The 55796-nt window shown below is 62.0% G+C and carries 53 protein-coding genes, 1 tRNA gene and 1 pseudogene (2 of these 55 running past the window's edge); 28 read left to right on the top strand and 27 right to left on the bottom strand.

The window, feature by feature from the left end; translation table 11 throughout:
• Positions 1-151, top strand: partial view of a HesB/IscA family protein gene (locus tag ACX2DJ_RS02840; protein ID WP_462570889.1) — the 3' portion only. It extends 218 nt beyond the left edge of the window; the window shows 151 of its 369 coding nt (coding positions 219-369); its start codon lies off the left edge, out of view; its stop codon occupies positions 149-151.
• A 139-nt stretch (positions 152-290) separates the two neighbouring features.
• Here the strand turns inward: ACX2DJ_RS02840 and ACX2DJ_RS02845 are convergent, their stop codons facing one another.
• The 3 genes from ACX2DJ_RS02845 to ACX2DJ_RS02855 all read right to left on the bottom strand — a co-directional run bounded on the left by ACX2DJ_RS02845 (position 291) and on the right by ACX2DJ_RS02855 (position 2470).
• The gene (locus ACX2DJ_RS02845; protein WP_462570890.1) at positions 291-1232 is read right to left on the bottom strand and encodes a hypothetical protein; all 942 of its coding nucleotides are present in this window, start codon (positions 1230-1232) and stop codon (positions 291-293) included.
• An 80-nt stretch (positions 1233-1312) separates the two neighbouring features.
• Positions 1313-1762: a hypothetical protein gene (locus tag ACX2DJ_RS02850; RefSeq protein WP_462570892.1), complete on the bottom strand. Its 450-nt coding sequence runs from the start codon at positions 1760-1762 to the stop codon at positions 1313-1315.
• Positions 1763-1771: 9 nt separating this feature from the next.
• The gene (locus tag ACX2DJ_RS02855) at positions 1772-2470 is read right to left on the bottom strand and encodes an EI24 domain-containing protein (RefSeq protein WP_462570893.1); all 699 of its coding nucleotides are present in this window, start codon (positions 2468-2470) and stop codon (positions 1772-1774) included.
• A gap of 119 nt (positions 2471-2589) precedes the next feature.
• On the opposite strand from ACX2DJ_RS02855, the gene ACX2DJ_RS02860 reads away from it, so the two are divergent.
• The gene (locus tag ACX2DJ_RS02860) at positions 2590-3600 is read left to right on the top strand and encodes an adenosine kinase (RefSeq protein WP_462570894.1); all 1011 of its coding nucleotides are present in this window, start codon (positions 2590-2592) and stop codon (positions 3598-3600) included.
• On the opposite strand, the gene ACX2DJ_RS02865 is transcribed toward ACX2DJ_RS02860, so the two are convergent.
• The 3 genes from ACX2DJ_RS02865 to purD all read right to left on the bottom strand — a co-directional run bounded on the left by ACX2DJ_RS02865 (position 3601) and on the right by purD (position 6233).
• On the bottom strand, positions 3601-4425 hold the full coding sequence (locus tag ACX2DJ_RS02865; RefSeq protein WP_462570896.1) for a hypothetical protein: 825 nt from the start codon (positions 4423-4425) through the stop codon (positions 3601-3603).
• 82 nt (positions 4426-4507) lie between these two features.
• Complete coding sequence (locus ACX2DJ_RS02870) at positions 4508-4891, bottom strand: c-type cytochrome (protein ID WP_462570897.1); 384 nt, start codon at positions 4889-4891, stop codon at positions 4508-4510.
• 67 nt (positions 4892-4958) lie between these two features.
• The gene (purD, locus tag ACX2DJ_RS02875; RefSeq protein WP_462570899.1) at positions 4959-6233 is read right to left on the bottom strand and encodes a phosphoribosylamine--glycine ligase; all 1275 of its coding nucleotides are present in this window, start codon (positions 6231-6233) and stop codon (positions 4959-4961) included.
• On the opposite strand from purD, the gene xseA reads away from it, so the two are divergent.
• Genes xseA through ACX2DJ_RS02890 form a run of 3 tightly spaced genes read left to right on the top strand, consistent with a single transcriptional unit; the run spans position 6232 to position 8915 of the window.
• Positions 6232-7701 (top strand): exodeoxyribonuclease VII large subunit, encoded by a 1470-nt coding sequence (xseA, locus tag ACX2DJ_RS02880; protein ID WP_462570901.1) that lies wholly within the window; start codon positions 6232-6234, stop codon positions 7699-7701. The genes purD and xseA overlap by 2 nt on opposite strands.
• Positions 7702-7737: 36 nt before the next feature.
• On the top strand, positions 7738-7941 hold the full coding sequence (locus tag ACX2DJ_RS02885; RefSeq protein WP_462570903.1) for a DUF2093 domain-containing protein: 204 nt from the start codon (positions 7738-7740) through the stop codon (positions 7939-7941).
• Positions 7941-8915 carry a M23 family metallopeptidase gene (locus ACX2DJ_RS02890; protein WP_462570904.1) on the top strand — a complete coding sequence of 325 codons (975 nt, stop codon included), beginning with the start codon at positions 7941-7943 and terminating at the stop codon, positions 8913-8915. Before ACX2DJ_RS02885 ends, ACX2DJ_RS02890 begins: the two co-directional genes overlap by 1 nt.
• Before the next feature lie 93 nt (positions 8916-9008).
• On the opposite strand, the gene rpmB is transcribed toward ACX2DJ_RS02890, so the two are convergent.
• The gene (rpmB, locus tag ACX2DJ_RS02895) at positions 9009-9299 is read right to left on the bottom strand and encodes a 50S ribosomal protein L28 (protein WP_462570906.1); all 291 of its coding nucleotides are present in this window, start codon (positions 9297-9299) and stop codon (positions 9009-9011) included.
• A 165-nt stretch (positions 9300-9464) separates the two neighbouring features.
• Here rpmB and ACX2DJ_RS02900 point away from each other — a divergent pair, with 165 nt between their 5' ends.
• Together ACX2DJ_RS02900 and ACX2DJ_RS02905 are read left to right on the top strand one after the other, a co-directional pair.
• Positions 9465-9932, top strand: coding sequence for a nucleoside deaminase (locus tag ACX2DJ_RS02900; protein ID WP_462570907.1), 468 nt, complete (start codon positions 9465-9467; stop codon positions 9930-9932).
• A gap of 99 nt (positions 9933-10031) precedes the next feature.
• Complete coding sequence (locus ACX2DJ_RS02905; RefSeq protein WP_462570908.1) at positions 10032-10499, top strand: DUF1203 domain-containing protein; 468 nt, start codon at positions 10032-10034, stop codon at positions 10497-10499.
• Here the strand turns inward: ACX2DJ_RS02905 and ACX2DJ_RS02910 are convergent.
• The 4 genes from ACX2DJ_RS02910 to ACX2DJ_RS02925 form a co-directional block, all read right to left on the bottom strand.
• Positions 10496-11182, bottom strand: a complete 687-nt coding sequence (locus ACX2DJ_RS02910) for a ribonuclease T2 family protein (protein ID WP_462570909.1) — start codon at positions 11180-11182, stop codon at positions 10496-10498. The two genes, ACX2DJ_RS02905 and ACX2DJ_RS02910, sit on opposite strands and share 4 nt — an antisense overlap.
• Before the next feature lie 103 nt (positions 11183-11285).
• Positions 11286-12149, bottom strand: a complete 864-nt coding sequence (nadC, locus tag ACX2DJ_RS02915) for a carboxylating nicotinate-nucleotide diphosphorylase (RefSeq protein ID WP_462570910.1) — start codon at positions 12147-12149, stop codon at positions 11286-11288.
• 102 nt (positions 12150-12251) lie between these two features.
• Positions 12252-13049 (bottom strand): LytR/AlgR family response regulator transcription factor, encoded by a 798-nt coding sequence (locus ACX2DJ_RS02920; protein WP_462570911.1) that lies wholly within the window; start codon positions 13047-13049, stop codon positions 12252-12254.
• Positions 13046-14284, bottom strand: a complete 1239-nt coding sequence (locus tag ACX2DJ_RS02925) for a sensor histidine kinase (RefSeq protein ID WP_462570912.1) — start codon at positions 14282-14284, stop codon at positions 13046-13048. The genes ACX2DJ_RS02920 and ACX2DJ_RS02925 overlap by 4 nt, the downstream gene beginning before the upstream one ends.
• A gap of 96 nt (positions 14285-14380) precedes the next feature.
• On the opposite strand from ACX2DJ_RS02925, the gene ACX2DJ_RS02930 reads away from it, so the two are divergent.
• The gene (locus ACX2DJ_RS02930; RefSeq protein ID WP_462570913.1) at positions 14381-14977 is read left to right on the top strand and encodes an HD domain-containing protein; all 597 of its coding nucleotides are present in this window, start codon (positions 14381-14383) and stop codon (positions 14975-14977) included.
• Positions 14978-14980: 3 nt separating this feature from the next.
• Here ACX2DJ_RS02930 and ACX2DJ_RS02935 read toward each other — a convergent pair whose 3' ends face one another.
• The 9 genes and pseudogenes from ACX2DJ_RS02935 to ACX2DJ_RS02975 all read right to left on the bottom strand — a co-directional run bounded on the left by ACX2DJ_RS02935 (position 14981) and on the right by ACX2DJ_RS02975 (position 23232).
• A complete protein-coding gene (locus ACX2DJ_RS02935; protein WP_462570914.1) occupies positions 14981-15961 on the bottom strand; it encodes a hypothetical protein in 981 nt (326 codons plus the stop codon).
• Positions 15961-16653, bottom strand: a complete 693-nt coding sequence (locus tag ACX2DJ_RS02940; RefSeq protein ID WP_462570915.1) for a DsbA family protein — start codon at positions 16651-16653, stop codon at positions 15961-15963. The genes ACX2DJ_RS02935 and ACX2DJ_RS02940 overlap by 1 nt, the downstream gene beginning before the upstream one ends.
• 30 nt (positions 16654-16683) lie before the next feature.
• A complete protein-coding gene (locus ACX2DJ_RS02945) occupies positions 16684-18039 on the bottom strand; it encodes a M48 family metalloprotease (protein ID WP_462570916.1) in 1356 nt (451 codons plus the stop codon).
• A 12-nt stretch (positions 18040-18051) separates the two neighbouring features.
• Entirely contained in the window at positions 18052-18993 is a 942-nt protein-coding gene (locus tag ACX2DJ_RS02950) for an alpha/beta hydrolase (protein WP_462570917.1), read from the bottom strand.
• A gap of 1276 nt (positions 18994-20269) precedes the next feature.
• Positions 20270-20929 (bottom strand): annotated as a pseudogene (locus tag ACX2DJ_RS02955) (PAS domain-containing protein); the annotation flags it as partial.
• 156 nt (positions 20930-21085) lie between these two features.
• Positions 21086-21529 (bottom strand): DUF2141 domain-containing protein, encoded by a 444-nt coding sequence (locus ACX2DJ_RS02960; protein ID WP_462570918.1) that lies wholly within the window; start codon positions 21527-21529, stop codon positions 21086-21088.
• Entirely contained in the window at positions 21529-22248 is a 720-nt protein-coding gene (locus tag ACX2DJ_RS02965) for a sterol desaturase family protein (protein ID WP_462570919.1), read from the bottom strand. The genes ACX2DJ_RS02960 and ACX2DJ_RS02965 overlap by 1 nt, the downstream gene beginning before the upstream one ends.
• Positions 22249-22306: 58 nt before the next feature.
• Positions 22307-22810: an MmcB family DNA repair protein gene (locus ACX2DJ_RS02970; protein WP_462570920.1), complete on the bottom strand. Its 504-nt coding sequence runs from the start codon at positions 22808-22810 to the stop codon at positions 22307-22309.
• A gap of 38 nt (positions 22811-22848) precedes the next feature.
• Entirely contained in the window at positions 22849-23232 is a 384-nt protein-coding gene (locus ACX2DJ_RS02975; protein ID WP_462570921.1) for a hypothetical protein, read from the bottom strand.
• Between the two features lie 184 nt (positions 23233-23416).
• Here ACX2DJ_RS02975 and ACX2DJ_RS02980 point away from each other — a divergent pair.
• From ACX2DJ_RS02980 to ACX2DJ_RS03030, 11 genes are all read left to right on the top strand, one after another.
• Positions 23417-23493 (top strand) — tRNA-Arg (locus ACX2DJ_RS02980).
• A gap of 139 nt (positions 23494-23632) precedes the next feature.
• Positions 23633-23815, top strand: coding sequence for a hypothetical protein (locus ACX2DJ_RS02985; protein WP_462572595.1), 183 nt, complete (start codon positions 23633-23635; stop codon positions 23813-23815).
• A 294-nt stretch (positions 23816-24109) separates the two neighbouring features.
• Positions 24110-27088 (top strand): TonB-dependent receptor, encoded by a 2979-nt coding sequence (locus tag ACX2DJ_RS02990; RefSeq protein WP_462570922.1) that lies wholly within the window; start codon positions 24110-24112, stop codon positions 27086-27088.
• A gap of 94 nt (positions 27089-27182) precedes the next feature.
• A complete protein-coding gene (locus tag ACX2DJ_RS02995; protein ID WP_462570923.1) occupies positions 27183-28736 on the top strand; it encodes a tryptophan halogenase family protein in 1554 nt (517 codons plus the stop codon).
• A 1-nt stretch (position 28737) separates the two neighbouring features.
• A complete protein-coding gene (locus ACX2DJ_RS03000) occupies positions 28738-29454 on the top strand; it encodes a SapC family protein (protein WP_462570924.1) in 717 nt (238 codons plus the stop codon).
• A complete protein-coding gene (locus ACX2DJ_RS03005; RefSeq protein WP_462570925.1) occupies positions 29447-30478 on the top strand; it encodes a cupin-like domain-containing protein in 1032 nt (343 codons plus the stop codon). Before ACX2DJ_RS03000 ends, ACX2DJ_RS03005 begins: the two co-directional genes overlap by 8 nt.
• Entirely contained in the window at positions 30475-31977 is a 1503-nt protein-coding gene (locus ACX2DJ_RS03010; RefSeq protein ID WP_462570926.1) for a tryptophan halogenase family protein, read from the top strand. The genes ACX2DJ_RS03005 and ACX2DJ_RS03010 overlap by 4 nt, the downstream gene beginning before the upstream one ends.
• An 86-nt stretch (positions 31978-32063) precedes the next feature.
• Positions 32064-33125, top strand: coding sequence for a LacI family DNA-binding transcriptional regulator (locus ACX2DJ_RS03015; protein WP_462570927.1), 1062 nt, complete (start codon positions 32064-32066; stop codon positions 33123-33125).
• Positions 33115-34317 (top strand): MFS transporter, encoded by a 1203-nt coding sequence (locus tag ACX2DJ_RS03020; protein ID WP_462570928.1) that lies wholly within the window; start codon positions 33115-33117, stop codon positions 34315-34317. Before ACX2DJ_RS03015 ends, ACX2DJ_RS03020 begins: the two co-directional genes overlap by 11 nt.
• Before the next feature lie 100 nt (positions 34318-34417).
• Positions 34418-36859, top strand: coding sequence for a glycoside hydrolase family 3 protein (locus ACX2DJ_RS03025; protein ID WP_462570929.1), 2442 nt, complete (start codon positions 34418-34420; stop codon positions 36857-36859).
• A gap of 113 nt (positions 36860-36972) precedes the next feature.
• The gene (locus ACX2DJ_RS03030; protein ID WP_462570930.1) at positions 36973-38433 is read left to right on the top strand and encodes a sugar MFS transporter; all 1461 of its coding nucleotides are present in this window, start codon (positions 36973-36975) and stop codon (positions 38431-38433) included.
• A gap of 81 nt (positions 38434-38514) precedes the next feature.
• On the opposite strand, the gene ACX2DJ_RS03035 is transcribed toward ACX2DJ_RS03030, so the two are convergent.
• On the bottom strand, positions 38515-39717 hold the full coding sequence (locus tag ACX2DJ_RS03035; RefSeq protein ID WP_462570931.1) for a M20 metallopeptidase family protein: 1203 nt from the start codon (positions 39715-39717) through the stop codon (positions 38515-38517).
• A 152-nt stretch (positions 39718-39869) separates the two neighbouring features.
• On the opposite strand from ACX2DJ_RS03035, the gene ACX2DJ_RS03040 reads away from it, so the two are divergent.
• Both ACX2DJ_RS03040 and ACX2DJ_RS03045 read left to right on the top strand, forming a co-directional pair.
• Complete coding sequence (locus ACX2DJ_RS03040) at positions 39870-40907, top strand: diacylglycerol/lipid kinase family protein (RefSeq protein ID WP_462570932.1); 1038 nt, start codon at positions 39870-39872, stop codon at positions 40905-40907.
• A gap of 11 nt (positions 40908-40918) precedes the next feature.
• Positions 40919-41821 (top strand): hypothetical protein, encoded by a 903-nt coding sequence (locus ACX2DJ_RS03045; RefSeq protein ID WP_462570933.1) that lies wholly within the window; start codon positions 40919-40921, stop codon positions 41819-41821.
• Here the strand turns inward: ACX2DJ_RS03045 and ACX2DJ_RS03050 are convergent, their stop codons facing one another.
• Positions 41822-42325, bottom strand: a complete 504-nt coding sequence (locus ACX2DJ_RS03050; protein ID WP_462570934.1) for a DUF2141 domain-containing protein — start codon at positions 42323-42325, stop codon at positions 41822-41824. It abuts the gene before it with no gap.
• A 245-nt stretch (positions 42326-42570) separates the two neighbouring features.
• On the opposite strand from ACX2DJ_RS03050, the gene rpe reads away from it, so the two are divergent.
• From rpe to ACX2DJ_RS03085, 7 genes are all read left to right on the top strand, one after another.
• Positions 42571-43233 carry a ribulose-phosphate 3-epimerase gene (gene rpe / locus ACX2DJ_RS03055; protein ID WP_462572531.1) on the top strand — a complete coding sequence of 221 codons (663 nt, stop codon included), beginning with the start codon at positions 42571-42573 and terminating at the stop codon, positions 43231-43233.
• The gene (locus ACX2DJ_RS03060) at positions 43233-45119 is read left to right on the top strand and encodes a heparinase II/III family protein (RefSeq protein WP_462570935.1); all 1887 of its coding nucleotides are present in this window, start codon (positions 43233-43235) and stop codon (positions 45117-45119) included. The genes rpe and ACX2DJ_RS03060 overlap by 1 nt, the downstream gene beginning before the upstream one ends.
• Before the next feature lie 10 nt (positions 45120-45129).
• On the top strand, positions 45130-46719 hold the full coding sequence (purH, locus tag ACX2DJ_RS03065) for a bifunctional phosphoribosylaminoimidazolecarboxamide formyltransferase/IMP cyclohydrolase (protein ID WP_462570936.1): 1590 nt from the start codon (positions 45130-45132) through the stop codon (positions 46717-46719).
• A 381-nt stretch (positions 46720-47100) separates the two neighbouring features.
• Positions 47101-47271 (top strand): hypothetical protein, encoded by a 171-nt coding sequence (locus ACX2DJ_RS03070; RefSeq protein ID WP_462570937.1) that lies wholly within the window; start codon positions 47101-47103, stop codon positions 47269-47271.
• A 100-nt stretch (positions 47272-47371) separates the two neighbouring features.
• Positions 47372-47839, top strand: a complete 468-nt coding sequence (locus ACX2DJ_RS03075) for a Fur family transcriptional regulator (RefSeq protein WP_462570938.1) — start codon at positions 47372-47374, stop codon at positions 47837-47839.
• Between the two features lie 88 nt (positions 47840-47927).
• Positions 47928-49850 carry a 1-deoxy-D-xylulose-5-phosphate synthase gene (gene dxs / locus ACX2DJ_RS03080; RefSeq protein ID WP_462570939.1) on the top strand — a complete coding sequence of 641 codons (1923 nt, stop codon included), beginning with the start codon at positions 47928-47930 and terminating at the stop codon, positions 49848-49850.
• Positions 49851-49923: 73 nt separating this feature from the next.
• A complete protein-coding gene (locus tag ACX2DJ_RS03085) occupies positions 49924-50721 on the top strand; it encodes a crotonase/enoyl-CoA hydratase family protein (RefSeq protein ID WP_462570940.1) in 798 nt (265 codons plus the stop codon).
• 9 nt (positions 50722-50730) lie between these two features.
• Here the strand turns inward: ACX2DJ_RS03085 and ACX2DJ_RS03090 are convergent, their stop codons facing one another.
• The 5 genes from ACX2DJ_RS03090 to ACX2DJ_RS03110 form a co-directional block, all read right to left on the bottom strand.
• Positions 50731-51864 (bottom strand): MlaA family lipoprotein, encoded by a 1134-nt coding sequence (locus ACX2DJ_RS03090; RefSeq protein ID WP_462570941.1) that lies wholly within the window; start codon positions 51862-51864, stop codon positions 50731-50733.
• A 160-nt stretch (positions 51865-52024) separates the two neighbouring features.
• Positions 52025-52699, bottom strand: a complete 675-nt coding sequence (locus ACX2DJ_RS03095) for an NnrU family protein (RefSeq protein WP_462570942.1) — start codon at positions 52697-52699, stop codon at positions 52025-52027.
• Between the two features lie 92 nt (positions 52700-52791).
• Positions 52792-54078 (bottom strand): amidohydrolase family protein, encoded by a 1287-nt coding sequence (locus tag ACX2DJ_RS03100; RefSeq protein ID WP_462570943.1) that lies wholly within the window; start codon positions 54076-54078, stop codon positions 52792-52794.
• On the bottom strand, positions 54075-55448 hold the full coding sequence (locus tag ACX2DJ_RS03105) for an amidohydrolase (RefSeq protein ID WP_462572532.1): 1374 nt from the start codon (positions 55446-55448) through the stop codon (positions 54075-54077). Before ACX2DJ_RS03105 ends, ACX2DJ_RS03100 begins: the two co-directional genes overlap by 4 nt.
• A gap of 81 nt (positions 55449-55529) precedes the next feature.
• Positions 55530-55796: the end of a peptide MFS transporter gene (locus tag ACX2DJ_RS03110; protein ID WP_462572533.1), read on the bottom strand. It continues 1323 nt past the right edge of the window; 267 of the gene's 1590 nt are visible here — the last part of the coding sequence; its start codon lies beyond the right edge, outside the window — the gene reads right to left on this strand; its stop codon occupies positions 55530-55532.

Genomic DNA, 55796 nt, shown 5'->3' on the forward strand with positions numbered 1-55796 from the left:
GGGCGGCGCGTTCTACATCGACGGGGCAAGCGTGCTCTACCTCGTCGGCAGCACGATGGATTGGGTGGAAGATGATTTCACCGCCGGTTTCGTGTTCGAAAATCCCAATGCCAAGGGCGCATGTGGCTGCGGCGAGTCCTTCATGGTGTGAATTCCACCGTGGTGGGCTGCGAACGGCGCCGGGCTGCGCTTCCGGTGCTCACGGACCTAAAAGTCCGCTGCGCGCCGGTTCTCGCGCGGCGTCGTTCTCGCTCCACCACGCCGTAATTTCATGACAGGCCTATAGAGTTTCAGCCCTCGTCGATGATCCGCGCGAGCAGAGCGCGTTCGAGATCGTCAACCTCGCCATCGGCGTCGATCATCTTCTCGAGCCATTCCTGCTCGAAATCGTCGACCAGGTTTCCGGCGGCGGCAGCCTCGGTATAGCTCTGGCCCTTATCATTCCTGCCGAAGACCTTGCCGAAATGGTTCCGCGCTTGCGGCACCTCGCGCGCCATGGCGCCGATGAAACGACCGACGCGCGCCTGGTTGTCGGCAACGAAAGCTTCAAGCTCCTTGACCCGTGCATGGTCGAGTTGCGCATTCTGCAGCTGGAAGCCCTTGAGGTAATTGGCCACACCGTCGACGAAGAGATCGTCCCACAGCGGCGAGTTCTCATCCTGCATGGTCGCATCTTTCAGGCGGAACAGCAGCTCGGCATCGTGGCGGCTGACGGCAGCAGGGCCATAGCCCCCGCTGGCAAAGATCACGCGGCGCAGCAGGCGGCATTCACTCGCGCTGATATGGCTTGCCGAAAGCTCGCCGCCGCAGCGCGTCGGGCCGTTGCCAGTCATTACCGCCTGATCGATCTGGCGCAGGACATAGCGCTTGAAGAACTCTGGCACGTTCTGTGCCTTCTCAATCACGCTCACCAGCAGTTCCAGCTCGGCCATGGAGTCGAGCTTGCCGTCATGGTCCAGCGCGCCGATCAGCCAGCGCGCCTCATCATCATCGCACATGCCGCGCGGTTCGGTGCCATTGAGCACGAATTCGCCGATCGCCTCGACGAAGAAATCGACCCATTCGTCCGAGGGCTGCTTGAGCAAGCGATTGATCGCGAAGATGGCTTCGGCCTCATCGCGATAGATCTTGCCGTCGCCCCAGCCGATCTGTCGCAGCGAAAGCAGTTCTTCAGCAGTTAACTGGCCATCTTCCGCCACGCGGCTGGCCAGATCGGCAAATTGAATGCTCATCTTGCGCAGATCCCCTGATTAATGCGGGATTTCTATCGCAGAACAGACTTAAAACCGGGTTACCAGCCGCAATATCGGCTTCATTTGCCGCCCAGCGCTTTCACGCAGGCGGCGCGATCGACATCGAGCCCGTCGCTGGCGCGGCGTGCCTCTATATGCGTGGCCACCGGGTCCGCGCCAGGGCGCAGCGGATAGAGGAAGATGTCGAGCACACAGGGCTCACCGGCAAATTGCAGCTTGCGCGCATCGCCCTCGATCACATCAAGCCTGGGCTTGCCGAAGCGTCGTTCGAGCTGCGCTGCGCCCACTCCGATGACATTTTCGAGCCCCGGTGCGCGCATCAGCGGCGGCGGGATGAAGCCGGAAGTTGGCGGCGCGGGATCGCTTGGAGGCACGCGCACTGCCTGTGTTGGCGCGCCGCTTGACGATGGCCGGTCAGGGACCAGCACCGGCGCGCTTCCGGCCGAGACGCAGGCGGCAAGCAACGGCAGCGGGGCGATGGCGGCAAGGATTTGGCGAAAGGGACGCATGGTTTGTTCCTAGGTCGCTTTTGGACGGGAAAGTTGCACAAGGTGGGTTCCGGCCGCTGCACCGATAATTGGCGCCAGCAAATTGATGAAGGGCACCGCCATCAGCGCAGCGATCACGCCGCCCAGCAGCAGCCGGTCAAATCTGCTCACCGGGGATGGATCGGTTGGTGCCGGGCGATGGCGCAACCAGCCCATATCGGTAAGCTCGCGCCCCAGCAGCACCGCATTGACAAGCAGGAACACCACTGCGGGGCCGATCGCGGTGAACAGCAATACCAGCGCCACTGGCGCCGCCAGCGCGTTGAACAGGAGCGCGCGGCCAGCGCCGCGCAGGCTGTTGGCCAGATCCTTGTGGAATGGCAGCTGGCGCGCTGTCACGGCGGCTTGCGGATAGTGCTTGCGCTCGACCGCGATCACCACTTCGTCGGCAAAGAACTGCAGTACAGCGAGGGCGACAACGCGAAACAGCAGCCACGCAGCCAGCAAGGTCAGCACCAATGACGCCAGATAGGTGACTTCAGCTCCAATATTCATGCCGATATAGGTGCTTAGCGCCGCAATAGCCTGGAATGCCGCCACGCCGAGCAAGGCGAAAACCACAAGCGTCAGGGCAACACTCTTCGCCAGCACGCGCAGCACAGCGCGGTCACCCATTTGGCTGAAGGCAAGGCCGAGAGATTTGAGAACAGCGCTCATCCGAGTGTGCATTTCCCTGCGATTGCGCGACAAGTCAACGCACTGAGAGACAATCCGCCCTTGGCGCGGGCGGCGCGGGGCGCTAGGCGCCGCTTTCCATATCTGATCCAGCAACGAAATCAGGAATTCCTGTGTCCGAACCCCGTTATGATGTAATCGCCATCGGCAACGCTATTGTCGACGTGATGGCCCCTGCAACAGATGAACTGATCGAGGAATTGCAGCTCAATCGCGGCGGGATGACGCTGGTTGATGCAGACCGCGCGCGCGAACTCTACGAAGCAATGGGTCCCGCGCGCGAGATTTCCGGCGGTTCGGCTGCCAACACGCTGGCGGGGCTTTCGGCGCTGGGCGCGCAATGTGCTTTTATCGGCCAGGTGGCGGATGACCAGTTGGGCGAGGTTTTCGCGCATGATATCCGCGCCGTGGGAATCGATTTCGACGTTGCCCCGCGCCCGACCAGTCACACCGATGCCGATCCGCCCACCGCGCGCTGCCTGATTTTTGTCACGCCCGATGCCCAGCGCACCATGAACACCTTTCTGGGCGCGAGCCAGTTCCTGCCAGCCAGCGCACTGGATGACGAGGCCGTGGCGGCGGCGCGCGTGCTTTATCTTGAGGGTTATCTGTGGGATCCGGAAGAACCCCGCGCGGCGATGCGGCGCGCCATTGAAACCGCCAAGGATGCCGGGCGCGAAGTCGCCTTCACCCTGTCCGAAGTGTTCGTGATCGACCGCCATGGCGACGATTTCCGCGCGCTGATCGAGGATGGGCTGATCGACATATTGTTCGCCAATCATCTCGAGCTCTTCGCGCTCACTGGAACAGACAATATCGCAGCGGGGATCGCCGCGCTCAAGGACAAGGTGCCGACACTGGTCGTAACCCGCAGCGCCGATGGCGCGATCGCGACCCGCAATGGCGAACGCGCCGAAGTGCCCGCCGAACCGATCGAGCATGTGGTGGACACGACCGGGGCGGGCGACCTGTTTGCTGCGGGCTTCCTGTTCGGCCACGTCCGCGGCGAGCCGCTCGAACGCTGCCTGCGGCGCGGGGCGATTGCTGCGTGCGAGATCATCTCGCATTATGGCGCGCGAACCGAGGTGGACCTCAAGGCCCTGATGGACGCAAAGCTGGGTTGATCAGGCCCGGGCGGCTGCAGTGGCTGGCTTTGCTCGACTGCTGCCGGCCCGCCATCCGTACCATCCGGCCAGGGCGCCCGCTGCGACACCGGCAGTGAAGGTCACCCCCTGTGGAATCTGCGCATAGGCGACGAACCAGCCATCAAGCCCTGGCATGAAGGGCACATTCCACATCACCACCGCCTGCAAGCCCATGAAGAACGAGGCGACCAGCCACGGCATGCCATGCTTGCGATCCATGAAATACAAGGTCATGGCAAAGATGATTGCCATGCCATCGCTGATTACAATCGTGTCCTGCACTGCCTGCGGCCCGTCGCTGCCAATCACATTCATCCACGGCATGAACTGATCGATTACGCGGCTAAACGGGGATTCAAACAGGATCAGCGGCGTGGCCAGCATGTAACCTGCGTGGAGCTTTACATTTCGCCGGTTCTTGAGCGCCTGGTAGAACAGAGTCAGATAGGCACTGATTGCGATCACCATGCCGATCCCGAACGAAGGGCCATTGTGCAGGATGAATTCATTTTCTGCCGAAGCCATGCGCTGCGCGGAAACGTCGATGATCATCATGAAGCCGAGGATCAGGAAGGGGAAGAGCGCGAAGCTGGCCAGCCCCATTTGCTTGTGAAAAGCGTTTGAGCGGCGATGGATCGCAACGCTCTGGACAATCAGCAGCAGCAACCAGGCCGAAGAGCTGATCGCATGGACGTGGAAGGCCAGCGGAACATTGCCGATTGCCGACCAGTAGCTGGCCCAGAATCCGGCCAGGATAACCAGCAATACGAAACCGACGAAATAGTGGCCATGACGATAAGGCATCGAGTAATCCCCCTCTCGATGCGACCCCTGATTTCATATTAGCACGGACGGTGGGAAATCCGCAATCGGCGGGGCGTCGGCCCTATTCGGGCACGCGCCGGTAATCCTCGCTCTGCAGGGTCAGGATGTAGTCCGCAATCTGTTCAACCTGCGGCGGGTCCAGGTCAAAATCCATCATCTCGGGATAGTTGTGTGCATCGGTCAGCCAGGTGACCAGCGTGGCGCGGGTAAGCCCTTCGCGATTGGCGATATCGGCGAATGGCGGCGAGGCCGGGTTGGGCGAGACGCCGGGAACTTCAACCGCATGGCAGCCGCCGCATGCCGCCTGCACGAAGGCAAGCCGGTGGTGTTCGGCTTCGGACATGGCCTGCGGTGCAGGGGCTTCCGCCAAGCCCTCTTCCGGCGCTGTATAGGCGCAGGCCGCAGCGCCGAACACCAAGGAAACGATGAAACCAACTCTTGTCATTACACTTCCTTCCCAACATCGCCCAGTGAATCAAACCGCAAGTCTCTGAGCCAGTCCATGACCGCGATCAAACTTCCGTTTCGCGCAGCACTTCGCGCCAGCCGATGTCGCGGCGGCAGAAGCCGCCGGGAAAGCTGATCCGACCCACCGCTTCATAGGCGGTGCGCTGTGCCTCAAGGACAGTCTTACCCGTTGCAGTGACATTAAGCACGCGCCCACCGCTGGCGACAAGCTGGCCGTCCTTCATTGCAGTGCCGGCATGGAATATCTTGGCGCCGTGTCCCTCGGCATCGCGCAGATGGATTGCGCCGCCCCTCTCTGGCGTGCCAGGATAGCCATTGGCCGCCATGACCACGGTCAGTGCTGTCTCATCGGCAAATTCGCCTGTCACGCCCTCCAGCTTGCCAGTGGCGCAGGCGAGCATGATCTTTGCCAGATCGCTCTCCAGCCGCATCATCAGCACCTGGCATTCGGGATCACCGAAACGGCAGTTGTACTCGATCAGCCTGGGGCCGGTATCTGTCAGCATCAGCCCGGCATAGAGCACACCCGAATAGGGCATGCCTTCGGCTGCCATGGTGCGCACGGTCGGTTCGATGATTTCGCGCATTACCTGCGCCTGCAATTCGCTGGTCAGCACCGGGGCGGGCGAATAGGCGCCCATCCCGCCGGTATTGGGGCCGGTGTCGCCATCACCCACCCGTTTGTGATCCTGCGCCGTACCAAACGGAACGATGGAGGTGCCATCGGTCAGCGCGAAGAAGCTGGCCTCCTCGCCCGCCATGAATTCCTCGATCACCACCTCGGCCCCGGCTTCACCGAAACTGCCGCCGAACATGTCGGCCAGCGCAGCTTCGGCTTCCGCGCGGTTTTCCGCGATCACCACACCCTTGCCCGCGGCCAGCCCGTCAGCCTTCAGTACAAAGGGGGCGTCGAAGCGATCGAGCGCTGCCGTCGCTTGCTCAAGCGAAACCGTGCGAACATAGCCAGCGGTTGGAATGCCTGCGCGTTCGCACAAATCCTTGGTAAAGCCCTTGCTGCCTTCAAGCTGCGCGGCCGCCTGCGAAGGTCCGAATACGGGGATGCCTTCCGCACGCAAACTGTCCGCCAGCCCATCAACCAGCGGAGCCTCCGGCCCGATCACAACCAGGCCAATCTCGTTCGTCTGGCAGAATGCGATGATTGCGGCATGATCGGTTGCATCAAGGCCGACCAGCTCTGCCTCTTGGGCAATGCCGGGATTGCCGGGGGCATCATAGAGTTTTGTGCAGCCGGGGGATTGCGCAAGCTTCCATGCCAACGCATGTTCGCGCCCACCCGAACCGAGCAAAAGGATATTCATGGCCGCCGCGTCCTCCGATGATCAGTCAAACGGGCTGGTAGCGCGCACGCCGCCGGGCGACAACGCCGCACCGCTCTCGATCACCGAGATTTCGGCATTGCTCAAGCGCACGGTCGAGGATCGCTTCGGCTTTGTCCGGCTACGCGGCGAGCTTTCGGGGGTGAAGCGCGCCGCATCGGGGCATCTCTACCTGGCGCTCAAGGATGAGAATGCCGTGCTCGACGGGGTGATGTGGCGCGGCAGTGCGCAGCGCCTGCCCTTCGTGCCCGAAGACGGGATCGAGGTTATCTCCAGCGGCAAACTGACGACCTTTCCCGGGCGATCGAAATACCAGATCGTGATCGACAGCCTGGAGATCGCGGGCGAAGGCGCCTTGCTGGCACTGCTCGAAAAGACCAAGCTGAAGCTCGAGGCCGAGGGGCTGTTCGCGCGCGAGCGCAAGCAGGCGCTGCCCTTCCTGCCGCGCGTGATCGGCGTGGTGACCTCGCCCACCGGATCGGTGATCCGCGATATATTGCACCGGCTGGCGGATCGCTTCCCCAGCCATGTGCTGGTGTGGCCGGTGCTGGTGCAGGGGCAGGGCGCAGCGCAGCAGATTGCCGATGCTGTACGCGGGTTTGCCGCGCTCGATGGGAGCGGCACGGTGCCGCGCCCCGATGTGGTGATCGTCGCGCGCGGAGGCGGCTCGATCGAGGATCTGTGGGCCTTCAACGAGGAAATTGTGGTGCGCGCCATCGCCGATTGCCCGATCCCGGTGATCTCTGCCGTGGGGCATGAGACCGATACCACGCTGGCGGACTATGCCGCCGATCGCCGCGCGCCTACGCCAACGGCCGCCGCAGAAATGGCGGTACCGGTGCGTGCCGACCTTGTTGCTACGGTGGCGGATCTGGTCAATCGCCAGCAGCGCGCAGTGCTGCGCCCGGTTGAGCTGGGGCGCGAGCGGCTGGAGGCGCGAATGCGGCGCATGCCCCGGCCTGAACAATTGTGCCAGCCATATTCGCAGCGGCTCGACGAACTTGGCGAGCGCCTGCGCCGCGCCTTGCGCGACAGGGCGGGGCAGGGGCGCGAAAGGCTTGCCGGGGTTTCCTCACGCCTCGCGCCGGTGCTGCTGAGGCGGAACCTGGCCGATGCAAAGGGCCAGCTTGAACGCGCCCGGCTCAGGCCCGCGCTTGTCACCGCGCCACTTGACCGCAAGCGCGAAGCGCTCGCCGCTCTCTCGCGGCTGGCGCAGCAGTTCCATCCCGAAGAGCCGCTGAAGCGCGGCTATGCCATCGTTCGCGATGCGAGTGACAAGGCCCTGACCAGCCGCGAGCTGGCAGCGAAGGAGGCGGCATTGGTGCTGCAATTTGCAGACGGGCGGCTCGATGTGGTGCAGGCCGATGGAGCCCAGCCAGCATCCAGGCCCCGCAATCCGGCCCGCAAGGCGGCCCCAACCTCGCCCAGGCAGGATGATCTGTTCGGTTAATTGCAGGTTCGGTAATCACTTGCTAGAAACCGGGGCATGTTGATGTCGTCAAGCGATGGTGAGGCCAAGCTCTATTACGGTCCAAGCGCGTTCAAGGTGCTGCGCGGCGGGAAATTCGTGCGCTGCGCGATCAGCGGCGAACCGGTTGCGCTTGAGGAGTTGCGCTATTGGAGCGCGGAATTCCAGGAAGCCTATGCCAGCTGTGAGATTGCGACCCGGCGGCTGACCGGACAGATTTGATGCAGCTGCGGGCGATCGGAGCACTTGTTGCTCTCACCGCTTTGCTCGGGCTTGGGGCTTGCGAAAACCGTGAGAACAACACAGCGCAGCCGGGCTATCTCCCCGTTCTTGCGGCACCGCTGTTAACGATTGATCTGGCGCAGGGCGCCGTTGACGCGCCCCCACCGCAAGCGGAACCGCGAGATGGGCCGTCCGAGGCCAAGCTGACTATGGTGGCCAATCTCGCTCAAGGCGGCTGGATGCGCGGCCAGTTCACCTCTCAGGCCAAATCGGTCCGGCTCGACGGGACCGAACTTGCGCTCGATGACAATGGCCGATTCTTCGCCGGTTTTGATCGTGATGCGCCCAGCGAGATGTTGCTCACCGCGATGCTGGCTGACGGTTCCGAATATCGGCATCGGATCGAATTGGCGGCGGGGGATTGGCAGATCGAGCATGTCGATGTCGCGATGCGGCCGAGCGGAACAAGCGAGGCTTTCCTGGAGCGCCGCCGCCCAGAACTGGCCGCGATCCATGCTGCACGCGCCAAGGAAACCGGGGCGCAAGGCTGGCGGCAACCTTTCATCTGGCCGGTAAATGGCCGCATTTCAGGGCGCTTCGGATCGCAGCGGATCTATCGCGGCGAGCCGGGCAGCTACCATTCCGGCCTCGACATCGCGCCCGGCGCGGGCACGCCCTTTGCTGCGCCGGCTGACGGTGTGGTGGTGCTGGCGGCGGACGATTTCTCGCTCGAGGGCAAATTGCTTATCATCGACCATGGCCAGGGGCTCAACAGTGCCTTCCTGCATGCCTCGCAGCTGTTCGTGCGCGAGGGTGATCAGGTCAGGCAGGGCCAGCATATCGGCAATGTCGGCGCCAGCGGGCGCGCCACCGGGCCGCACCTGCACTGGAGCCTCAAATGGCGCGATGCGCGGCTCGATCCGCTGCTGTTTCTTCGGCCGGATAGCCAAGCGGCAATTCCTGCCAGCGATTGAAGCCCTCGCAAGGAAGAGGAATGCGCATGAAAAGAGGCGCGCAGGTTACCCCGCACGCCCCGTTTGATTTCGTATAGCCCTTGCGGGGAGAGTTCAGGCGGCTTCGCTGCCAGCCTTTTTCAGCTCGCGCTTTATCTTGAGCGCGCGCGCGCTTAGCTTCTCGTCCTTGGTCTTCAACAGCCAGTTGTCGAGCCCGCCATTGTGCTCGACCGAGCGCAAGCCATTGGTCGAGACGCGGAACTTGAAGCCGCGGCCCAGCTTTTCGCTCAGCAGCGTAACGTTCTGCAGGTTCGGCAGGAACACGCGCTTGGTCTTGTTGTTGGCGTGGCTCACATTGTGGCCCACCTGGCGGCCCTTGCCGGTCAGTTCGCAAATACGCGACATGGTATCTCTCGTTCGTTCTCTAATGCTGGCTTCCGAACGAATCGGGCGGCCACTCACAATCGGTATGAAACCGTCAGGTTTCCCGGGAAGGCGGGCGCATAGCGGTGGCTTCCCGAATCGTCAAGCAAAGTTGCGGCATGGCGCGAGTGCCGCTAGCGCGCAGATATGACCCGCCAAGGAACCCGGTGGCCGATCCCGCAAGCGATGCAACTGGCGCTCGATGCCGCGCGCACGGCCGCTGCGGAAGGTGAGGTGCCGATCGGAGCGGTGGTGGCGCGCGGGGACGAGGTGATTTCCGTCGCCGCCAACCGCACCCGCATTCCGCCCGATCCCACCGGCCACGCCGAGATTGTCGCGCTGCGCGAAGCGGCCGCGAAGCTCGGCAGCGAACGGCTCAGCGGCTGCGACCTCTATGTCACGCTAGAGCCCTGTGCGATGTGTGCCGGGGCGATCAGCCACGCGCGGATTGCCCGGCTCTATTATGCGGCACCGGATCCCAAGGGCGGTGCGGTGGAACATGGCGCGCGGGTGTTCGAACATCCGCAATGCCTCCATCGACCCGAGGTTTATAGCGGCATGGGCGAAGCCGAAGCAGCAGAATTGCTCAGGGACTTCTTCAAGGCGCGGCGGTAAACCCGGCAATTGCCGGCCCCCTTTTTCGTTTGAACGCAAGAAGCGGGACGCGGAGCCCGGTTTCCCGCTCCATGCTGCGCGAATTGAAAAGGAAACGCCATGTCATTTCGCGTAAAGGGGCTTGAAGCCGATCAGTTCGTCCACCTCTATGGGTTGAGCGACGAGGAGTTGAGGGCGCAGGGCGTGCTCCGCTACCGCGCCGATTCATCCCCCGGCTTCCCGGACCGAATTGAAATGCGCGACGCGCAGCCCGGCGAACACCTGTTGCTGCTCAATCATGAGCATCTTCCGGTCGATAGCCCATATCGCTCCAACCACGCGATCTTCGTGCGCGAGGGCGCGCGGAAAGCCTATGACGAGATCGACCAGGTGCCTGCAGTGATGGCGGTTCGTCAGCTCTCGGTACGCGCTTTCGACGACCTCGGCATGATGCGGGACGCGGCGCTGGTCGATGGCCGCGAGGCGGCCACCATGTTCGAACGCCTGCTGGCGGATCCTGCGGTTTCCTACCTGCATGTGCATAATGCCGCGCGGGGCTGCTATTCGGGCCGGGTCGAACGCGCCTAGAGGCCGCGCCAAATCTTGGCAGGCGCATTGTCCTTCATGCCCAACCGCGTGCGGTCACAGCGTTTGGGCATGAAGTCCCTGCCGTAACAGAGCCTTAGCTCTTCCAGCCAGCCGCGTGCATTGAGCTTTACTCCGATCATATCGGGCTCCCAATGCCTGCCGTTGGCATCGGAGAATGCGCGGCGAATATCGCCAGCGGTCAGCCCGTCCTGGCGCGATAGCCGGTCATAATCGGGGATGCGCAGGCTGTTCCACAAGATACGGGCGGCCTTGAAATAGGACTCGGGTCGCGCCGCCATGCAAGAACCATGCTTGGCCCATTGGCGCGCCATCAACCGGACAGAGGGCGTCATGCACAAATTGCGGCGCACCTCGGCCGGGCTGACGGTTCGCGCAGTTTGGCACCACTCAGGCCAGGTGCTGAGCCCGTGAGGCCACAGTCCGTGGACGATGAGGCCGAAACGACCGTTGCGGCCCGAACATTGCAGGCGTTGGCGCGCGTCCATTTCGCGGTTCTTGCAGAATTCAGGGCTCCAGCTGAGTGCAAGCGTATAGCCTGTGACGGGGACCTGCCGCGTCGGCCCGTCGCCGCGCACCTGCGGCACGCTGACACTTTGCGGCATGCGGCATTGATAGGCCTGGGCTGACGCAATTCCCGGGAACAACAGCAAAAGGACCGTCATCGCGAGCGACGAAGTCGCGCGGCGATCCAGAGCGCAAGCATGCAACCGGGCTGGATTGCCGCGTCGCCTGCGGCACCTCGCAATGACGACTTTGGGCACCAACCTATTCCAGCGTGAAGTCCAGCCCGATATCGGCGGCTGGCGCGCTCTGGGTCAGCCGCCCGACCGAGACATAGTCCACCCCGGTCGCTGCCTTGGCCTTGATGGTTTCAAGATTGATTCCGCCTGAAGCCTCGGTGGGGACGCGGCCTGCCACAATGCCAACCGCTGTGCGCAAAGTCGGTGGGTCCATATTATCTAGCAGCAGCCGCGTTGCGCCTGCTGCCAGCGCAGGTTCGATCTGGTCCAGCCGGTCGACTTCGCAGATGATTTCCTTCACCCCCGCCGCCACCGCGCGGCGCACCGCTTCGCCGACATTGCCGGCAACCAGCACGTGGTTGTCCTTGATCATCGCCGCATCCCACAACCCCATGCGGTGGTTGCTGCCGCCGCCCATGCGCACGGCGTATTTCTCAAGGTGGCGCAGGCCGGGGATGGTCTTGCGGGTGTCGAGCAGGGTGCAATCGGGATTGTCCATCGCGCGCACGTATTCGCGGGTCAGCGTGGCGATGCCGGAGAGGTGCTGCACAGTGTTCAAGGCGCTGCGTTCGGCCGTAAGCATGGCGGGGGCATTGCCGTTAAGGCGCATCAGGTCCGTGCCCGGCGGCACCTGCTCGCCCTCGCCGACCAGCAGCTCGATCGCCATGTCGGGATCGAGCGCGCGGAAGAAGGCCTCGGCAATCGGAAGCCCGGCAACGGTGATCGCATCGCGGCTGTCCATCACGCCGGAAAAGCGTGCATCGGCGGGGATCACGCTTTCGCTGGTGACGTCATGCCCGCCGCCGGGAAGCCCTGTGCCAAGGTCTTCGGCGAGAGTCTCACGCACGAATGCGTCCAGATCAAAGCCGGGAAGAGTGAACGTGCTCAAGCCTTATCCCTCATCATTGCGAGCGACCGAAGGTCGCGCGGCAATCCACGGCGCTATGGATTGCTTCGTCGATTGCGCTCCTCGCAATGACGGGCGGCGGGGTCAATGCACGAAGCGCGCCACGACATCCCGGTAGCTGCGCGAAACCTTCACCTCGGCGCCGCTTTCGAGCACGAGGAAGCATTCGCCATTGGTGTGCGGCCTTACCTGGCGGACCTGGTTCAGATTGACGATGGTCGAGCGGTGAACGCGCTGGAAGGTGCGCGGATCAAGCCGCCGCTCGAGGTCTTTCATGGTTTCGCGCAGGATCAGCGAATTGTCGCCGGTATAGATGCACATATAGTCGCCTGCGGCTTCGATATGTTCGATCGTATCCACTTCGACGCGGAAAATCTGGCCGCGGTCCTTGATGTTGATCAGCTTTTCGAACCGGTCGCTGGCTTCGGCCTCGCCGCTGGAAAATTCCACCGCCATCTCGGGCGCGACTTCGGCCAGCACATTCATCAGCTTGTCCGCTTCCTCGGCCGATTTCTTTTCGGCCAGGCGCTGACGCACGCGTTCGATTGTGTCGGCCAGCTTGTCGGTATCAACCGGCTTCATCAGGTAATTGACCGCATTGGCCTCGAAGGCGCGGATTGCATGCTCTTCATAGGCGGTGACGAATACGAACAACGGCGGCTCAATCTCCATCACGCCCTTGACCACGCCGAAGCCGTCAAAACCAGGCATCTGGATATCAAGGAACACCAGATCGGGCTTTTCGGTCTTGATCGCGCGGATCGCCTCGCGCCCGTTCGAACAGGTTGCGATCACTTCGATGTCCTCGAACGGTTCGAGTCGCAGTTGCAGGCCCTGGATAGCCAGCTTCTCGTCATCGACCAGTATTGTACGGATTGTCATGCTTTGGGTTCCATGCTGCGGATTGGCGAGAATGCCATGGCGGGCGCCTGCTTGGCCAGCTGTGCCGGCAGGGGTGGGGTTGGGGGCTGGGGCTGGGGCGTTTCTTCCGCATCGGCCGAATCCTGTCGTGCTGTCTCGAACGGTATTTCGATCAACACAGTAAATCCGCCGCCAGCGCCAGAGCGGGTTTCAAAGCGGTGATCCGGACCATAAGCCTGGATCAGACGGTTGCGAATATTGGCAAGGCCCACACCGGTCGACATGGTCTCGTCTGGCTTTTCGCCAGAGCGCAGCAGATCTCCCTGGCGCTGGCCGGAAACCCCGGGACCGGTGTCTTCGATCTTGATCCGCAGCCGGTGGCCCTGAACCTTGGCAGTGAGCGAAATGCGCGCGCCCTCCTCTTGCGGCGAAACTGCGTATTTGACTGCATTTTCCACCAGCGGTTGCAGGAGCATCGAAGGCAGCAGAGCCTCCTGTGCAGCATCGTCGATATCGAAACAGGTGCGCAAGCGATCCTCGAAGCGCATACGCTCAATATCGAGATAGAGTTGCAAGGTTTCAACCTCCTGCGCCAGCGTGACCTGGCTGCCTGGCTGCATGATCAACGTATGACGCAGGAAAGCGGACAGGCGCGAAAGCATGGCATTGGCCGGCTCGGTCTGCTTCAGCAGCACCAGAGTGCTGATCGAATTCAGCGTGTTGAACAGGAAATGCGGGTTGAGCTGGTAACGCAACATGGCCAGCTGCGCGCTCGTGGCCTGTGCTTCCAGCCGCTCTAGCCGATCCGCCTGTTCCTCTACGGTGAGGAAGTAATTGATTGCGAAGTAGAGTGCACTCCATCCGCCCAGCAGCGTCAGCGGAATATAGGAGAGGCCGATGAATCGCTGGGCAAATGTCGTCTCGCGAATCCCGGCAAAATAGATGCCCTGCACCCAGGCATCGATCGAGGCATGCACTATCACTGCCACCAGCAAGATTACAACGGTCATGCCCCATGCCACCAGCGGCTGCCTGTCGATCAACTGACGGAACACGACCGAAAGCACCATGCTGATCGAAAAGCCGGTGATGGTCGTGACCAGTATAACCGCCAGCAGGTCCCACGGCTGGCCATTGGCGATTGCGGCACTCGCGCGCAGCAGGAATGCCCCGCCCCAGCCGACCAGCTGGAGGTTCCAGAATGCCCGATTCTTGTTGGCAAAGAAGGGCGTGGGACGGAAGGGCAGCACTGCCATAGCGCTTCCCCTTAGCCGATTTGGCAGGCGGGGTGCAGTTTGTTTTGCGGCCAACCGTCGCGCGGGCTACACTGGTCACCAGCAAGGAGAGGAATCATGGCCACGATCGAACATCCGCAAGAGCGCGCCAAGTTCACCGCGATGACAGAAGGCACTGCGGAAGACTGGGCAATCATAGGCAGTCAGTATCGCACCTTTGCCAAGGGCTTGCCGGATCGGGTGCTCGATCATCTGAAGCTGCTCAAGGGGGATTTTGGCGGCTTCCCGGTGTGTCGACTCGAGCATTCGCTGCAGACCGCGACTCGCGCGCATCGTGACGGGCGCGACGAGCGATATATCGTCATGGCATTGCTGCACGATATTGGTGACACACTGGGCACCTATAATCACCCCGATGTAGCCGCCGCGATCATCAAGCCATTCGTGCCGGAAGAATACCACTGGATCTGCGAAAAGCATGGCGCCTTCCAGGGCTATTACTATTTCCATTACGTTGGCATGGATCGCGATATCCGCGAACAATATCGCGGTCATCCGCACTTCGAGGCCTGTGCCCATTTTTGCGAGAAATACGATCAGGCGGCGTTCGATCCCGGCTATGACAGCGCGCCGCTGAGCTTCTTCGAACCGATGCTGCGACGGGTGATGGAAAAGCCGATAAACTCGATGTACGCAAAGGTGATCGACGACTGAGGCTCATTGGTCCGGATCAATATCGCGCCGGAAATGGCTGTGCCAATCAGCGCTGCCATCTGCATGCCTCACCTTGTCGATCTGTACCAGTTCGGCCTCGATGAATTCGAGCCGCTCGTCCCAACCGTCATGGCTGCGTTTGCGGAAAATCCCGCCCGAATGGTCCGGGCCCCAGCGTGCCATGAAGCGCGACGCGGCTGACGGCTGGTAACCGGCATTGGCGAGCAGCCACGGCATCAGCCGGTCGGCCTCGCGCTCGGTCAGGCGGATGTTGCGGCGACCGCGCCCTTCGCGCTCGAGCCATATCCTGTGCCGCAGCAGATTGTGCGCCAGCTCGTGCGCCAGCGCGGCGGCCAGTTCGTCTTCAGGATAACCCAGTCCCGGGAAATCGCGTTCAACAATCACCCGCATACCCTCAGCAAGCGCGCCCTTGCCGCCGCCGCCCATTTCGAAACGCGAGGCGCAGGCAGGTTCGCCGGCCAGCTTCACCCGGCTGCCTTCACGGCGCTGCAGAACGACTACTCCAGAAGTTGCGAGCCGCGCAGAGATCAGATCATGCGCGCGCACTGTCCGGCGCCAGTCGCCATGCGTTTGCGAGGGCCAGCTTGAGAGCACCTCATTGTCAATGGCGGCAATTTCGACGCCTGTAGCCAACCCAGCTTTAGCGGCAGGTGACCCCTCGGCTGCGGCCAGCACGGCGAAATCGCTCTCGAGCCCCAGCAGGTTCCGCACTGCGGCTGGTTCGCGATAGCTCGCCATGTCGTGCAGCAACAGGCCGATCGCGGGCACCACATTATCGCAGAAGCGGCTGTTCCCGGTGACCAGGCGCCAGCCGATGTCCTGAACGCGCTGCTCAACCTGTTGCTGGGCCTGAAACCGCTCGAGCGCAGGGGTGTTGCTGCCAGCTTTGGCGCTTGAAGCAGGAGTTGCCGCCGCAGCAAGCGCGGCAGACAAGGCCAGGGCAAGCGCGCGGGCCGCAGGCATCAGCTACCGCTTGGTTCCAGCGCTTCCTTGAGTGCGCCAAAGCCCACGGCACCTTCGAAGGCGCGGTCCCGCGTCACCCAGCTGGGCGTGCCGGTAAAGCCCAGCTGGCTGGCCAGGGCATGGTTGCGGGCGATTTCCTGCGCCACTTCTTCCGATTCGGCATCGGTACGTGCGCGCTCGAGATCGAGCCCGGCTTCGCGGGCGGCTGCCTCGACACTTTCGGGCGAGACTGGGCCAAGGCGGAACATGGCATCGTGAAAGGCAGGATATTTGCCCTGTTTGGCTGCGGCGAGCGCCATCTTTGAGGCGATTTCGCTGCCCTGGAAAATCGACCATTCGCGGATCACAACCTTCACTTCGGGATCGGATTCGACCAGCCGCTGCACATCGGCCTGGCTCATCGCGCAATAGGGGCAATTGTAATCGGTGAACTCGACCAAGACTTTCGAACCCTGCGGATTGCCGATCACGGCGCCGGGAAAGGGCACCATCACCTGATCCGAAATGCCCGCAAGCCGTTCCTGTGCCTGCCTTTCCTGATAGGCTTCGGCCATCTCCGGCAGGATTTCGGGATTGGCGACGAGATAGCTACGGGTGCGCTGATCACCCAGGCCTGAATATGACCATATAGCCGCACCTGCAAAGCCGAACAGCATGGCCAGTGCGGCAGTCAGCAGGGATTGTTTGAACATAGGGGTCATCCGTAATTCCAGTGGTGCGGTCTAATTGCGGTCGCGGATTTCTTCCAGCGAGGCGCGGGCCTGAAGGGCGATGTCCTGCGCGCGGATCCAGTCAGGCGTGTAAGGTTCCAGCCCTACCTCGGCGGCCTGCGCACTGCGCAGGGCTTCAGCGTAGCGGCGGTTCATGACCTGCTGTTCGGCGCTGGCGAGCCTTGCCCGGGGCATGTCGCCGCGTGCAGCATAGACCACGCCAAGCTGGTACCAGGCAAACGGGTTGAGCCGGTCGCGCGCAACGGCCGCGCGCAGCACCCGCTCGGCCTCGTCATAGCGCGACTTGTCCTCGGTTGCGATCAGGGCATGGCCGAACATCGAAGCGATCAGCGGATTGTGGCCGGTCAATTCGGTGGCTTCACGCAAATATGGCAGTGCGCCAGCAGGATCGCCCGATTCAAGCAGCACCTGGCCGCGAAGTTCCAGAAAATAGGGGTCTTTCGGGCTGATTTCGAGGAGTCTGTCCGTCTCTGCCAAGGCCTGATCGATCAGCGCGCTCTTGTGATAGGCATAGGCCCTGGCATAATGCGCCGGAATGCTGGTGTCGGTCGCCGGATATTGGGTCAGGGTGCGCTTTGGATCGGCAAGATAGCCTGACAGCTTGGCCTTCACGCGCTCGAAGCGGGCTTGCAGCACCGGATCGCCGGGCGCCTCCCATGCGGGGTCGACAATATAGGTTTCGCGCAGGCGCGCGATGCGATCGCCAGAAAGGGGGTGTGTGCGGGTGAAGGCGGCGTCATCATCCTGGCTCACGCCATAGCGGAACTCCAGGCTCTGCAGCTTGCCGAAGAAGTCCAGGCTTCCACGGCCTGAAATTCCCGCGAGCGAGAGATATTCGGCACCAGCGGCATCGGCCGAAGCCTCCTGCACGCGGCTGAATGCAAGGAATTTGCCCATTGCCGCGCGCTGGCCGGCCATCATCACGCCCATCGCCGCCTCGCCGCCGCCAGCGAGTGCCGCGCCAACGCCCAGCAGCAGGCTGAGGATCGAGATATTGCTCGCGGCACTGACGCCTTCGCTGAAGCGCACTACATGCCCGCCGGTAATATGGCCCAGCTCGTGTGCGATCACGCCCTGCACCTCATTGGCGGTGTCCGCCGCGTCAATCAGCCCGGCATGGATATAGACCGCTTGCCCACCGGCAACGAATGCGTTGATCGAGGGATCATTGATCAGGACGATATCGACATTGCCCGGGGCAAGCCCTGCGGCATCAACCAGTGGCGCAGCCATATCGGCCAGCAAGGCTTCGGTTTCGGCATCGCGCAGCACCGATTGTGCGACGGCGGGGTGCGCCGCAAGCAGCAACACGGCAAGGAAAGCGGCAATATGACTCAGCAATCGCATGATGCCACCGTGCTAACTGATTTTGTCCTGAACTGGAACTGAAGCTGTGGCATTGCGTGCGAAATTGACCACCGCATCGATTAGCTTGCGATCGCGCCGCCAAGGGTTTGCCAGCGCGAGCAAGGGATCGTTGTGGTTCATATCGGCGAAGAACAGGGTTTCCACTTTAGCCCCCGCAGCTTTGAGGCGGCGGGACAATTCACGCGTATTTCGCGGGCGCACCAGTGTATCGCGTTCACCATGGATCAGCAATTTGGGCGGTGCGTCGGCGCGAACATGGTTGACAGGCTGAGTTGTTTCGGGCCGCGCGACGTGATTGAAGCTGGCGCGGGTCGAATCACTGTCGAACGGATAGAAGTCATAGGGCCCGGCCAGCCCGATCACACCGGCGATGGGAGGCTCGGCTGTCTCGCCATTCGCCAGCCATCGCTGGTCGAGCGCGGTCATCACCACATTGTATGCGCCGGCGGAATGCCCGGCCAGCACGATCCGCGCGGGATTGCCGCCATATTGCGCGATATTGGCACGGGTCCAGTCGACTGCGGCGGCGGTATCTTCAAGCATCGCGGGATAGACCGCTTCGGGGTGGAGCCGGTAACCCGCCAGCACCACAACAAAGCCTTCGGGCACGAAAGCGCGACCGATGAAACCGTAATCGTCGGGGCTGCCCTTGTTCCAGCTGCCGCCGTGCACGAAAAGCAGCACCGGGCGCGCCTCGCCAGCCTGCCGGTTGGCCGGGCCGAACACGATCACCTTGTGCTGCGGCGACGGGCCGAGCGCGACCTCGGCCAGCCTGGCCGTTCCGCGCTGGCCGCCGGTTACGCGGTCGATGGCATCGACCACCGCCGGGCCGTTGCGCCAGATTGCGATTTGCATTGCAATCGCGGCCAGCGCAGCAATCGCCAGTATCCCGCCGCTTGCCCAGATCATGCCGCGCTGCCTCCGCCTTGCCATGGATGCGCCCTATCGCGCGCCGAAAGCGCTGGCCAGCGGGAAGTGAACCGTAGGTGTGGCGGGGCAATCAGCCGAGCAGTTTGCGCGCGGCGCGCTCGATCAACGGCACATCCTGTTCGATTTCGCCCAGCATCACGACTTCGCCGGCTTCGGTGCGACGGATCATTACCAGCGCGAACTCTTCGCCAGCGCTTGCGATGTCGGAAAATTCCTGCGGTGCGAGTTTACGCAGCTTCTTGGCCAGCGCGCCGCGCACTTCGCTTTCCGGCTCGATATCCTGCCCGGCCTGCTCCTTGCGCCAGCGGCGTTCGGCGCTGACAACGCCCTTCAGGCCGCCGCGTGCCTGCGCGACATAATCGGCCAGGCCGTCAGGAGCGATTCCTACGCGGTGGGCATAACTCAGCACGGCCGCATATTCGGTCAGGCGCGTCTTGTCGTAATCGGCGCCAAAAACCAGCTTTACCACTGGCGTCATGGGTGCACGCGCCTGCGCTTCCAGCCCGCATTTGGCGAGCAGCTCGGCATAGTCGTCGGGTGCCTCTTGCGCCGCAACAGAGAAGTCGTAAGCCTGACCTACCGCAAGATATAGCGCTCTACGGCCGCGGTCCTCGCAATCGCTGGCATGCTGCGCGGCCTCACGAGCTGCGGCAAGGTAATCATACAGGCCCGCATCTTGCGACAAGTCGACGCTGAATTCGATCTCGTCTTCTTCGGCGGCGAACTCTTCGTCGAAGCGTGCGGGTGCGTTTTCTGCTTCGCTTTGCGCTGCAGCGCGGCCAAACTCTTCGCGAGCGGGCGCGACCGTTGGCGCCTCAGGTTCGTAGCCGGGTTCCTGGCCGGTTTCGTAGTCGGTTTCGTAGCCGGTTTCGAGGTCGGTTTCGAAGCCGGGTTCGTCGCCTGCCTCTTCATCCTCGTCATCCTGTGCATCTGACGGCACCAGATCATCAAGATCGAGCGAGAGCGCTTTCTTGGTGGGCGTGGCGATATGATCGCTGAGCGAAGCGAAATCATAATTGGCTTCTTCTTCACCCTCTTCATCGCCGAAGTCCTCGTCATCGAGCGAGTAGTCGCCAAAGGCGATCTCGGACAAGTCGAGCGCATCCTCGTCATCGAGCGAGTAATCGCCGAAGGCGGGCTCAGGCATGCCTTGCGCTTCCGCGTCATTGCCAATGCCGAAGGATCGGCCGAAGGATGCGCCGAAGCCGCCGATGTCACGAATATTGGATTCTTCATCCGCCGCTGGCGCAGGTGTGGAAGCAGAGAAATCGCGGTCCGCGCTTGGCCCGTCGGCCCAATCGGTCACCGGATCATTATCGCGTTTGACCGGCTCGTCTTCTTCGGCTTCGATTGCCTGGTCGATTTCGAGCAGCAATTCGTCGGCCTTGTCCTGGCCCGCCATCTCCTTCCAGTTGATCACGCCGTAAATGAAGTCGATCGTATCATTGTCGCTGGAATAAGGCAGCAGGATGCCGCGATAGAGGATTGTCACCGCGCGTTGGTTGACGAACTCGGCTTCGAATCCGATCGGCGCCTGGTTGGCGAGAATCTGCAGGTAATGGTCGGTTATCCGGCTCAGCAAAGAGCGGCTGGGCACGTCTGACAATCGGGCGATATGCCCGTCTGTGCCGCATTCGGCGGCCAGTTCGTCGCCCAGGAACTGGATCGCCGGGTCTTCGATCCCGGTCGAGAAGTCGAGCAGCACGCTGTAGGGGCCGAAATCAGGCAGGTTCTCCGGGTGGAGGTCTTCGATTGACGGGAAGCTGTGCTCGCCCAGCATGCTCGCCCAGTGATTATAGGCGCGCACCTGCATGCGCCGCTCGTCCTGGCCGATCGCTGCCGGGGGCAGGTCGCGGGTGCCGTCATCGTCTCCAAGATCGTAATCGTTCGAGATCTCGGTGAAGTCCGGCGCATCGAAATTGCCGCGCAAGCTGTCCATGGCCCAAAACTACTCCTGCAAGTTCAGTCAGACAGGGTTTTGACGGACCATGGTAAATTTACCGTTAAGCCCTGATAAAAAGCATACAGCCTTGCAATGGGAGCCGCAGCATCACTCCTCGCAAGGCGGGGACACGGGCTGCAATTCAGCGCCGGCTCAGAACAAATAGCGCATCCTGATGGTTAGCGACGCACCGTCCCCGTCGTAATCGAACGCGGCATCGTTAAACGATGGCGGGCCCATCTTGACCTTGGCGTCACGCGAAAAGCCAAAACCTTCCCGCGGGGCAATACCCAGCACGCGGTCGGCCTTGCCGTTGTCATTCTCGTCATGCAGCAAGGCGATCGAATAACGGCCAGGCTTCACATCGGCAAAGCGCAATTCGATCTTGCCTTCCGCAGCAGCGGCCGTCGCGCGATAGGAAGCGGGATCCTTGTCGCAATCCGGGAAGGTTTCCGGCCTGGCAGTCATGCAGGCCAGTACCGTCCCCTTCGTAACGCGCAGGCCGGTGGCCGTAACCGCGATTTCGCCAGACCGGGGCGGTGCGGCTGCGCCGATCACCATTGCCAAGACCGCAAGGCTGACAGGACCGGCGCGCATCAAGCGAATTTTTCCGTCAGACCCCGGTCGGTGCGGCACAGGTGATCCCAGAAACGGAAATAGAGACCGTAATTGCATCGATATTCCTCATGGTGCCGCTCGTGATGGCTGGCGGTTATCAGCCATTTGCCCAGTTGCGAATGAACAATCCAGCGCGGAAAAAGCTCCCAGCCCATATGATTGGTGACCCCCATCACCGTCATGATCGCCAGGACCAGCGCCAACGCACCGGCGTGGATCGGTACCACGAATACCAGCGCAGGGATCACCACCGCGCCCAGCACAGCTTCGATAGGGTGGAAACTCATCGCCGTCCATGCAGTGGGCGGTTTGCTGGCATGATGCACCGCATGGGCCAGGCGAAACAGGCGCGGCCGGTGCAACCAGCGATGGGTCCAGTAGAACCAGGTGTCATGCGCGAACAGATATATCGCCAGCGATAGCGGCACGTACCATAGCGGATAGGCTGCAATGGCGGTGTAGATCACAGTCCAGCCCCGCTGTTGCCAGCCCCAGGCCACTATTCCTGCCGGCACGCCATAGATTGCCGCAGAAGCCAGTGACCAGCCGATTTCCTTGCGAATCTGCGAGCGCATCCCGGCATATTGCCCTGGGCGCAGCCTGCTGGTGATCCAGGCGAACAGCCCGCTGCTGGCGAAATAGCGCAGTGCAATGATGGCGCTCATGGCGATGGCTGAGAGGAGAAGTCCGGGCAACATGGCGGTGTTCTAGCGAGCATGGAGACGAATGGCGATGCCCCGCGATCTGGGGCTCCACCTATTGCGCCCAGGCCAGCCTGGCGCAGTGCGGATCGATCAATCCGGCGTGGCGCCGCAAGGCCGCCCTCGCGAGCCGTTCCAGCTCTTTTTTGCGGCGCGCGGCATTGAGCGGCTGGAGCGGGGCCGGGCGCAGGATTTCCGCATCATAGCCATCGGCCACGATCACGCCGCAACAATCGGGACGAAAGGCCTCGATTTCGAGCGGACTGCGGTCGAGCCCAGGTGGGAGCGCCCAGAAAAACCGGTCACAAAAGTCGAGATACTCGGGCCACTTCGCATCTCCCAGCAGATCGCTGCGCGCCACCTTTATTTCCACGATCACGATCTGCCCTTTGGAATCCACTCCCATCAGATCAGCGCGGCGGCCATTGCGCAGCGGCATTTCGGGCAGGCACCAGATATCGTTGCGCGCAAACAGGCGGCCAACACCGCGCGCGACGGCAAGGGCATCGGGCAGGGCTGCAACAAGCGAATCAGGTGTGGCTACGGCAGGGTCCGGCATAATGCCAGAATGGAACAGAGAGCGAACAGCGTCAAGCCTCAGGCGGCAACCGAAGAGGGCTCGCCTTCACTCTCATGTGCCAGGCCAATCAGCGCGGTGCGCAGGGCGTGGAACTCGCGCCACAGCGCCAGCGCGGGCGCGGTGGTGTCTTGTCCGCGGGCCTGTATCGTGCGCAAGGCGGCAAGGCCTGGTTGCAGGATCGCGTCGATATCGGCCAGGGCGTCGCGCGCCAGGGCAAGCCGGGCGCCGCCAATCTCTTCGATGCGTGAGGGAAACATTGCCAGCGTGCCATCAAGGGGCTCAGGGGCAAGCGCGGCCATTGCCCCGATTTCCTTGCCGGTTTCGTGCAGCGCGCCCCAGCGCCGTGCAAAAAGCTTCGCTTCGCTAGCTGGGGATGCTTCAATGGTGGCGGATTCCGACATGACGACTCGGATTAGCGCGGTGGGCTTGCCAATTCCCTAACAGCGCCGCCAGCCGCGTTAACTGCGCATGGTTGTGCTTGCGAGCAGCGGCGATGCTTGTAGCCTGGGGCCCGGCGCGATTTTGGCTGGCAGGCGCTGCATTGCTTTGCTAAGCGCGCCGCTCGCTTGTCGCTGACGGCGCCACGCACCCGTAGCTCAGCTGGATAGAGCGCTGCCCTCCGAAGGCAGAGGTCGCAGGTTCGAATCCTGTCGGGTGCGCCATAATTTCAGTCATTTTTGACCAACCCACCCGCCAGCACTAAGCGCCCGGGCAGGCCATGGCTAGGCCATAGGGCAGTTCGCTTCTATCTACTCCTTCGAGTTAACTTAGCCGTTCGCTTTCAGTTGTGATGGTGGCACGATGGGCCGATGCACTGACCATCTGCACTTCACCCCGGCCTTACCCAAGACACGCAGCGGCAAGATCATGCGGCGCATCCTCAGGAAGATCGCGGAGAATGACTTCGGTGCATTAGGCGACACATCGACTCTTGCCGATCCGGGTGTCGTCGACAACTTGATCGAAGGGCGACAAAACCGCTAGCGCAGCTGATTCGCCGGCCGCCCGGCCCTGCGCAAGGCTTCATCCGGTCTATGCATGCGAATTCATAAACAGCCTACCGAGGCCCGGCCGGCCTTGGCAGCAGTGATGATTTCCCAAGGAAAATTGCGATCTGCCTATCGCGCATTTGTGGCAAGCACGCCACAATCAGGCACGAAATCCGAATAACCGAAGCTACGCCGCTGTTGACCGAGTGAACGTTCTCAATTATGCGAACGTTCACATAAGTCGTCACGCGCGTAATATTATTGCGTGTCTTTGGGAGGGAGTATTGGAATGACTTGGAAGCGTAAGCCCGCTTGCGTGAAGTTCATGGCGGGGGCCTCGGTTCTTGCCCTGGGTCTCACTGCGCAAACTGCGGTCGCACAGGATGCGGGCGCAGACGAGGAGGTCGCGGAAGGTGAGGAGATTGTCGTAACCGGCATCCGTGCCTCGCTGCAGCAATCGATGAACGTGAAGCGCGAGGCTATTGGTGTGGTCGACGCGATTTCGGCCGAAGACATCGGTAAGTTCCCGGACACCAACCTTGCTGAATCGCTTCAGCGTATCACCGGTGTGTCGATCGATCGCAACAGCGGTGAAGGTTCAACTGTTACCGTTCGTGGTTTTGGACCGGATTTCAACCTGGTTGTTCTGAACGGTCGTCAGATGCCGGCTTCGGGCCTTGGCAGTTGCTGCGAAGCGCCTGCATCGCGCAGCTTTGACTTTGCCAATCTGGCTTCCGAAGGCATCGCTGGGGTCGAGGTCTACAAGTCGGGTCGCGCATCTCTGCCGACCGGTGGTATCGGTTCTGTCATCAACATCAAGACTGCCAAGCCTCTGGACCGTCCGGGCCTGCAGGGCAGTATCGGCGTCAAGGGTGTGTACGACAACTCGTTCGAAGGCACCGACATCACGCCGGAAGTTTCAGGCATCATCTCGCAGACTTTTGCCGACGACAAAATCGGCATTCTCCTTAGTGGTTCATATCAGAAGCGTAAGGCGAGCCTCGCTCAATTTAACGCCGGCTGGCGTGAGGGTTATACGCCCAACACCGATGCATGGTCATGGGGTGGTCTGAAAAATGGTGACCCAAACGACTGGCGCGCTGCAAGCACTATCGAAAACGGTCCCATGGGCGACGATATCTACCAGACCACGCAGAACGCTGGTTATGACTTCACCGACATTGATCGTGAACGTATCAACGGTCAGGCCGTGCTGCAATTCGCACCGACGGACTCGCTGACGGGTAGCATCGATTTCACCTATGCTCAGAACACCATTGATGCACGTACCAGCAGCATCGGCGTTTGGTTCAACCACAATACAACGCAGAGTAGCTGGACCGACGGTCCGGTCGCTGGGCCGAACTTCTACGGTGAAACCTTCGGCGCCGGCGAAAACAAGGATCTGGCGATCACCGGCGCTGTTGCGGCCAACCGCACGATCCTGAAGTCGCTGGGTGGTAACCTTGCATGGGACAAAGGTGGCCTGCGGCTTGAGCTGGATGCGCACCGTTCGACTTCGGAAAGCAAGCCGACTTCGCCATTTGGCAGCAACATCGCTGTCGGCAGCGCCGTCTATGGCGTGGAAAGCCAGCGCGTCGATTACACGACGGATATGCCGGTGATTTCGGTCAACATGTATCCGGGTTCGGAAGTTCAGGCATCGAACATCCGCCCTGCGGGTAACGCCTTCCGTAACGCCTACATGAAGGATACCATCACTGAATTCACTTTCCGTGGCGGTTACGATTTCGATGCCTCGTTCATCGAAAGTATCGACTTCGGGGTGACCTACATCGAAAACAAGGTCCGTTCGGCCTTTGGTGTGATTCAGAATGACACCTGGGGCGGCACGCTTTCTGCAGCCGAAACGCCGGACGATCTGTATGAAATGACGAATCTTCCGAACGATCTCGCTGGCATGAGTGGTTCGAATGATCCTTCGATCATCCCGAACTACTTCAAGGTCAGCACCGAAGAACTGATCGGCCTGCTTGATACGCAGCTGGGCATTTGTTCCAATGCGCAGGTGGCAGGGACCTGCCTTGCGGCTTACACTACCGATCGCCGCATCGAGGAAAAGACGATTGCGCCGTACATCCAGTCGTCGCATGAATTTGACCTTGGCGAAGCTAGGGCAACGCTGCGGATGGGGCTGCGCTACGAAGAGACAGAGATCGATTCGTCCGCGCTCGTGCCGATCCCGACCGGTGTTGTCTGGGTTGCTGATAACGAAATGAACCTGGTGTTCGGAGGCGGTTCGGACTTCACCACGCTTAGCGGTAAGTACGATAACTGGCTTCCGGCTATCGATTTCAGCCTTGAGCCGTTGGATGATGTCGTGCTGCGCGCATCGTACAGCCACACCATCACGCGTCCGGACTACACCAGCATGCAGGGTGGCCTGACCGTCAACCAGCCGCTGCGTCCGCTTGGGGGCAGCACTGCCAGCAGCGGTAACCCCGGCCTGCTGCCGTACAAGTCGAAGAACATCGATCTGTCGGCTGAATGGTACTACGACACATCAAGCTACGTTTCGGTTGGTTTCTTCAGCAAGAACGTCAGCAACTTCATCGCCAGCGCACCAATTCAGGGTTCGTTGTTCGATCTGCCAAACCCGGCACAGGGTGCAGCGGTTGAACAGGCGCTTGCTGCTCTTGGTGGCAACCCGGGCTTCAGTGATATCCTGAACTGGCTCGATGCCAACAACCCGAGCGTTGTTCAGTACAACGGAGCAGGCGCCCCGACCGGGATTATCGGTCAGGCTGCTGATCCGGACGTGGTGTTCACTATCACTCAGCCGGCCAACAGCGACGACACTGCTAACCTCACGGGTTGGGAATTCGCAATCCAGCACAGCTTGTGGGACACCGGGCTGGGTGTGATCCTGAACTACACCGTGGTGAATTCAGACACGAGCTACGACAACACGCAGCAGTTCCTGAATCCGCAGTTTGCCGTCACCGGCGTCAGCGACAGTGCCAACGCGGTTCTGTACTACGACAAGGACGGTATCCAGGCGCGTGTTGCCTACAACTGGCGCGATGAATTCCTGTCCGGTTATGGGTTCGACCCGTTCTACGTCGAATCCTACGGTCAGTTTGACGTCAGTGCGAGCTATGAGTTCCGTGAAGGGTTCACAGTGTTCGTCGAAGGCATCAACATCCTGAACGAAGATCGTCGCGGCCATATGCGCGCTGACCAGGCTGTGTTCTTTGCAGCACCGGGCTATGCACGCTATGCTGGCGGTGTTCGCTTCAGCTTCTAACGCTCAGGGGTTGATAGACCCCGCGCTTTAAGAGAGAGTCGCTTTGCACAGGCAGGGCGACTCTCTTTTTTTGGGGCCGATCGCGCGCACGAGAATGGACATGCAAGCCAAGACAAGAAAGGTGGTTATCCTGGGCGGCGGCACTGCCGGCTGGCTATCTGCCTGCATGCTCGGCGCGCGGCGACCCGAACTTGATGTAACCCTTGTCGAGGCGCCTGACATTGCCACGATCGGAGTGGGCGAAGGCACCTGGCCGACAATGCGCAGCACCTTGGCTGCCATCGGTATTTCCGAGGTGGAATTCCTCAAGTCATGCGATGCGAGCTTCAAGCAGGGTTCGCGCTTTGATGGCTGGGTCAATGGCGAAGCTGGCGACAGCTATCTGCACCCCTTCACCCCACCTGCGCCAGGCGACATGATGCAGTTGCTTGCTGCCTGGCGCGATGTCTCACCCGAAGACACCTTTGCGCAGGCCATGACTGCACAAACCGTTTTGTGTGATCAGGATCTTGCACCTCGCCAACGGCAGATGCCCGATTATGCGGGCGCGCAAAATTACGGATATCATCTGGATGCAGGCAAATTCGCGCAACTGCTGAGCCAGCACGCGGCGCAGCATTTGGGTGTCGAACACAGGCCTGCCCATGTGACAGCGATCCAGCGCACAGCGAATGGCGATATTGCTGCGCTGGAAACTTCCACTGGCGATTTGATTGCAGGCGATCTGTTTATCGATTGCAGTGGAGCAGCAGCAGTCTTGATCGGCAAGGAGTTGGGGGTCGAGTGGATTGACCGCTCCGATGTGTCCCTCAACGACCGCGCGTTGGCGGTGCAAGTACCGACCGAACCCGGCAGCGCGATTGCCTCGCAAACTGTTGGCACCGCGCATGAAGCGGGTTGGATATGGGACATTGCCTTGCCGAAACGGCGCGGGATTGGCTGTGTCTATAGCACGCAATTCCTCGACGATGACCGCGCCGAAGCTATCCTTCGCGGTTACATCGCCGATAAGATGCCTCAAGCCGATCAATCTGGCTTGCAGCCGCGAAAGCTACAATTTTCAACGGGCTATCGTGCGCAATTCTGGCACCGCAATTGCCTCGCGATCGGCCTGTCAGCGGGTTTTATCGAGCCGCTTGAAGCATCAGCCATTGTCCTGATCGAATTGTCGCTGAATGCATTGACGGAAAACTTTCCGGCCTCACGAGCGGCAATGGACATTCACGCGAAACGGTTCAACAAGCTGTTCCACTATCGCTGGGAACGGATCGTGGATTTCCTGAAACTGCATTACGCCCTGAGCGAGCGCAGCGGACCTTATTGGCAGGCGCAGCGCGCGCCCGAAGCCATGCCCGAGCGATTGCGCGAACAGCTGGAGCTGTGGCGCGACCAACCCCCGTCAAGCTGGGATTTTCCGCAAGTTGACGAAGTGTTTTCGGCTGCCAGCCAGCAATTTGTGCTATATGGTATGGGATTTCCGGCTCCGGATACAGTTCCCGCGACACCAACAACACAGGCGCTTGTGCGGCTGCGCCAGGTGCGCGAACAGGCCCGGGCAATGAGCGCGGCCTTGCCGACAAACCGGACCTATTTTGATAGTCTTGACGCGGACAATGGTTTGTCGGCGTTGAAGGAGAAGACCGGTTAACATGAACCAGCATCGCATTCTCAGCCGTGATGAACATCGTGACTTGCGTGTCCGCAACGATTCCCATGCGGAATTGGGAGACGCGGTCATGGCCTGCATCACGACGCCATATGAATTCCGACAGGTGCAAACGTGTTACCCGATCGTTTTCAAGCGGGATAATGAAACGGGTCAATTTTCTGCCATGGCCCTGTTCGGATTTACCAATGGCGAAAACCTGTTCCTCGAAGACAATCAATGGACCGCCCGCTACAAACCGTTGGCGCAATCGATCCAGCCGTTTCTGATTGGCCGGATTGAATCCGAGGATGACGCGCAAATCCATATCGATATGGGCCATCCGCGCATTTCGAGCGATGGCGAGGGAATTCGTGTTTTCGACGAAGATGGAGCTGCGACGCCTTACCTTGAAGGTATCGCCGACAAACTCGGCCTGCTCCACGCGGGATATCAGGCCAGCCCGGCATTCTTCGAAGCGCTTGAGCGCTATGAATTGATCGAACCCTTCAAGCTCGAAGTGCCATTGGAGGATGGTTCCAAACATTCACTGGTGGGATTTCATACCATCAACGAAGACAAGCTGCGCGATCTGGGTGCGGATGAACTGGGGGACCTGCATCAGGGGGGTCATCTTATGCCGACCTTCATGGTGGTGGCATCCCTCGGCCATTTCAGCGATTTGATTGACCGCAAGAACCGCCAATTAAGCCGTGGCTGAAGCTGATCCTTCCATTTTTTCCTCCATCGAGCGAGTTGAGGAGCGCGAGGCGGTGGATCTCGCTGCTCTCGACGCGCTGATCCGCGCTGCGCACACTCCGTTTGTCGTGCGCGGAGTGGCCCGCGATTGGCCATTGGTTCAAGCAGGCAAGCGGTCTGCCCGCGAAGCGCGCGAATACATCGCGAACCATGCCCGCAACCGCCCGTTCACCGTTTCCATCGGGCAACCCGGTGGTGATGGCCGGATGTTCTATGATGACGGAATGCAGATGAATTTCCGCACGGGCACAGGCAAGCTTGCGGATATATTCAAAGGGCTGGATGACAATGAAGGTCGGCCCGATCTGCCGCCCGTGTATCTATCTTCGATCGACATGCACCAGTTCTTCGACGGGTTGCACGAAGCGAACCATATCGACCTTGGCGATCGTAATTCCTTGGCGAGCATCTGGATTGGCACGCCGACCAGGATCGCAGCACATAATGATTTTCCCGATAACCTCGCCTGTTGTGCGGTTGGAAAGCGACGCTTCACGATCTTTCCGCCCGATCAGTTCCGCAATCTATACCTTGGACCGATCGACAATACTCCGGCGGGCCGGGCGGTTAGCATGGTCGATTTCCATGAGCCCGACCTCGAAAGGTTTCCGCGCTTTGCCGATGCGCTGGAGACAGCTCTCGTGGCTGAACTCGACGCAGGAGATGCGGTGTTCATCCCGTCGATGTGGTGGCACCATGTCGAAGGGCTCGCCCCGTTCAATGTTCTGGTCAATTACTGGTGGCGGGAAACCCCGCGCTGGCTGGGTCAGCCGCAGGATGCGCTCAATCACGCGATCATGGCGATCCGCGATTTGCCTGATGCAGACAAGGCCATCTGGCGCGAACTGTTTGACCATTACGTGTTTGAAAACGATGAAAGCGTAGTCGCGCATATTCCGCAAGGAGCGCGCGGAATTCTCGATCCTCTAACCCCCGAAAGCGCCGGACGACTCCGCGCGTTCCTGACCAGGAGCATCAGCCAATGAACAGCAGCAAACCAGTCACCCGTGTTGTGGTCGCTGGCGGCGGCACAGCCGGTTGGATGACGGCAGCCGCCCTGGCCCGAACTTTGGGCAAGACAATCGAATTGACCCTGGTCGAATCCGAAGCGATCGGCACGGTTGGAGTTGGAGAGGCGACGATTCCGCCGCTGGTAGCTTATAACAGGCTACTGAATATCAACGAGGCGGAATTCATGCGCCGCACCCAGGCGACCTTCAAGCTTGGGATCGATTTTGAAAACTGGAAAGTCGATGGCGAAAAATACTTTCACTCTTTTGGCTCTACCGGCCGTGACCACTGGGCCGCGGGGTTCCTGCATTTCTGGCTCTATGGCCTGACGAAGGGGCACACGGCGAGCTATGACGATTACTGTCTGGAGTTGACAGCAGCCTATGCGGGCAAATTCGCGCAATTGCCGGACAACAAGCTCAATTACGCCTATCATCTCGATTCCGGGCTTTATGCTGCGTTTCTTCGCAGCCTCGCAGAAGCCGACGGCGCCGTGCGCGTCGAAGGCAAGATCGCAGATGTGGAACTCGACGGAGAAAGCGGCGATATCGCCGCCTTGCGGCTCGATTCAGGCCAGCGCATCGAAAGCGACCTGTTCATCGATTGCACCGGCTTTCGCGCGCTGTTGATCGAAGGTGCGCTGCACGCCGGTTTCGATGACTGGGCGCATTATCTGCCGTGCGACCGGGCGATTGCAGTACAGACCGCCAGCGTGCGCCCGCCGCTGCCCTATACCCGTTCGATCGCGCATGACGCGGGCTGGCAGTGGCGCATCCCTTTGCAGCACCGCCAAGGCAACGGGATCGTCTATTGCAGCCGTTATCTGAGCGATGAGGATGCGGCCGAGCGCCTGCTTTCCTCGGTCGAGGGCGAGCAGCTGACGAAGCCCAATTTCATCCGCTTCACCACCGGTGCGCGGCGCAAGCAATGGTATCGCAACTGTGTTGCCGTGGGGCTTTCCGGTGGGTTCATGGAACCGCTTGAATCGACCAGTATCCATCTGATTCAGCGAGCAGTGCTTCGCATCATCCGGATGCTGCCCGCTGGCAAGGTAAGCCAGCACGATATTGATGAATTCAACGATCAGCAATTGACCGACATGGTGCAGATCCGCGACTTCCTGATCCTGCATTACAAGGCGACGGAACGCGCAGATTCCCCGTTCTGGCGGCAATGTCGCGATATGGACATTCCCGACACGCTCCAGCACAAGATGGACCTGTTCAAGGCCACCGGGCGCGTGTTCCGCAAGAATGAGGAACTGTTTGTCGAAAACAGCTGGACGCAGGTCATGATGGGGCAGGGGATTGCTCCGCAAAGTTATCATCCCATCGCAGAGAAGCTGTCGGATCAGGAATTGAATGCCTTGCTCACCAACCTGCGGGAATTGGTAGAAAAAACGGTGGCAGGCATGCCCGCCCACCACGAATATGTGACGCAATTCTGCGGCACCAAAGAGGAAAAGGCGGCATAAGACGCAATTAGGCCCCAGCCTGCGGCACGGAGGGATTGCAGCAGGCAATAGAGGGGAATTCGGGATCGAATAGGGGGTAGGCGGGAATGGCTAGACGGCGGCAGGCTGTCACGATCAGGCACGTGGCCGACGATGCAGGGGTTTCCCTGCAGACGGTCAGCCGCGTAATCAACAATGAACCCAATGTTCGCCCGGCGATGAAGCAGCGGGTGCAGGCCTCGATCGACAAGCTCGGTTATGTTCCCTCGATCGCGGCGCAGCGCATGAGTGGTTCGCGCTCATACCTCATTCTTGCGCTCAACGATCGGGAAAAGACGATCGCCGAATGGCGCGCACGCAGCGGCACGGACTGGGTTGATCAGATGCTGCTGGGCGGGATGCTAACCTGCGCCGAGCATGGCTATCGCATGATGGTCGAACTGGTCGACACGCATAATGACCATGTCGAGCGCGAACTCAGCGCTGCGATTGCCGCGCTCCAGCCCGATGGTGTGATCCTGACACCGCCGCACTCGGAAAACCCGCTCATCACAGGTTTGCTCGCCGCGCGCAAAATCCCTTTCGCCCGGATCGGATCGCTCGAGCCTGGTCCCGGCATCCGCCTGACCATGGATGATGAGCATTCGGCGGTGATGGCGACCGAGCATCTTATCGCACTGGGCCACCGCCGCATCGGGCTGATTGCAGGGCCTGCAGAATACAGCCTTAGCGAATGGCGCATCACCGGTTGGTGCAAGGCAATGGAGGCGGGCGGGCTCGCCACCGACGGCCTGTGTCAGCGCGGCGATTTCGGCTATGAATCCGGGCTTGCCGCAGCACGATCCCTGCTTACCCTGCCCGATTCACCGTCAGCGATCATTGCCAGCAATGACCAGATGGCGCTTGCGACGCTGGAGGTGGCGCGCGAAATGCAGCTTGATGTCCCGGCGCAGCTTTCGCTGATCAGTTTCGACAACACGCCGATCGTGCGCTTTACCGATCCGCCATTGACCGCTGTCGACCAGCCGATCGCGGCCACCATTGCGCAAGCGGTCGAGCTGTTGATCAAGGCGCCGCGCGAGCCTTTGCCCGAAGCGCCGATCACTGTCGAAGGGAGCCTGGTCGAGCGTGGATCGACTGCACCGCCGCCGGGCGGTAATGACTGCTGACACCGCCCAACCGGCGCGCCAGCCGCTGTGGTTTCTGCTGCTTCTGGCGTTGGCGGCGGCCGGGGGTGCAGTGGCCTATGTGCCCTTTCTCACCGTACTGCTTCCGGTGCGGATTGCCGAGCTGACCGGCAGCGATGATGTGGCCGCGCTGTCCTATGCCACCTTTGCCGGTGCGATAGTCGCAAGTCTGGCCAATATCGGTTTTGGCTGGCTCAGCGATCGCAGTGGAGGCCGTCCGGCCTGGATCGCGGCTGGCCTGCTGCTGTCGAGCGGATTGCTGATCGCCGTGGAGCAGGCGGCCTCGTTGACCCAGCTGATCATGGTGATCATGGCCTGGCAGCTGGGGCTGAACATGATGCTGGGACCGCTTGCGGCATGGGCTGGCGATTGTGTGCCCGACGGGCAAAAGGGCCTGCTGGGCGGATTGTTTGCCTTCGCCCCGGCGTTGGGGGCGCTGGCAGGCGCGGTGGTGACGATACCAGGGCTGGCCGACAACGCTACCCGGCTGGCCATCGTGGCGCTGCTGGTGGCGGCCATGGTGGCGCCTGTCCTGCTGCTGGGCCGCGGCCGCGAGTTGCCGCAGCTGATGCAGCCGCATCTACCCACGGCAGAGCCTCGCCGGGAAGCGTGGCAGACCCGATCGACCGTTCTGAGGATGTGGTTTGCGAGGCTGCTGGTGCAGATTGCCGAAGCCGCGCTGTTTGCATTCCTGCTGTTCTGGCTGCGCTCGATCGCGCCGGGCTTTGGCGAGAATGACGCTGCACGGATTTTCAGCATCGTCCTGGCAATTGCAGTGCCGCTGGCGCTGGCCGCGGGCCGCTGGTCCGACCGCACTCAGCGCCCCATTCTGCCTCTGGCTATCTCGGCAGCGATTTCGTCTTGCGGTCTGATGTTGATGGCGCTCGCCGGGGACGCGAATGTGGCGATTGCGGGTTATGTCCTGTTCGGGGTGGCCTCTGTGCTGTTTCTGTCGCTCCATTCGGGCCAGACCTTGCGCGTGCTGCCGCGTCCGGGAAACCGCGGGCGGGATCTGGGCCTGTTCAACCTGACCAACACGGTGCCCTCGTTGATTATCCCGTGGCTCACGCTTTCGCTGGTGCCTGTGTTCGGCTTCAGCGGGCTGTTTTGGGTGCTGGCGGCACTATGCGCACTGGCAAGCACGCTGCTTCTGGCCATTTCCCGCCGGATTTAAGCCCTTGCAATTTGGATTCCCCCGTGCCAATCGAGTAAGTTGAGAACGTTCTCAATTAGCGTTCACAAGGGATTTGCATCCTGCGGGAGGGGATGGGTTAATGCGTTTTTCCGGGTTGTTTCTGGCAACGGCACTGGGCCTTGGCGGCTGCGCTACAGTGCCATTGGCAAGTGTATCTGAATCAGGTGAAGCTGCGGCATCCGCCAGTGCGGCTGCGCCAACACCTGCCGACGCCGAGATTGCAAACCTGATTGCGCGGATGAGCCTCGAGCGCAAGATTGCGCAGCTCATCCAGCCCCAGATCAACTCCTTCACTGCCGAGGATATGGAGCGTTATCGCTTCGGCAGCTATCTGAATGGCGGCAATGGCGGGCCCTATGGCGACGAGTTTGCCCCGGCATCGCAATGGCTTCGCCTTGCCGATGAAATGTATGATGCCTCGGTCAAGCCGCTGCCGAATGGCGAGCCGGCCATCCCCACGATGTGGGGGACCGACGCGGTGCACGGACATTCAAACATTGTCGGCGCAACGCTGTTTCCGCACAATATTGCGCTTGGCGCGACCGGCGATCCCGACCTTGTGCGGCGGATTGGCCATGCCACCGCGATTGAAATAGAGGCGACCGGCATCGACTGGAATTTCTCCCCCACTGTCGCCGTGGCGCGCGATGACAGATGGGGCCGTACCTACGAAAGCTATTCAGAAAATCCCGAACTTGTTGCCAGCTTGGGCGCTGCGCTGGTCGAAGGCCTGCAGGGCAAGCCCGGCAGCGAAGACTATCTCGGCGGCGGCCGCGTGATCGCCACGGCCAAGCACTTCTTCGGCGATGGCGGCACGGACCAGGGCGTTGATCAGGGCGATGTAAACGGCGATATCGATGCTCTCCTCGCCCTGCACGGGCGGCCCTATCCGGCGGCGATAGACGCGGGTGTTGAAGCAATCATGGCCAGCTTCAATTCGATCAACGGCCGCAAGATGCATGGCCATCAAGCCCTGCTAACCGATGTGCTGCGTGGCCGGATGGGCTTTGACGGACTGGTCGTTGGCGACTGGAACGGTCACGGCCAGGTCAAGGGATGTGAAGTGACCGACTGCCCGCAATCGCTGATGGCCGGGCTCGACATATATATGGTGCCGGATGACTGGAAGCCGCTGATGGAATCGCTGATCGCGCAGGTCAGGGACGGGACCATTCCCATGGCGCGCGTCGATGAGGCAGTCGCCCGCGTGCTCAGGGTCAAGCAGCGTGCGGGCCTGCTGGGCGAGAATGTGAGGCGACCGTCGGAACGCGCCTTTGGGGGGCGGTTTGAAATGCTCGGCTCGCCAGAGCACCGAGCGCTCGCCCGCGAAGCCGTTGCGCGCTCACAAGTCCTGCTGAAGAATGATGGGGTTTTGCCGCTCAGGTCCGGGGCGAATGTTCTCGTGGCGGGAACTGCCGCTGATGATATTGGTCAGGCTTCCGGTGGTTGGACGCTTGAGTGGCAGGGCGGCCGCAAGGACCGGTTGGGGCGAGACAAGTTTCCCAATGCGAGCTCGATCTGGGAAGGATTGCGCGATAGTGTGGCCTCCACGGGCGGCACAGCCATCCTGTCCAAGGATGGAACGTTTGGAACCCGTCCCGATGTGGCGATAGTCGTGTTCGGAGAGGCGCCCTATGCCGAATTCGCGGGAGACCAGCGCGATCTGGTGTTCCGCGACGAGGAAGGGCTCAAGCTTTTGCGAAGCTTCCGCGAACAAGGCATCCCCACCGTGGCCGTATTCCTGTCCGGCCGCCCGCTGTGGGTGAACCGCGAACTGAATGCAGCCAACGCCTTCGTGGCGTCATGGCTACCGGGCAGCGAAGGTGCTGGCGTGGCCGATGTGCTCACCGGCGCGCACGATGCTAGCGGCCGCCTTCCCTTCTCCTGGCCCGCAGCTTGCGAAGGCCAGCCGGTCAACGGGCCAGAGGGCGCGCTGTTTCCCTTCGGTTATGGGCGCTCGCTGAGCGACACCACGCCGCTTGCCCAATTGAGCGAGGAATGCGCGGCGCTGGCGGAGAATAACAACGCCGACATGTTCAGTTCAGGCCGCCTGGGCGCCGGAGTGGTCGCTTTCGTCGGGCGGCTGGATCACAGCGGCGTCGAGGAACTGATGCCGCAAATGCGCGGCGACATGAGTGCTGCCGGCGTGATCTCGCGCGGTCATGATCGCGATGCCCAGGAGGATTCGCGCGAGATCCTAATGCGCGGCGGTTCCTATTTTGGTCTTGCGCAAGCGACAGATACCGGCGGAGCCTATCGTATCGATTATACATTGGTCACGCGGCCCAATGCACCGGTCCGCCTGCGCGTCAGCACGGCCGATGGAAACGAGCAGGTAATCGATGTCACGCAGCAGTTCGACCACGCATTTGCCAAGGGTTGGCGCGAAATGGTCATCAGCGAAAGCTGTGTCGGCAGCCTGGGCCCGCGGATCGCTTTCGAGACCGAGGGTGACGTTACTCTCCGCATTTCCAGCATTCAGCGCGAGGAACTGCCGGAGGGAACCGAATGCGCGTTCTGAACGGTATGGGCGGCGCGCATTCGTATACAGCTAGACCGGGATTGGCGCGCCGCTAATCTGCCGGGGTGAGAGAACCAGGCCGCAGGATGTCGGCCTGTTGGGGGAGGAAATACATGGCGTTGGTACCCGATGTGGCTTCCAGTTCGGACCCGGTTCCGATCGAGCACGAGGGCACGTCGATTGACGCGCCCGGCCTGAACTATTTCGTGTTCGGCCTGTTCTTCATCTTCGGTGGCATCACCTCGCTCAACGATGTGATCATCCCCAAGCTCAAGGAGCTGTTCACGCTCAGCTACACCGAGGCGATGCTGGTGCAGTTCTGCTTCTTCGCCGCTTACCTGATAATCGGGATTCCTGGCGCCAAGCTGGTGAAGAAGATCGGCTACATGCGCGGCGCCGTGGCGGGACTGTGCACGATGATCCTGGGCTGCCTGCTGTTCATCCCCGCCAGCCAGACAGCGACCTATGCGATTTTCCTGGGCGCCTTGTTCATCCTCGCCAGCGGCGTGGTGATCGTGCAAGTCGTGGCCAATCCGCTGATCAGCCTGCTTGGCCCGCCCAGGACCGCCCACAGCCGGCTGACATTTGCTCAGGCATTCAATTCGCTGGGCACCACGGTTTTCCCGATCGTTGGTGCCGCCATCATCCTCGGCAGTCTCGCCGACGTTTCGGCAGACCAACTGGAGGGCGCTGCCCTGCAGGCATATCGCGCTGCCGAGAGCGAGGCGATCTGGCAGGGCTATCTCGGCGTCGCGGCGCTCATTGCGGTAGTGGCTGCGGCTGTCTGGATGTTCCGCAACCGGCTGCCGCATGACGCCAGGATCATGGGTGACGGCGAACTTGTTTCCAACAGCCGCTACCTGATCGGCCTCGCTCTTGCAGCCGCAGGCGTATTCCTTGCGATCCAGGTCAACGGATGGCTGGGTGTACTGGTGATTCTGCTCGCACCGGCGTTCTGGCTGTATGACAACGACCTGCTGAAGCGGTCCCGCTTCGGCTATGGCGCGCTGTGCATCTTTCTCTACGTCGGTGCCGAGGTTTCCATCGGATCGATCGTCATCAATTACCTCTTGCAAGAACATGTGATGGCAAACGGCGGCCCCATCACCGCCTTCCTGAACGGAATCTTCGGGGCAGAACCAAATGCCGTGGAATGGCTGATCGGTCTTTACTGGGGCGGTGCCATGGTTGGCCGTTTCATCGGCTCGTGGGCGTTGCGTATTTTCAGCCCGGGTAAAATCCTCGCGTTCAACGCGACGGGTGCAATCCTGCTCATCCTGATCTCGGCGAACAGTTCTGGGGAGCTCGCGGGTTACACGCTGCTGGCGGTGGGCCTGATGAATTCGATCATGTTCCCCACAATCTTCTCGCTCGCCTGCGAGAAGCTGGGGCCGCGCGCGGCGGACGGATCGGGTATCATCAACGTTGCCATCTTCGGTGGTGCCGTTGTCCCGCTGCTCTATGGCGTGATGGCTGATGCAACCGGTGGCAATCTGGCGCTGGCGATGGTGATCCCGGTGATTTGCTACGCAATTATCGCAGGCTTCGGGATTTTCGCCCGCCGGCCAGCCTGAACGGGCTCTCCCCGGCGCTTCGGGGGGAGCGCTGGACAACTGACCGGGGTCGCCTTGGGCGGCCCCGGTTTCTTGTTGGTGCTAGCCCTGGCTCCAGCCCGATTCGAGGAATTCGAGCGCGCAGCCTGCCAGCATAGCCGTGCCCTTGGGCAAGGCCTTTTCGTCGACATGCATGCGGGGCGAGTGGATCGCGCAGCATTGCCGCCAGTCCTCACCCTCATTGGCCACCCCCAGGAAGAACATCGCCCCGGGCACTTTCTCGAGCAGATAGGCGAAGTCTTCCGCGCCCATGATGGGATCTGCCAGGTCGCGCCACCCGCCCTCGCCGCCCAGCTTCGTTGCGACCGCCTTGCCCAGTTCCACCGCGCGCGGGTCGCAAACCGTGACCGGGAAGCCCTGTTCGAACTGACATTGTGCAGTCAGGCCGTGTGCCGCGGCAGTCAACTCGGCGGTTTGCGCGATCAGTTCCTGCGCTTTGACACGGTGCTCGGGGCTCAGCGTGCGGATGGTGCCGCACAGCGTGGCCGAATCGGGCGTGACGTTGAAAGCGGTGCCGGTGTGGATCTGCGTCACGGTGACGACCACGGCGCTCGCCGCGTTGAAGCGCCGCGTGACCATGGCCTGCAGCGCGCTGACGATCGCTGCCGTGCCCGGAATCGGGTCGATACAATCATGCGGCATCGAGGCATGGCCGCCCTGGCCCTTGACGGTAATGGTAAACTGGTCAGCCGCCGCCATCAGCGGACCGGGCCGGCCGGCCAGCACGCCGAAGGGGGCATTGGGCATGATGTGCAGCGCGAAGGCCGCATCGGGCGGCGGATCAATCAGCCCGTCTTCGAGCATGAAGCGCGCACCGTGATGGCCCTCTTCGCCCGGCTGGAACATGAAATCCACCGTTCCTGCAATGTCGTCGCGCATCGCGCATAGCAGCCTTGCAGCGCCCACCAGCATGGCAGTGTGCGTGTCATGTCCGCAAGCATGCATGCGCCCGGGTATCGTTGAAGCGAATTCGAGATTGGTCTTCTCGTCCATTGGCAGCGCGTCCATATCGCCGCGCAGCAGCACGCGGCGCCCCGGTTTCGCGCCTTCAAGTGTAGCCACCGCGCCCGTGCAGGACGTGCCTTCGCGCCAGCTCAACGGCAGATCGGCCAGCGCCTCGCGCACCTTGGCAAGCGTCTTGGGGGTTTCCAGCCCCAACTCGGGCTCGGCGTGGATGGCGCGGCGCAGAGCAACGATCCCGTCGCTCAGGCTGTTGGCGGATGAAAGCAGGTGTTCTGTCAGCATTCCTGCAACCTAGCCGATTCGGCGCGCTACAAAAGCTGTTTTGTGGCGGCCCGCTGGTCAAACGCAACTCCACCACTGCAGCCGGCAAAATTGGCTGCGACAAAGAAAATCCTAGTGAACGCTTATGGTTTGCCGCTAAGGCACAACCAGCAATGGCCAGTCCGATCCACGAATTCGACCATTCGCTGCACAAGCGAACTGAGGCAAGGTCCACGGCGCAGCGGGAAGGCGCAGCCGCCGTGCCCGGGCGTGCGCCTACCGTCGGATTGGTTTACAATCCGCTCAGCCACCGCAACCGTGGCAAGGATCTTGAGAGCCGCATTGCGCCCGATGTGATCGTGGTGCAGCCGAGCAATCGTGCACAATTACCCGAAGCGTTGGCGCGGCTGGCCGGGCGGGATATCGATCTGCTGGTGATCAATGGCGGCGATGGCACCGTGCGTGATGTGCTTACCTGCGGCGATGTGATCTTTGGCGAGAATTGGCCCGCCATCGCGGTATTGCCCAAGGGCAAGACCAACGCGCTTGCAGTTGATCTTGAAGCGCCGGCTGACTGGACGCTGCAAGCCGCGATCGACGCATTCGGTAACGGAACACGGATCGTTCGCCGCCCCTTGGCGATTACGCGGCTTGAGCAGCCCGGTTCGCGCGTTCTGGGCTTCATTCTGGGCGCTGGCGCTTTCACCATCGGCACCCGCGCCGGGCAGAGCGCCCACAAGCTGGGGGCGTTTAACAGTCTTGCAGTTGGCGTTACCACGCTGTGGGGCGTGCTTCAGATACTGTTTGGGAGCCGCGCCAACCCGTGGCGCCGGGGCACCAAGATGGATATCCGGCTGGCGCCCGGTGGGGCACCAATGGCGCATAGCGGCGCGGGCGATCCGGAGCGGCGACAGCTGCTGCTGGTGTCGACGCTCGAGCGCTTTCCTGCGGGACTAAAGCCCTTCGGCACCTTGCGCAAAGGGCTCAAACTGGCGGTGCTTGACCAGGTTGCCCGGCGTATTGCGGCTCTGTTGCCGGCAGTGATGATGGGGTGGTCGCCCGCCAAGCTGCGCGAACGCGGCATCCACCAGTTGGTAGCGACCGCTTTCGAAATCGAGCTCGATGACCAGTTCATACTCGATGGCGAAGCCTTTCCTGCAGGGCGATACCGGATCGAGCCCGGGCCAGAACTCGAATTCGTGGCGCCCTGAGAGGGCTGCGAATGGCGGGACTGGTTGAGCGTATTGATGTGCAGGCGAGCGCATCGGTCGATCCTGCGATTAGCGAATTCGCCGCGCTTCTTGCCGAGGAAAGCGGAGCGCTGGCGGTGCTGTTTTATGGCTCCAACCTGCGTACGGGCGCGCTAGAAGGCGTGCTTGACTATTATGTATTGTTGCCCGGCAATCAGCGTGACCGGATCTGGCCGCGCGTAAGTTATCGCGAATGGGAACACCGGGGGGCGGTGTTGCGCGCCAAGATCGCGACCATGTCACTTTCGACCTTTGCCGAGGCTGCGCGCGGGGAACTCCTCGACACCACCATCTGGGCGCGGTTCGTGCAACCGAGTGCGCTGGTATGGCAGCGGGACGATGATGCGCGTCGGCAAACTCTCGCGGCGGTGGCCGGGGCAGCGCAGACTGCGGCGCGACTTGCGGTAGCGCTTGGGCCTAAGAGCGGCGCCGCCGATGACTATTGGCGCGCACTGTTCCGCGCGACCTATCAAGCGGAATTTCGCGTCGAGCGGCCCGGCCGTGAAGACAGCATTCTGGCGGTCAATGCCGCGCATTTCGACGGGTTGCTGCCGCTTGCGCTGGAGGCGCAGGGTATCGCATTCGAAAGCAGCGGCGCGACTATCGTGCCGCAGCTACCCGCCAGCGAACGTGGCAGGATACTGGGCTGGTGGCGCCGCCGACAGAGGATGGGCAAGCCGCTCAACATCCTGCGCCTTGTCAAGGCGAGCACCACATTCGATGGCGCCGCGCGCTATGCCGCATGGAAAATCGAACGCCATACCGGCGTCCCGGTGGAAGTGACGCCATGGCGCGAAAGGCATCCCGTGCTCGCAGCACCGGCAGTTCTGTGGCAGGTGTGGCGCGCGCAGCGAAAGCGCGGCCCACACGCCTGATCACATATATTTCATGTTGATCGTGATCGAAGTCACGCCCGTGCCGAATTCGATCGCGGTCTTGCTGTAACTCGGCTTGCCGAGGTTGAAGATATTGATCGAGGGGTTGTTGGACATACCGCCTCCATCGCGCGCGAAATCGGTTTTGCCATTGCCGTCGGCATCATGCCGCACCGCGATGCCGTAAGAACCTGTCGCGGGCAGTGGCACACAGAATGTCATTGTGCCCTTGCGCGCGGGAACCTCGATCCGGTTGATCCATTTGCCCTGTTCGAGCCAATCGGACTTGGTGCCGCGATAGCTTTGTACCCGCACCGTGCCTTCGGCCGCTTTCACTCCGTTCACCGTCACGCGTGCGGCAGGCCCGGCACCCGGCGCGCATTTGCGCATGTCGTTCGCAATCTGTTGATGAAAGGGAAATGCACTTTCGGCCGCTTGTGCAAGGCTGGTGGTGCCAGCCGGGGCAAACACCACCGCAGCCAGCACCAGGCTTGTCTTCGGCAAGTTCGATCGCATTATCATATCCGTTCTGGCTTAGCTTGTTTGCGGCGTAGTATAGATGTCGCCTTGATATCGCCAAGCCAATGTCGCTGGCGGGCTGAATTGGCGCTGAATTGGACGCAAACCGGCGCTTAATGTGCCAAGTGGGGGCATTGTGTGCCGGCGTGTGTGGAAAAGGCGCCGCCTGCTGCTTGTTCGAAGCACCTGCAGCGCATTACTGGGGATACTTGCGCGATCCGGAACACACCATGGCGGCACCGCTGATTTCTCCCTCGATCCTTTCGGCCGATTTTGCCCGGCTAGGCGAGGAAGTGCGCGCCATCGACGCCGCAGGCGCGGACTGGATCCACGTCGATGTCATGGACGGGCACTTTGTCCCCAATATCACCATCGGGCCAATGGTGGTGAAGGCGCTGCGTCCGCATAGCAGCAAGGTTTTTGACGTCCACCTGATGATCTCGCCGGTCGATTCCTATCTTGAGGAATTTGCCGAAGCGGGTGCCGACATCATCACCATCCATCCCGAAGCCGGGCCGCATGCGCACCGCACAGTTCAGGCGATCAAGGCGCTGGGCAAGAAAGCGGGCGTTTCGCTCAACCCCTCGACGCCGGTTGAAGTGCTTGATTACCTTATCCAGGATATCGATCTGGTATTGGTGATGAGCGTCAATCCCGGTTTCGGCGGGCAAAGCTTCATCCATTCCCAGCTCGACAAGATCCGCCGGATCCGTGCGCTGATCGATGCCAGCGGACGCGACATCCATCTCGAGGTTGATGGCGGGGTCAATACGGAAACCGCGCGGCTCTGCGTCGAGGCTGGTGCCGATGTGCTGGTCGCGGGCTCGGCCACCTTCAAGGGCGGGCCGGATCGCTATGCAGCCAACATCGCTGCGCTCAAGGGCGAAGGCTGATGGACGCGCTGCTTTCCGGCCAGAGCGACCGGCCCTCCGACCAGGGGCTGGAAGAAGACCTGTTCGGAGAAGTTCCTCAGCATCGCTCTGCGCTGCCACTAAAGCGCGCTGACAAACAGCCACTGGCAAACGTTGCAGATGCGGCGCCCATCGCACCGGCTACTGAGCCGCGCGCACTGGTGTTGAGCGATTTCGTACCGCCCAAATCCGATTTCAGTGCCCGATTGCTGCGTTTTGCCTATCGCCTGGGGGTGGGCGGCGCGACACTGTCGGCACCGTTTCGCAAACCCGCGCGCCCGCGGCTGCTCGGCACAGTGGAAAGCGCGCTCATGGGCGATCGGGCAACGGGCATGGCGCTGCGTGCGGGGCATTTCCTCATCAGCGGGGCCAGGGCCCCGATCGCTGAGGTGGATTACGAATCCTCCTCGCGCCTTGCCCCGCCGTTCGAGCGGGTGATTCACGGCTTTGCCTGGCTGCGCGATCTCGCTGCTGCGGGCCAGCGCGAACAATGCGTCGAAACGGCCGAGCGGATTACGAAATTGTGGCTCGATGCCAATCCAAGGCCTGGAAAATGCGCCGCCTGGCAGGCCGAGCATGCTGCGCACCGCCTGATGGCGTGGCTCGTATATGCGCCGCTGGTGCTCTCGGGCCAGGACGTGAAACTGCGCCCGCGCATGCTCACCGCGATTGACGAGACCGCGTGCTGGCTCGACCGCGAAGTGCGCCGCACGCCCGATCCGCTTGGCGCAGTGCTGGGCTGGGGCGCAATCACGGCGGCTGGCTTGCTGATGCCGCAGGGCAAGCCGCGCCGGCTCTATGGCGAGGCGGGGCTGATCGCCGCGCTGGGCGATTTCGCAGGCGAGGATGGCGGTGCCCTGTCGCGCAGCCCGATGGCGCAGGCCGATGTGATCGCAATGCTGACCGACCTTGAAGCGTGCTACAAGGCGACAGAACGTGACCTGCCGGCACCACTTGGCCTGATGCGCGAACTGCTGGTGCCGCCGCTGCTGGCGATGCGGCATGGCGATGGCGGATTGGGTAGCTGGCAAGGCAATGGCGCTGCCCGTGCTGATCGGCTGGCCGCGTTGATCGATGCCAGCGGGGTCCGCACCCGCCCGCTCAAGGATGTGCGGCACTGGGGCTATCACCGGCTGGCTGGCGGCAAGACAGTGATACAGATCGATGCTGCACCTCCCCCGCGCTCGAAACATGCGCGCTGGGGCTGCGCCTCGACGCTGGCTTTCGAAATGTCGGACGGGGTACACCGGCTGATTGTCAATTGCGGCGGAGCTGCGCTTGCGGGCGGGCAGGTGCCTGCCCGAATCGAGCAGGGCCTGCGCGCCACGGCCGCGCATTCGACGCTGGTGCTGGACAATGCCAATTCCACCGCCGTTTTGCTCGGCGGCAAGCTGGGCAAGGGCGTCGAACAGGTCGAGGTCGAGCGCGGCGAGATTGCGCGCGCTGGCGGTGACGTGCAGCGGATCGAAGCAAGCCATGACGGCTATGCCGCACGTTATGGCCTGGTCCATCGCCGCATCTTGATGCTGCGCGGGGATGGCTGCGAGCTGCTGGGTGAGGATATCCTCACGCCTCCCTCGAAGAAGGGCCAGCGCGGGAAGGTTGGGTTTGCAATCCGCTTTCACCTCGGGCGCGGGGTTGAAGTGCGGCTGTCCGAAGACCGGCGCGGCGCCGGCCTGATGCTGCCCGACGGGGCGCTTTGGCAATTCCGCCTGGGCGGCAATGACAGCGGCGCGAGCGTCGAGATCGAAGAAAGCATGTGGGTCGATGGCGACGGGCGCCCGCATGCAATCGATCAATTGGTGGTGCAGGGAATGACATCGCGCGGCGGGGGGCAATTCTCCTGGCTGTTCAAGAAAATGGGGTGAAATCCGAATCGTGACGGATGTGGTAATCAGGCGGGCACTGCTTTCGGTGTCCGACAAGAGCGGATTGGTTGAACTGGGTAAGGCTCTGGCCGCGCGCGGGGTGGAACTGGTTTCGACCGGTGGCACGGCAAAGGCGCTGCGCGAAGCGGGCCTGGAGGTGCGCGACATTTCCGAACTTACAGGATTTCCCGAAATGATGGACGGGCGGGTCAAGACGCTGCACCCCAAGGTCCACGGCGGGCTGCTGGCGGTGCGCGATAACCCCGAACATGCTGCGGCGATGGAAGAACATGGCATCGGTGCAATCGACCTGGTGGTGGTCAATCTCTACCCCTTCGAAGCGACTGTGATGCGCGGTGCCGCGCGTGACGAGATCATCGAGAACATCGATATTGGCGGGCCCAGTATGGTTCGCTCTTCGGCGAAAAATCACCAATTTGTCACCATCGTCACCGATTCCGGCGATTATGCCGAATTGCTAGACGAACTTGACGCGAATAATGGGGCCACATCACTGGCCTTCCGCCGCAAATGCGCGGCCAAGGCCTTCGCCGCCACTGCCGCCTATGACAGCATGATCAGCCAGTGGTTCGGATTTGCCGACCAGCAACAGCTTTTTCCAGACTTCCTTGCGGTCAATGGCAAGGCCCCCACTGTGCTGCGCTACGGCGAAAACCCGCACCAGCAGGCCGCGCTTTACACCCCGGTTGGCCCGCATGGGCGCGGGATCGCGCAGGCTGAGCAGCTCCAGGGCAAGGAGCTCTCCTACAACAATTACAACGATGCCGATGCCGCGCTCGAGCTGTGCGCCGAGTTTGCCGGCGGTGATCCGGCAGTGGTGATCGTCAAGCATGCCAACCCCTGCGGCGTGGCGCAGGCAGGCACGCTGGTCGAGGCGTGGGAAGCGGCGCTGCAATGCGACAGCGTTTCGGCTTTTGGCGGGATCGTGGCGGTCAACCAGGAACTTGACGGGGCAACCGCCGAACAGATCGCCAGGATCTTCACCGAAGTGGTGATTGCACCGAGCGTGTCGGATCAAGCGCGCGAGATATTCGCGAAGAAGAAGAACCTGCGCCTGCTCACCGTGGGCGATTTGCCCGATCCGCGACGCGGCGGCTTGCTGGTCAAACCGATCACCGGCGGGCTGCTGGTGCAGACGCGTGACAACGGCGCGATCACCGAGGCTGACCTCAAAGTGGTGACCAAACGGGCGCCAACCGAACAGGAACTCAAGGACTGCCTGTTTGCCTGGACCGTCGCCCGGCATGTGAAATCGAACGCGATCGTCTATGCCAGGGATGGCGCGACAGCCGGGATAGGCGCGGGCCAGATGAACCGGCGCGATTCCTCGCGTATCGCCGCGATGAAGGCGGCGGAAGCTGCCGAAACCTATGGCTGGGATGCCCCGCGCACGGTTGGCAGCGCGGTCGCCTCCGATGCCTTCTTCCCCTTCGCTGACGGCCTGCTTGCGGCAGCCGAGGCGGGCGCCACCGCGGTGATCCAGCCGGGCGGCTCGATCCGCGACGAGGAAGTGATCGCTGCGGCGGACGAGGCGGGGCTGGCGATGGTCTTCACCGGGATGCGCCATTTCCGGCACTGATGTTTTTGCGCTCACCCATCCGGGTGAGCGTCCTTGGTGCGGTTCTCGCTGCGCTACGGCTCACCTGCGCTCGCCCAGTCGGGTCCTGACCCTTGAATTTGAGCCAGCGCTGGCGGCGTAGAATCGCATGCGCGCAGTTGTGCCCCGGGGCGCCCGTTACCCCGCCGCCGGGATGCCTGCGCGCGCAAGGTAAAAGCCACAAGCAAGCCCATTGTGGCCACCGCCGATGATGATCGCTTCACTCATTTCGTCAGCCCGTAACCACATTCTGTCGCAGAGCGAATAGACATTTTATGAAAGCCGTGTTCACCGCGCCTCAATTAATTGAGGCTAACACAGCTTCGAGCATTAAACCTGATTCGAGGCGTGAGCGAATATCCCATGGGTCTCTTCAAGTCCGATCTTTACCGTAACTTCGGCGCCGGCTTCCTGATCGGGGCGCTGCTGGTCGGCGCGAGCATGGCGGGCGACATCACGGCCGAAATTGCCACCCCGGCCCAGGCCGCGCCTGCGGAAACACCCGGCCAAAGCGGGCCTGCCAGCGCCAACTGAGACATGACCGCGCGCTGTCGCTCCGGCGCGGTTTGCCACCCACCCGTAACGATTGCCGCGAGGAGTGGCGCCGTGCGCCGCGGTGCACTATATGGCTTGAATGGCCAGTCATCATCACGCTCACCAGGAACATTCCGGCACCCGCCTGATCGATGCCGCCCGCATTGCCTTGACCGATGCGGGCGAGCAGTGGACCGGCATGCGCGAAGCGGTGTTTGCCGAACTCGCGCGCCATGAACGCCCCGTTTCCGCCTATGACATTGCCGACAATCTTTCGCGCGATCGCGGCAAGCGGGTGGCGCCCAACAGCGTCTATCGCATCCTCGACCTGTTTGTGACCAACAATCTCGCGCTCAGGGTTGAAAGCGCCAATGCCTTTCTTGCCAATACCCATCCAGGCTGCGAGCATGATTGCATCTTTCTCGTGTGCGACGAATGCGGCGAGGCGACCCACATCGATGATGATGAAGCGTCCCTGCGGGTGCGCGCGCTGGCCAGGACACGCGAATTCCAGGCGCGGCGCCCGGTGATCGAAATTCGCGGCGTGTGCAGCAGCTGCAGGGGCTGATGACACGCCGATTCCCTGGTCCGCCGCGATGCCCGGTCTGGCAGCCATTCATCGACAGTTCCCGAATTCGTATGTAAGCGCTTGAATCATGAGTCACTCACCGCAAACCCCGCTGCTAGACAAGGTCAGCTTCCCGGCCGACCTTCGCCAGCTCGACAAATCGGAGCTGCGCCAGCTTTCTGACGAACTTCGCGCCGAGGTGATCGACGCAGTGGGCACCACCGGCGGGCATCTGGGCTCCGGGCTGGGTGTGGTCGAATTGACCGTGGCGCTCCACTATGTCTTCAACACGCCGGAAGACCGGCTGGTGTGGGACGTGGGCCACCAGTGCTATCCGCACAAGATCATCACCGGGCGGCGTGACCGGATTCGCACATTGCGCCAGGGCGGGGGCTTGTCAGGCTTCACCAAGCGCTCCGAAAGCGAATATGATCCGTTCGGGGCAGCGCACAGCTCCACTTCGATTTCGGCGGCGCTCGGCTTTGCTATCGCCAACAAGCTGCAGGGTCAGCCCGGACGCGGCATTGCCGTGATCGGCGACGGCGCGATGAGCGCGGGCATGGCCTATGAGGCGATGAACAATGCCGAACAGGCGGGCAACCGGCTGGTGGTGATTCTGAATGATAACGACATGTCGATCGCGCCGCCGGTGGGCGGGCTTTCGACTTATCTCGCGCGGCTGGTTTCAAGCGGCAAGTTCCTGGGGCTGCGTGAACTGGCGCGCAAGTTCGCCCGCAAACTGCCTGAGCCGCTGCACAAGGCGGCGCGCAAAACCGATGAGTTCGCGCGCGGCATGGCGATGGGCGGCACGCTGTTCGAAGAGCTGGGCTTCTATTACGTCGGCCCGATCGACGGGCACGATCTCGATGCGCTGGTTCCGGTGCTGGAGAATGTCCGCGATGCGGCGGAGGGGCCGATCCTGGTCCATGTCGTGACGCAAAAGGGCAAGGGCTATGCCCCTGCCGAAAACAGCGCCGACAAATATCACGGCGTGCCCAGGTTCGATGTGGTCACTGGTGAGAAAGCCAAATCGAAGGCCGGCCCGCCTGCCTACCAGAACGTGTTTGGCGATACGCTGGCCAAGCTTGCAGAGACCGACAAGCGGATCTGCGCCATCACTGCTGCCATGCCATCGGGCACAGGGGTTGACCGTTTCGCCAAGGCTCATCCCGACCGCGCCTTCGACGTCGGCATTGCCGAACAGCACGGCGTAACCTTTGCTGCGGGGCTTGCCGCCCAGGGCATGCGGCCGTTCGCGGCAATCTATTCCACCTTCCTTCAGCGCGCCTATGACCAGGTGGTGCATGATGTTGCGATCCAGAACCTGCCAGTACGCTTCGCAATCGACCGTGCCGGGCTGGTGGGCGCCGATGGCTGCACCCATGCGGGCAGCTTCGACATCACCTATCTTGCCACCCTGCCCAATATGGTGGTGATGGCTGCGGCGGACGAGGCGGAGCTGGTCCATATGACCTACACCGCTGCCGAATATGACGACGGCCCCATCGCCTTCCGCTATCCGCGCGGCAATGGCGTGGGGGTGGAACTGCCCGAGACCCCGCAGAAGCTTGAGATCGGCAAGGGCCGCGTGATGCGGCAGGGCACCAAAGTCGCAATCCTGTCACTGGGCGCGCGGCTGGCTGAAGCGCTCAAGGCCGCTGATCAGCTCGAGGCAAAGGGGCTGTCGACCACGGTCGCCGATCTGCGTTTTGCCAAGCCGCTCGACACTCAGCTGATCGAGAGATTGATGCGTACCCATGAAGTTGTGGTGACGGTTGAAGAAGGCGCGATCGGCGGGCTGGGCGCGCATGTGCTGACCTTCGCCAGCGACGAAGGGCTGACCGATGTCGGCCTCAAGATCCGCACCCTGCGCTTGCCCGACATCTTCCAGGACCACGACGATCCCGAGCACCAGTATGACAAGGCGGGGCTAAACGCGCCCGATATCGTCGCCACTGTTCTGCGCGCGCTGCGGCACAATAGCGCTGGCGTGGAAGAGGCGCGGGCTTGAAGATTCTCCGCCGCGTCCGGGGTGACGGCGGGTAATAATGCTGGCAAGGCATCCGGCGAAAGGAATTCGCCGCATGTCACTCCTGAAGATCGAAACAGCCGGCCACATCACCACACTTACGCTTGACCGTGCGGAGACGATGAACCCGCTCGGCGCCAAGGGCGATGGCGATGCCTTTGCCGCCGCTTGCGACGCAGTGAATCTCGACATGAATGTGCGCTGCGTGATCCTGACCGGTGCGGGGCGCGCCTTCAGTGCGGGGGGCGACATCAAGGCGATGAAGGATCGCAGCGGCACCTTCGGCGGCAATGCGCCCGAGATTTCGGACGGCTATCGCAACAACATCCACAAGGTGTTGCGCGCGCTTTACGGCTTGCGCGTGCCCCTGATCGCAGCGGTCAACGGCCCGGCGATCGGGCTTGGCTGCGATCTCGCCTGCCTGGGAGACATCCGAATTGCTTCCGACAAGGCAAAGTTTGGCGTGACCTTCCTCAAGCTGGGCATCATCCCCGGCGATGGTGGCACCTGGATCCTGCCGCGCATCATCGGCGAAGCGCGCGCGGCTGAACTGTTCTATACCGGTGATGTGATCGACGCGCCGACCGCGCTCGACTGGGGCCTTGTCAGCCGCGTGGTTGCGCATGACAGCTTGATGCAGGAGGCACAGGCACTGGCAGCGAAAATTGCCGCCATGCCCCCGCACGCCCTGCGCCATGCCAAGAACCTGATGCGCCAAGGGCGCTCGACCAGCTATGACACGGCGCTGGAAATGGCCGCCAACACGCAGGCACTGATGCACCTGACTGGCGATCACATGGAAGGTATCGACGCGCTGCTTGAAAAACGCAGCCCCGCGTTCAAGGGGCAGTAGGCCGGCCGATCAAACTTCGGGCAGCGGCTGGACCACTTCCTTGCCGACATAGATGATCTCCGGCGGCGGTGCGGGTTCATCGGGAGCCAGAGTTTCGGCCGCTTCCGAAGGCACTGCGGGTGCCTCGATTGACGGCGGCGCGGCAGCGGACGCTGCCACCGGTTCGGGCCCGGCCATGATCGCTGCGATGCTGCAATCGCGCGGCGGCGGGCGGTTCTTGAGCGCGGCGATGTCTGCCTCACGCAGGCACAGATAACTTTCGCGCATCGCATAATAGGGATCATCGCTGGTGCTGATCTGTTCGAGCCGCTCGTCGAACTCGATCCGGTATTCGAGCGAGTTCACGGTAAAGGCAGGGATGGCATATTTCAGCGAATCGAACGGCTTGCCGACAACTGCGGGCAGGAACGATTGATCGAGCAGCCCCCCCACCAGATCGCGCACCGTGGTTGCCCCAACCAGCGGCAAGACCAGGAAAGGCCCACTTCCAACCCCGTAATAACCCAGCGTATTGGCAAGGCCATTGCGGCGATAGGGCAGGTTGAAGGGCTTGTTCTTGGCCACGTCGAGCAGTCCGCCCACGCCTACAGTTGTGTTAAGGGTAAAGCGGCCGAGTGTTTCGAACGCCTTGCCCGGTTTGAGCTGCAACAGATAGTTGAGCGCGTTGACCGGCTCCATCAGATTGCGGAAGAAATTCCTCAATCCCTTGCGCAGCGGGCCGGGCAGTCCCTCTTCATAGGCATCGGCGATTGGCGCGATCAGAATGGTGTCGACTTCCTGGATCACCTTGTAGGCGGCGACATTGACTTTCTCGAGCGGATCCTTGAGCGGGGCCTGGCCATCGGCGGTGACAATGATGACATTTCCTTCGTCCGCTGCCCCGGCGCCTGGCTCATCTTCCGTTGCTGTATCCAGAACGGCAGGCTCGGCCGCCTCCTGCCCTTCGTCTTGCGGCGGCGCGTCTGGTTGCACTCCATCCACAACCGCAGGCGCGGTTCCATCGATTGCTGCGGGGGCTTGTGCTTCTTGAAGTTCGGCATTCGCCGGCGCGGACTGCACAAATGCAACCTGGGCCTGCGAAAGTAGCGCAATTGGTGTGCTCGCCGATGCGAGCAGCGCAGCCGATGTCAGCAAAATTGGCATTCATTTCCTTTCGTGCCCCCCGCGCGGACCACTGTTGCCTGTTGTTGAGGCTCAAGACAAACAAAAGGTTATTTATGCTCTTGCCGCGTGAATTGCGGTTGAACTTCGCCTGGGCGCCCAGGCACTGCTGTCTGAGGTGCGCCGGGTGGGAAAGGTCCGGTCAGAACCAGCGCCACACACCTGCCGGAATCCCGCCCAGCGGCAAGTGCGCCCAGCTGAGCGCCAGCCAAAGGCCCAGCCCCACGGCCCAGCACAGCGGGCCGACCGAAAACAGTTTGCCGGGCCGCGGCCAAAAACTGGTGCGGCTTTCCCATGTCGACCAGGCCTCGCCCATCAGCGCCTCTTTCTTGCGGTCCTGCAAATGCGCGCCGACCAGCGCCAACACGCCCATCGCCAGCGCGGTGATCACGCTGCGCGTGCTCCACCACAGCACGATGTGCGACAATGCCCACAGGCCGATCGCCCACATCATCGGGTGCCGGGTCACCTGGAACACGCCCTTGGGCTGGGCACGGGCCTGTTCGGCTGCGGCCGGTGTCGGCAGCGCCGGATTGCCCGACATCGATCCCGCCAACAAAACCAATGCCGGAAGCGTCAGCAGCGTCGCCACGATCCAGCCAAGGTCGCCCGAACCGCCCAGGTCGCCCGCTGGCGCAGCCTTGAACGCCGAATAGACCCAGAACAGAGCCGCCGCGCTCACGAGCGAATAAACCGCGCTGAAACCACCTGCGCGCAGCAGCTTCACCATTGGCGCGCGCAGCGGATGCGACATCGCAAAATGCGACCCGACAAAGGCCACATTCGCAGCGATCAGTTCTACCAAGGCATCATCCATGACCACTCCCCCTTACATGGGGGATTTGGCCACAGTGCCGGGCAAATGGCAAGACAGGCGGCGAGGCATGCGGTGGACGGGCGCCGCTTGGCTTACCAGTCGAAGGCTTTCGGCAGCTCGCTCTCGTCAAGGTCGCGATATCGATCGCGCAGCCTGGTCTGGTGATTGTCCAGCGGTTGCTCGATCCCGTCGATGAACACGCGCAGCGGTGCGCTTGAGACTTCGAGCGGATCGCCGTCCCAGATCACCACGTCACCCATAGCCCCCGGCTTGAGAACGCCCAGCCTGCCGCCCATGCCGATCGCTTCCGCTGGGCGTGAGCTGATGGCGGCAAAAGCCTCGCCCCAGCTCAAACCGGCTGCGCCCGGCATGCGGGCGAGCGCGACCAGATTGCCGGCATATTGGGTGTAGTGATGGCTGTTTTCGATCGTAGCGGCGTTGAGTGCCACCTTGACACCGGCGGCGCGCATACGGCCGATATTGCTCTGGGTCGAGGCCAGCTGCTCGAATCGCTCGGGCAGGTCTTGCAGGCTTTCCGCGATCACTGGCACCCCTGAAGCGGCAATTTCCGGCGCCACAAGCCAGCCTTCGGTTGCGCCGACCAGTACCAGATCGAGTGCGGGGAATTCCTGCTTGAGCGCCAGCACGGCGCGAATGTCGGACGCGCGGTGTGCCTCGATCAGCAGAAGCTGCGAGCCCTCTATCACCGGGCCCAGCGCTTCCGCATCGGCGCGGGTGAGAAGGTTGTCCTCCCCGCTCCAGCGCCCGGCGGCAAAGTCGCGCGCTTCGCGCAGGGCATTGCGAAGTTCGGCATGGCTCGCATTACGGCTGCCCCCGGCAATGCGCGCGCCGCCTTCACCCAGCGCGATCATCTGGAATGCGCGCGGCTTCATCACCGGATCGGGATCCGCCCCGGTATCGATGATTGCGCCCTGCCCGGCAAAGATCGAATTCGACGAGCCACCCGAAACCACCGCGCGAGTGATCCCGTTGGCGCGGCTCACCTTGATGTGCTGCGAGGCCGGATTGATCGCGGGGGCAACATCGAGCGCGGCGTTGAAGCGCGCCTTGCTGGCACGCGTGTCATTGCTGTTGCTTACGGCGCCAACATCGAGCAGGCCAAGGTCAGTAACCGCAGCGACGAGGCCGGGGGTTACCCAGAGCCCGGTGCCGTCGATTACCGGCAGGGAGGGATCGGGCTGCACGTCTGCCCCCACGGCGGCTACCTTGCCAGCGCGTATGATTACCGTTGCGCCTTTCATCGGCGCGCTGCCGTCACCAGTGGCGACGTGGGCATTGGCAATGGCAAAATCCTGTGCCTGGGCTGGGGTGGCCGCGAGCGCCACTGCGGCAGCGGCAAATGCAAGGAGGCGGTTCATTTCACGTCTCCTTCGCCCTGCTGGCCTAGCTCGAAATCGCTCACCGGGCGGTGTTTGGGATCGAGCGCGTCGAACATCAATGCGCCATCGACCCAAACCTTCTCAGGCCGCGAATAGACGCTCAGCGGATCACCGTTCCACAGCACCACATCACCCATTTTGCCCGGCTCAAGGCTGCCGGTCATCGCATCGATTCCCATCGCCTTGGCGGCGTTGAGCGTGAACCAGCGCACCACTTCGCCATCGGGAATATCGATCCCCATTCGCTTGCCCGCTGCTTGCGCCTTGGCGGCTTCCTGGTTGAGCCGCTGGATGCCCTGATCGCTGTCGGAATGGATTACCACGCAGGCCCCGGCCTGCTGCAGCAATGCGGCATTTTCGGGAATGCCGTCATAACTCTCCATCTTGAAGCCATACCAGTCAGCCCAGATCGCGCTGCACACGTCGTTTTCGCGCAGCAGATCGCCGATCTTGTAGCTCTCAACCGCGTGGTGGAAGGCGGTGACGCGGTATCCCATCTCCTTGGCCATATCCATCACCAGCGCCATTTCGTCCGCGCGGTAGCAGTGATTGTGGACCAGGATCTCGCCCGCCATCACGCCGACGAGGGTTTCCTTGCCGAGATTGCGCTTGCGATCCTCGTCTGCGGCATAGACCTTGGCGTCGAGCCAGGTCTGGCGGTTGACCGCGAAATTGCCCATACGGGTAGAGGGGGCACGGCCCTTGCCGCCATAGACCCGCTTGGGGTTCTCGCCGCAGGCCATCTTGAAGCCATAGGGTGCGCCGGGGAATTTCATCCCCTGCGCGGTCCGTGAAGGCACATTCTTGAGCGTAACCGCACGCCCGCCCATGAGATTGGCCGATCCAGGCAGAATCTGCAGCGCGGTGACCCCGCCATTAGCGAGCGCGCGGCTGAAACCCGGGTCCTGCGGCCAGACCGAATGTTCGGCCCAGACTTCGGGTGTGGTGGGTGCGGTGGCTTCATTGCCGTCCGAATGCGCATCGACCGAGGGTGAGGGATAGTCACCCAGATGCGAATGGATATCGATCACCCCGGGGGTGATGAATTTGCCGCGCGCGTCGATCAAAGTGTAGCCCGAGGTGTCGAGCCCGGATCCCACTGCCTCCACCTTGCCATCGCGCAGCAGCACGGTGGTGTTGTCGAACTGCCGCCCGGTGCCGTCAAACACGGTGGCGCCCACCAGTGCCGTGGGGGCGCCGGGGTAAGCGCGATAGGTTGAGGGATAGGGATCCTTTTCGAAATCATTGGCGCTGGCTGAGGCTGGCTTTGTACCGGCATCGGCCCCGCCAGTGGTTGCGCAGGCGGCGAGCGCCACCGCGCTCCCCAGCCCCGCGATTGCGCGCATCATGCGTGACATATAAATTCTCTTGATAGTTGCGACCAAAGTTCCGGGGGCCCGGCGAACCGGGCCCGGCAGTTCAATTCTCCGTCAGGACGGTGGGCGACTGGCCGGATGAATGCCGCCTTCCTGTGCCTCCAGCCCTGCTGCCGCAGCGCCTTCAAGCTCGTCATCCTTGAGCGTGTCGAGGTGCATCAGCTTTTTCACCAGCGGGCTGATGACAATCACCGCCACGCCCACACCCACCGAAATCCAGCCGATCTGGCTATAGACGGCGAGCACGGTTTCCTTGGCCGCGCCTTCTCCCAATGCCGCTTCCGAACCGGTTGCGGCCGAAATCAGACCGGCAACGAAATT

It is taken from the genome of Altererythrobacter chaiwopuensis, from assembly GCF_054957755.1.

What these genes read in the sequence shown, in the direction of transcription:
- ACX2DJ_RS02845 (WP_462570890.1), bottom strand. Translation starts at nt 1,232, where the DNA reads ATGAGCATTCAATTTGCCGATCTGGCCAGCCGCGTGGCGGAAGATGGC.
- ACX2DJ_RS02850 (WP_462570892.1), bottom strand. Translation starts at nt 1,762, where the DNA reads ATGCGTCCCTTTCGCCAAATCCTTGCCGCCATCGCCCCGCTGCCGTTG.
- ACX2DJ_RS02855 (WP_462570893.1), bottom strand. Translation starts at nt 2,470, where the DNA reads ATGCACACTCGGATGAGCGCTGTTCTCAAATCTCTCGGCCTTGCCTTC.
- ACX2DJ_RS02865 (WP_462570896.1), bottom strand. Translation starts at nt 4,425, where the DNA reads ATGCCTTATCGTCATGGCCACTATTTCGTCGGTTTCGTATTGCTGGTT.
- ACX2DJ_RS02870 (WP_462570897.1), bottom strand. Translation starts at nt 4,891, where the DNA reads ATGACAAGAGTTGGTTTCATCGTTTCCTTGGTGTTCGGCGCTGCGGCC.
- xseA (WP_462570901.1), top strand. Translation starts at nt 6,232, where the DNA reads ATGGCCGCCGCGTCCTCCGATGATCAGTCAAACGGGCTGGTAGCGCGC.
- purD (WP_462570899.1), bottom strand. Translation starts at nt 6,233, where the DNA reads ATGAATATCCTTTTGCTCGGTTCGGGTGGGCGCGAACATGCGTTGGCA.
- ACX2DJ_RS02885 (WP_462570903.1), top strand. Translation starts at nt 7,738, where the DNA reads ATGTTGATGTCGTCAAGCGATGGTGAGGCCAAGCTCTATTACGGTCCA.
- ACX2DJ_RS02890 (WP_462570904.1), top strand. Translation starts at nt 7,941, where the DNA reads ATGCAGCTGCGGGCGATCGGAGCACTTGTTGCTCTCACCGCTTTGCTC.
- rpmB (WP_462570906.1), bottom strand. Translation starts at nt 9,299, where the DNA reads ATGTCGCGTATTTGCGAACTGACCGGCAAGGGCCGCCAGGTGGGCCAC.
- ACX2DJ_RS02900 (WP_462570907.1), top strand. Translation starts at nt 9,465, where the DNA reads ATGACCCGCCAAGGAACCCGGTGGCCGATCCCGCAAGCGATGCAACTG.
- ACX2DJ_RS02905 (WP_462570908.1), top strand. Translation starts at nt 10,032, where the DNA reads ATGTCATTTCGCGTAAAGGGGCTTGAAGCCGATCAGTTCGTCCACCTC.
- ACX2DJ_RS02910 (WP_462570909.1), bottom strand. Translation starts at nt 11,182, where the DNA reads ATGACGGTCCTTTTGCTGTTGTTCCCGGGAATTGCGTCAGCCCAGGCC.
- ACX2DJ_RS02920 (WP_462570911.1), bottom strand. Translation starts at nt 13,049, where the DNA reads ATGACAATCCGTACAATACTGGTCGATGACGAGAAGCTGGCTATCCAG.
- ACX2DJ_RS02925 (WP_462570912.1), bottom strand. Translation starts at nt 14,284, where the DNA reads ATGGCAGTGCTGCCCTTCCGTCCCACGCCCTTCTTTGCCAACAAGAAT.
- ACX2DJ_RS02930 (WP_462570913.1), top strand. Translation starts at nt 14,381, where the DNA reads ATGGCCACGATCGAACATCCGCAAGAGCGCGCCAAGTTCACCGCGATG.
- ACX2DJ_RS02935 (WP_462570914.1), bottom strand. Translation starts at nt 15,961, where the DNA reads ATGCCTGCGGCCCGCGCGCTTGCCCTGGCCTTGTCTGCCGCGCTTGCT.
- ACX2DJ_RS02940 (WP_462570915.1), bottom strand. Translation starts at nt 16,653, where the DNA reads ATGTTCAAACAATCCCTGCTGACTGCCGCACTGGCCATGCTGTTCGGC.
- ACX2DJ_RS02945 (WP_462570916.1), bottom strand. Translation starts at nt 18,039, where the DNA reads ATGCGATTGCTGAGTCATATTGCCGCTTTCCTTGCCGTGTTGCTGCTT.
- ACX2DJ_RS02950 (WP_462570917.1), bottom strand. Translation starts at nt 18,993, where the DNA reads ATGGCAAGGCGGAGGCAGCGCGGCATGATCTGGGCAAGCGGCGGGATA.
- ACX2DJ_RS02960 (WP_462570918.1), bottom strand. Translation starts at nt 21,529, where the DNA reads ATGCGCGCCGGTCCTGTCAGCCTTGCGGTCTTGGCAATGGTGATCGGC.
- ACX2DJ_RS02965 (WP_462570919.1), bottom strand. Translation starts at nt 22,248, where the DNA reads ATGTTGCCCGGACTTCTCCTCTCAGCCATCGCCATGAGCGCCATCATT.
- ACX2DJ_RS02970 (WP_462570920.1), bottom strand. Translation starts at nt 22,810, where the DNA reads ATGCCGGACCCTGCCGTAGCCACACCTGATTCGCTTGTTGCAGCCCTG.
- ACX2DJ_RS02975 (WP_462570921.1), bottom strand. Translation starts at nt 23,232, where the DNA reads ATGTCGGAATCCGCCACCATTGAAGCATCCCCAGCTAGCGAAGCGAAG.
- ACX2DJ_RS02985 (WP_462572595.1), top strand. Translation starts at nt 23,633, where the DNA reads ATGGGCCGATGCACTGACCATCTGCACTTCACCCCGGCCTTACCCAAG.
- ACX2DJ_RS02990 (WP_462570922.1), top strand. Translation starts at nt 24,110, where the DNA reads ATGACTTGGAAGCGTAAGCCCGCTTGCGTGAAGTTCATGGCGGGGGCC.
- ACX2DJ_RS02995 (WP_462570923.1), top strand. Translation starts at nt 27,183, where the DNA reads ATGGACATGCAAGCCAAGACAAGAAAGGTGGTTATCCTGGGCGGCGGC.
- ACX2DJ_RS03000 (WP_462570924.1), top strand. Translation starts at nt 28,738, where the DNA reads ATGAACCAGCATCGCATTCTCAGCCGTGATGAACATCGTGACTTGCGT.
- ACX2DJ_RS03010 (WP_462570926.1), top strand. Translation starts at nt 30,475, where the DNA reads ATGAACAGCAGCAAACCAGTCACCCGTGTTGTGGTCGCTGGCGGCGGC.
- ACX2DJ_RS03015 (WP_462570927.1), top strand. Translation starts at nt 32,064, where the DNA reads ATGGCTAGACGGCGGCAGGCTGTCACGATCAGGCACGTGGCCGACGAT.
- ACX2DJ_RS03020 (WP_462570928.1), top strand. Translation starts at nt 33,115, where the DNA reads ATGACTGCTGACACCGCCCAACCGGCGCGCCAGCCGCTGTGGTTTCTG.
- ACX2DJ_RS03025 (WP_462570929.1), top strand. Translation starts at nt 34,418, where the DNA reads ATGCGTTTTTCCGGGTTGTTTCTGGCAACGGCACTGGGCCTTGGCGGC.
- ACX2DJ_RS03030 (WP_462570930.1), top strand. Translation starts at nt 36,973, where the DNA reads ATGGCGTTGGTACCCGATGTGGCTTCCAGTTCGGACCCGGTTCCGATC.
- ACX2DJ_RS03035 (WP_462570931.1), bottom strand. Translation starts at nt 39,717, where the DNA reads ATGCTGACAGAACACCTGCTTTCATCCGCCAACAGCCTGAGCGACGGG.
- ACX2DJ_RS03040 (WP_462570932.1), top strand. Translation starts at nt 39,870, where the DNA reads ATGGCCAGTCCGATCCACGAATTCGACCATTCGCTGCACAAGCGAACT.
- ACX2DJ_RS03045 (WP_462570933.1), top strand. Translation starts at nt 40,919, where the DNA reads ATGGCGGGACTGGTTGAGCGTATTGATGTGCAGGCGAGCGCATCGGTC.
- rpe (WP_462572531.1), top strand. Translation starts at nt 42,571, where the DNA reads ATGGCGGCACCGCTGATTTCTCCCTCGATCCTTTCGGCCGATTTTGCC.
- ACX2DJ_RS03060 (WP_462570935.1), top strand. Translation starts at nt 43,233, where the DNA reads ATGGACGCGCTGCTTTCCGGCCAGAGCGACCGGCCCTCCGACCAGGGG.
- ACX2DJ_RS03070 (WP_462570937.1), top strand. Translation starts at nt 47,101, where the DNA reads ATGGGTCTCTTCAAGTCCGATCTTTACCGTAACTTCGGCGCCGGCTTC.
- ACX2DJ_RS03075 (WP_462570938.1), top strand. Translation starts at nt 47,372, where the DNA reads ATGGCCAGTCATCATCACGCTCACCAGGAACATTCCGGCACCCGCCTG.
- dxs (WP_462570939.1), top strand. Translation starts at nt 47,928, where the DNA reads ATGAGTCACTCACCGCAAACCCCGCTGCTAGACAAGGTCAGCTTCCCG.
- ACX2DJ_RS03085 (WP_462570940.1), top strand. Translation starts at nt 49,924, where the DNA reads ATGTCACTCCTGAAGATCGAAACAGCCGGCCACATCACCACACTTACG.
- ACX2DJ_RS03090 (WP_462570941.1), bottom strand. Translation starts at nt 51,864, where the DNA reads ATGCCAATTTTGCTGACATCGGCTGCGCTGCTCGCATCGGCGAGCACA.
- ACX2DJ_RS03095 (WP_462570942.1), bottom strand. Translation starts at nt 52,699, where the DNA reads ATGGATGATGCCTTGGTAGAACTGATCGCTGCGAATGTGGCCTTTGTC.
- ACX2DJ_RS03100 (WP_462570943.1), bottom strand. Translation starts at nt 54,078, where the DNA reads ATGAACCGCCTCCTTGCATTTGCCGCTGCCGCAGTGGCGCTCGCGGCC.
- ACX2DJ_RS03105 (WP_462572532.1), bottom strand. Translation starts at nt 55,448, where the DNA reads ATGATGCGCGCAATCGCGGGGCTGGGGAGCGCGGTGGCGCTCGCCGCC.